Annotated in this window: 57 protein-coding genes and 3 pseudogenes (1 of these 60 running past the window's edge); 45 read left to right on the top strand and 15 right to left on the bottom strand. The window is 29.8% G+C overall.

Features of this window, described 5'->3' with window-relative positions:
• Positions 1–190, top strand: partial view of a primosomal protein N' gene (locus AJ889_RS03070; protein ID WP_074484734.1) — the final stretch only. 1,664 nt of this gene lie to the left of the window's left edge; 190 of the gene's 1,854 nt are visible here — the last part of the coding sequence; its start codon lies beyond the left edge, outside the window; it ends in the stop codon at positions 188–190.
• A 9-nt stretch (positions 191–199) separates the two neighbouring features.
• Here AJ889_RS03070 and AJ889_RS03065 read toward each other — a convergent pair.
• Positions 200–1,595, bottom strand: a pseudogene (locus tag AJ889_RS03065) (DUF2972 domain-containing protein).
• A gap of 145 nt (positions 1,596–1,740) precedes the next feature.
• On the opposite strand from AJ889_RS03065, the gene ispG reads away from it, so the two are divergent.
• A complete protein-coding gene (gene ispG / locus AJ889_RS03060) occupies positions 1,741–2,814 on the top strand; it encodes a flavodoxin-dependent (E)-4-hydroxy-3-methylbut-2-enyl-diphosphate synthase (protein ID WP_002854766.1) in 1,074 nt (357 codons plus the stop codon).
• Positions 2,815–2,843: 29 nt separating this feature from the next.
• Here the strand turns inward: ispG and flgH are convergent, their stop codons facing one another.
• Complete coding sequence (gene flgH / locus AJ889_RS03055; RefSeq protein WP_002864738.1) at positions 2,844–3,542, bottom strand: flagellar basal body L-ring protein FlgH; 699 nt, start codon at positions 3,540–3,542, stop codon at positions 2,844–2,846.
• 89 nt (positions 3,543–3,631) lie between these two features.
• Here flgH and pta point away from each other — a divergent pair, with 89 nt between their 5' ends.
• Both pta and AJ889_RS03045 read left to right on the top strand, forming a co-directional pair.
• Complete coding sequence (gene pta / locus AJ889_RS03050; protein WP_010790824.1) at positions 3,632–5,137, top strand: phosphate acetyltransferase; 1,506 nt, start codon at positions 3,632–3,634, stop codon at positions 5,135–5,137.
• Positions 5,138–5,150: 13 nt separating this feature from the next.
• Positions 5,151–6,347 carry an acetate kinase gene (locus AJ889_RS03045; RefSeq protein ID WP_002886335.1) on the top strand — a complete coding sequence of 399 codons (1,197 nt, stop codon included), beginning with the start codon at positions 5,151–5,153 and terminating at the stop codon, positions 6,345–6,347.
• A 20-nt stretch (positions 6,348–6,367) separates the two neighbouring features.
• Here AJ889_RS03045 and AJ889_RS03040 read toward each other — a convergent pair whose 3' ends face one another.
• Positions 6,368–10,120 carry an Eco57I restriction-modification methylase domain-containing protein gene (locus AJ889_RS03040; protein WP_032584669.1) on the bottom strand — a complete coding sequence of 1,251 codons (3,753 nt, stop codon included), beginning with the start codon at positions 10,118–10,120 and terminating at the stop codon, positions 6,368–6,370.
• Positions 10,121–10,269: 149 nt separating this feature from the next.
• Between AJ889_RS03040 and AJ889_RS03035 the strand changes: the two genes are divergently transcribed.
• On the top strand, positions 10,270–10,761 hold the full coding sequence (locus tag AJ889_RS03035) for a hypothetical protein (RefSeq protein ID WP_002852223.1): 492 nt from the start codon (positions 10,270–10,272) through the stop codon (positions 10,759–10,761).
• On the opposite strand, the gene AJ889_RS03030 is transcribed toward AJ889_RS03035, so the two are convergent.
• Positions 10,749–11,687: a hypothetical protein gene (locus AJ889_RS03030; RefSeq protein WP_002876114.1), complete on the bottom strand. Its 939-nt coding sequence runs from the start codon at positions 11,685–11,687 to the stop codon at positions 10,749–10,751. The genes AJ889_RS03035 and AJ889_RS03030 overlap by 13 nt on opposite strands.
• Complete coding sequence (rsmH, locus tag AJ889_RS03025; protein ID WP_002859605.1) at positions 11,687–12,625, bottom strand: 16S rRNA (cytosine(1402)-N(4))-methyltransferase RsmH; 939 nt, start codon at positions 12,623–12,625, stop codon at positions 11,687–11,689. The genes AJ889_RS03030 and rsmH overlap by 1 nt, the downstream gene beginning before the upstream one ends.
• A gap of 158 nt (positions 12,626–12,783) precedes the next feature.
• Between rsmH and AJ889_RS03020 the strand changes: the two genes are divergently transcribed.
• The 5 genes from AJ889_RS03020 to flgG all read left to right on the top strand — a co-directional run bounded on the left by AJ889_RS03020 (position 12,784) and on the right by flgG (position 18,576).
• Positions 12,784–14,274 (top strand): peptidylprolyl isomerase, encoded by a 1,491-nt coding sequence (locus tag AJ889_RS03020; protein WP_002935115.1) that lies wholly within the window; start codon positions 12,784–12,786, stop codon positions 14,272–14,274.
• Positions 14,271–15,659, top strand: coding sequence for a cell division protein FtsA (ftsA, locus tag AJ889_RS03015; protein ID WP_074484732.1), 1,389 nt, complete (start codon positions 14,271–14,273; stop codon positions 15,657–15,659). Before AJ889_RS03020 ends, ftsA begins: the two co-directional genes overlap by 4 nt.
• Before the next feature lie 15 nt (positions 15,660–15,674).
• On the top strand, positions 15,675–16,787 hold the full coding sequence (gene ftsZ / locus AJ889_RS03010; RefSeq protein ID WP_002852071.1) for a cell division protein FtsZ: 1,113 nt from the start codon (positions 15,675–15,677) through the stop codon (positions 16,785–16,787).
• Between the two features lie 155 nt (positions 16,788–16,942).
• Positions 16,943–17,755, top strand: a complete 813-nt coding sequence (locus AJ889_RS03005; protein WP_002869823.1) for a flagellar hook-basal body protein — start codon at positions 16,943–16,945, stop codon at positions 17,753–17,755.
• Positions 17,756–17,784: 29 nt separating this feature from the next.
• Positions 17,785–18,576, top strand: a complete 792-nt coding sequence (gene flgG, locus AJ889_RS03000; protein WP_002935116.1) for a flagellar basal-body rod protein FlgG — start codon at positions 17,785–17,787, stop codon at positions 18,574–18,576.
• Between the two features lie 66 nt (positions 18,577–18,642).
• Here the strand turns inward: flgG and glnA are convergent, their stop codons facing one another.
• A complete protein-coding gene (gene glnA, locus AJ889_RS02995; RefSeq protein ID WP_002869825.1) occupies positions 18,643–20,073 on the bottom strand; it encodes a type I glutamate--ammonia ligase in 1,431 nt (476 codons plus the stop codon).
• Positions 20,074–20,275: 202 nt separating this feature from the next.
• Between glnA and AJ889_RS02990 the strand changes: the two genes are divergently transcribed.
• From AJ889_RS02990 to AJ889_RS02905, 18 genes are all read left to right on the top strand, one after another.
• Complete coding sequence (locus tag AJ889_RS02990) at positions 20,276–20,971, top strand: hypothetical protein (protein WP_002859609.1); 696 nt, start codon at positions 20,276–20,278, stop codon at positions 20,969–20,971.
• Positions 20,968–22,221 carry a peptidase U32 family protein gene (locus tag AJ889_RS02985; protein WP_002934682.1) on the top strand — a complete coding sequence of 418 codons (1,254 nt, stop codon included), beginning with the start codon at positions 20,968–20,970 and terminating at the stop codon, positions 22,219–22,221. Before AJ889_RS02990 ends, AJ889_RS02985 begins: the two co-directional genes overlap by 4 nt.
• On the top strand, positions 22,222–22,716 hold the full coding sequence (gene purE, locus AJ889_RS02980; protein ID WP_002860021.1) for a 5-(carboxyamino)imidazole ribonucleotide mutase: 495 nt from the start codon (positions 22,222–22,224) through the stop codon (positions 22,714–22,716).
• Between the two features lie 9 nt (positions 22,717–22,725).
• On the top strand, positions 22,726–23,262 hold the full coding sequence (locus AJ889_RS02975) for a DUF3972 domain-containing protein (RefSeq protein WP_002852251.1): 537 nt from the start codon (positions 22,726–22,728) through the stop codon (positions 23,260–23,262).
• A gap of 11 nt (positions 23,263–23,273) precedes the next feature.
• The gene (glyQ, locus tag AJ889_RS02970; RefSeq protein ID WP_002860023.1) at positions 23,274–24,137 is read left to right on the top strand and encodes a glycine--tRNA ligase subunit alpha; all 864 of its coding nucleotides are present in this window, start codon (positions 23,274–23,276) and stop codon (positions 24,135–24,137) included.
• Complete coding sequence (locus tag AJ889_RS02965; protein WP_032584667.1) at positions 24,124–24,849, top strand: Nif3-like dinuclear metal center hexameric protein; 726 nt, start codon at positions 24,124–24,126, stop codon at positions 24,847–24,849. The genes glyQ and AJ889_RS02965 overlap by 14 nt, the downstream gene beginning before the upstream one ends.
• Before the next feature lie 9 nt (positions 24,850–24,858).
• The gene (locus AJ889_RS02960) at positions 24,859–25,575 is read left to right on the top strand and encodes a zinc ribbon domain-containing protein (RefSeq protein WP_002860025.1); all 717 of its coding nucleotides are present in this window, start codon (positions 24,859–24,861) and stop codon (positions 25,573–25,575) included.
• Positions 25,572–26,729, top strand: a complete 1,158-nt coding sequence (gene waaA / locus AJ889_RS02955; protein WP_002876292.1) for a lipid IV(A) 3-deoxy-D-manno-octulosonic acid transferase — start codon at positions 25,572–25,574, stop codon at positions 26,727–26,729. Before AJ889_RS02960 ends, waaA begins: the two co-directional genes overlap by 4 nt.
• Complete coding sequence (locus AJ889_RS02950; RefSeq protein WP_002876293.1) at positions 26,710–27,462, top strand: RluA family pseudouridine synthase; 753 nt, start codon at positions 26,710–26,712, stop codon at positions 27,460–27,462. The genes waaA and AJ889_RS02950 overlap by 20 nt, the downstream gene beginning before the upstream one ends.
• A 67-nt stretch (positions 27,463–27,529) precedes the next feature.
• Entirely contained in the window at positions 27,530–28,867 is a 1,338-nt protein-coding gene (gene ffh, locus AJ889_RS02945; protein ID WP_032584666.1) for a signal recognition particle protein, read from the top strand.
• A gap of 64 nt (positions 28,868–28,931) precedes the next feature.
• Entirely contained in the window at positions 28,932–29,159 is a 228-nt protein-coding gene (gene rpsP, locus AJ889_RS02940; protein WP_002852274.1) for a 30S ribosomal protein S16, read from the top strand.
• Positions 29,160–29,161: 2 nt separating this feature from the next.
• On the top strand, positions 29,162–29,404 hold the full coding sequence (locus AJ889_RS02935) for a KH domain-containing protein (protein ID WP_002852144.1): 243 nt from the start codon (positions 29,162–29,164) through the stop codon (positions 29,402–29,404).
• The gene (gene rimM / locus AJ889_RS02930) at positions 29,397–29,936 is read left to right on the top strand and encodes a ribosome maturation factor RimM (protein WP_002852323.1); all 540 of its coding nucleotides are present in this window, start codon (positions 29,397–29,399) and stop codon (positions 29,934–29,936) included. Before AJ889_RS02935 ends, rimM begins: the two co-directional genes overlap by 8 nt.
• Entirely contained in the window at positions 29,933–30,637 is a 705-nt protein-coding gene (trmD, locus tag AJ889_RS02925) for a tRNA (guanosine(37)-N1)-methyltransferase TrmD (RefSeq protein ID WP_002885710.1), read from the top strand. Before rimM ends, trmD begins: the two co-directional genes overlap by 4 nt.
• A 10-nt stretch (positions 30,638–30,647) precedes the next feature.
• Positions 30,648–31,004 (top strand): 50S ribosomal protein L19, encoded by a 357-nt coding sequence (gene rplS, locus AJ889_RS02920; protein ID WP_032584665.1) that lies wholly within the window; start codon positions 30,648–30,650, stop codon positions 31,002–31,004.
• Between the two features lie 133 nt (positions 31,005–31,137).
• Positions 31,138–31,551 (top strand): hydroxyisourate hydrolase, encoded by a 414-nt coding sequence (gene uraH, locus AJ889_RS02915; RefSeq protein WP_002852246.1) that lies wholly within the window; start codon positions 31,138–31,140, stop codon positions 31,549–31,551.
• A gap of 23 nt (positions 31,552–31,574) precedes the next feature.
• The gene (locus AJ889_RS02910; protein ID WP_032584663.1) at positions 31,575–32,915 is read left to right on the top strand and encodes a class II 3-deoxy-7-phosphoheptulonate synthase; all 1,341 of its coding nucleotides are present in this window, start codon (positions 31,575–31,577) and stop codon (positions 32,913–32,915) included.
• Positions 32,912–33,241 carry an ArsC/Spx/MgsR family protein gene (locus AJ889_RS02905; protein ID WP_002859623.1) on the top strand — a complete coding sequence of 110 codons (330 nt, stop codon included), beginning with the start codon at positions 32,912–32,914 and terminating at the stop codon, positions 33,239–33,241. Before AJ889_RS02910 ends, AJ889_RS02905 begins: the two co-directional genes overlap by 4 nt.
• A 12-nt stretch (positions 33,242–33,253) precedes the next feature.
• Here the strand turns inward: AJ889_RS02905 and AJ889_RS09150 are convergent, their stop codons facing one another.
• The gene (locus AJ889_RS09150) at positions 33,254–33,496 is read right to left on the bottom strand and encodes a SelT/SelW/SelH family (seleno)protein (RefSeq protein ID WP_257225505.1); all 243 of its coding nucleotides are present in this window, start codon (positions 33,494–33,496) and stop codon (positions 33,254–33,256) included.
• Between the two features lie 192 nt (positions 33,497–33,688).
• On the opposite strand from AJ889_RS09150, the gene dnaE reads away from it, so the two are divergent.
• Positions 33,689–37,291: a DNA polymerase III subunit alpha gene (gene dnaE / locus AJ889_RS02900; protein ID WP_032584661.1), complete on the top strand. Its 3,603-nt coding sequence runs from the start codon at positions 33,689–33,691 to the stop codon at positions 37,289–37,291.
• A gap of 11 nt (positions 37,292–37,302) precedes the next feature.
• Here dnaE and AJ889_RS02895 read toward each other — a convergent pair whose 3' ends face one another.
• The 5 genes from AJ889_RS02895 to AJ889_RS02875 are packed head-to-tail and all read right to left on the bottom strand — an operon-like array spanning position 37,303 to position 41,240.
• Positions 37,303–37,935 (bottom strand): YggS family pyridoxal phosphate-dependent enzyme, encoded by a 633-nt coding sequence (locus AJ889_RS02895; RefSeq protein WP_002852054.1) that lies wholly within the window; start codon positions 37,933–37,935, stop codon positions 37,303–37,305.
• Positions 37,936–37,969: 34 nt separating this feature from the next.
• Positions 37,970–38,719, bottom strand: coding sequence for a flagellin C (gene flaC / locus AJ889_RS02890; protein WP_002852202.1), 750 nt, complete (start codon positions 38,717–38,719; stop codon positions 37,970–37,972).
• A gap of 38 nt (positions 38,720–38,757) precedes the next feature.
• Complete coding sequence (locus AJ889_RS02885; protein WP_002852276.1) at positions 38,758–39,228, bottom strand: DUF4149 domain-containing protein; 471 nt, start codon at positions 39,226–39,228, stop codon at positions 38,758–38,760.
• A 12-nt stretch (positions 39,229–39,240) separates the two neighbouring features.
• The gene (locus AJ889_RS02880) at positions 39,241–40,056 is read right to left on the bottom strand and encodes a HemK/PrmC family methyltransferase (protein WP_002852083.1); all 816 of its coding nucleotides are present in this window, start codon (positions 40,054–40,056) and stop codon (positions 39,241–39,243) included.
• A complete protein-coding gene (locus AJ889_RS02875; RefSeq protein ID WP_032584659.1) occupies positions 40,053–41,240 on the bottom strand; it encodes a M48 family metallopeptidase in 1,188 nt (395 codons plus the stop codon). Before AJ889_RS02875 ends, AJ889_RS02880 begins: the two co-directional genes overlap by 4 nt.
• A 128-nt stretch (positions 41,241–41,368) precedes the next feature.
• Between AJ889_RS02875 and AJ889_RS02870 the strand changes: the two genes are divergently transcribed.
• On the top strand, positions 41,369–41,554 hold the full coding sequence (locus tag AJ889_RS02870; protein WP_002867843.1) for a hypothetical protein: 186 nt from the start codon (positions 41,369–41,371) through the stop codon (positions 41,552–41,554).
• Here AJ889_RS02870 and mog read toward each other — a convergent pair.
• The gene (mog, locus tag AJ889_RS02865; RefSeq protein ID WP_002867842.1) at positions 41,551–42,087 is read right to left on the bottom strand and encodes a molybdopterin adenylyltransferase; all 537 of its coding nucleotides are present in this window, start codon (positions 42,085–42,087) and stop codon (positions 41,551–41,553) included. The two genes, AJ889_RS02870 and mog, sit on opposite strands and share 4 nt — an antisense overlap.
• Before the next feature lie 20 nt (positions 42,088–42,107).
• Positions 42,108–43,091 carry a magnesium/cobalt transporter CorA gene (gene corA / locus AJ889_RS02860; protein ID WP_002854937.1) on the bottom strand — a complete coding sequence of 328 codons (984 nt, stop codon included), beginning with the start codon at positions 43,089–43,091 and terminating at the stop codon, positions 42,108–42,110.
• A 116-nt stretch (positions 43,092–43,207) separates the two neighbouring features.
• Here corA and AJ889_RS02855 point away from each other — a divergent pair, with 116 nt between their 5' ends.
• Genes AJ889_RS02855 through AJ889_RS02825 form a run of 7 tightly spaced genes read left to right on the top strand, consistent with a single transcriptional unit; the run spans position 43,208 to position 49,640 of the window.
• Positions 43,208–44,254, top strand: a complete 1,047-nt coding sequence (locus tag AJ889_RS02855) for an ABC transporter substrate-binding protein (protein WP_002776559.1) — start codon at positions 43,208–43,210, stop codon at positions 44,252–44,254.
• A gap of 10 nt (positions 44,255–44,264) precedes the next feature.
• On the top strand, positions 44,265–45,590 hold the full coding sequence (locus AJ889_RS02850) for an esterase-like activity of phytase family protein (RefSeq protein WP_070293246.1): 1,326 nt from the start codon (positions 44,265–44,267) through the stop codon (positions 45,588–45,590).
• Complete coding sequence (locus AJ889_RS02845) at positions 45,587–46,396, top strand: alkaline phosphatase family protein (protein ID WP_002860040.1); 810 nt, start codon at positions 45,587–45,589, stop codon at positions 46,394–46,396. Before AJ889_RS02850 ends, AJ889_RS02845 begins: the two co-directional genes overlap by 4 nt.
• Positions 46,393–47,232, top strand: coding sequence for an ABC transporter permease subunit (locus AJ889_RS02840; RefSeq protein WP_070293244.1), 840 nt, complete (start codon positions 46,393–46,395; stop codon positions 47,230–47,232). Before AJ889_RS02845 ends, AJ889_RS02840 begins: the two co-directional genes overlap by 4 nt.
• Entirely contained in the window at positions 47,233–48,012 is a 780-nt protein-coding gene (locus tag AJ889_RS02835; protein ID WP_002867838.1) for an ABC transporter permease, read from the top strand.
• Between the two features lie 3 nt (positions 48,013–48,015).
• On the top strand, positions 48,016–49,005 hold the full coding sequence (locus tag AJ889_RS02830; protein WP_002776579.1) for an ABC transporter ATP-binding protein: 990 nt from the start codon (positions 48,016–48,018) through the stop codon (positions 49,003–49,005).
• A complete protein-coding gene (locus tag AJ889_RS02825; protein WP_002854882.1) occupies positions 49,002–49,640 on the top strand; it encodes an HAD family phosphatase in 639 nt (212 codons plus the stop codon). The genes AJ889_RS02830 and AJ889_RS02825 overlap by 4 nt, the downstream gene beginning before the upstream one ends.
• A 23-nt stretch (positions 49,641–49,663) precedes the next feature.
• Here the strand turns inward: AJ889_RS02825 and AJ889_RS02820 are convergent, their stop codons facing one another.
• A complete protein-coding gene (locus tag AJ889_RS02820) occupies positions 49,664–50,419 on the bottom strand; it encodes a basic amino acid ABC transporter substrate-binding protein (RefSeq protein WP_002854837.1) in 756 nt (251 codons plus the stop codon).
• Between the two features lie 332 nt (positions 50,420–50,751).
• Here AJ889_RS02820 and AJ889_RS02815 point away from each other — a divergent pair.
• From AJ889_RS02815 to AJ889_RS09565, 8 genes and pseudogenes are all read left to right on the top strand, one after another.
• Positions 50,752–51,450: pseudogene (locus tag AJ889_RS02815) on the top strand (hypothetical protein).
• Positions 51,380–53,300 (top strand): annotated as a pseudogene (locus AJ889_RS02810) (hypothetical protein). Before AJ889_RS02815 ends, AJ889_RS02810 begins: the two co-directional pseudogenes overlap by 71 nt.
• A gap of 21 nt (positions 53,301–53,321) precedes the next feature.
• Positions 53,322–54,755 (top strand): filamentous hemagglutinin N-terminal domain-containing protein, encoded by a 1,434-nt coding sequence (locus AJ889_RS02805; protein WP_168377382.1) that lies wholly within the window; start codon positions 53,322–53,324, stop codon positions 54,753–54,755.
• Between the two features lie 155 nt (positions 54,756–54,910).
• Positions 54,911–55,939, top strand: coding sequence for a hypothetical protein (locus AJ889_RS02785; protein WP_032584798.1), 1,029 nt, complete (start codon positions 54,911–54,913; stop codon positions 55,937–55,939).
• Positions 55,940–55,948: 9 nt separating this feature from the next.
• Positions 55,949–56,449: a POTRA domain-containing protein gene (locus tag AJ889_RS09580; RefSeq protein ID WP_074484731.1), complete on the top strand. Its 501-nt coding sequence runs from the start codon at positions 55,949–55,951 to the stop codon at positions 56,447–56,449.
• Positions 56,421–56,663, top strand: coding sequence for a hypothetical protein (locus AJ889_RS09575; RefSeq protein WP_021358035.1), 243 nt, complete (start codon positions 56,421–56,423; stop codon positions 56,661–56,663). The genes AJ889_RS09580 and AJ889_RS09575 overlap by 29 nt, the downstream gene beginning before the upstream one ends.
• A gap of 251 nt (positions 56,664–56,914) precedes the next feature.
• Positions 56,915–57,232: a hypothetical protein gene (locus AJ889_RS09570; protein ID WP_050552359.1), complete on the top strand. Its 318-nt coding sequence runs from the start codon at positions 56,915–56,917 to the stop codon at positions 57,230–57,232.
• Positions 57,233–57,385: 153 nt separating this feature from the next.
• A complete protein-coding gene (locus AJ889_RS09565) occupies positions 57,386–57,640 on the top strand; it encodes a hypothetical protein (RefSeq protein WP_002867991.1) in 255 nt (84 codons plus the stop codon).
• The last annotated feature ends 31 nt before the right edge of the window (positions 57,641–57,671 follow it).

Genomic DNA, 57,671 nt, shown 5'->3' with positions numbered 1-57,671 from the left:
TCAATTTAGAAATATCAAACAGGTAGAATTGGTAGGCTATGGAATTTGTGGAGTTGAAATGCTGTATGGAAAATATCGTTTTTATTTGTTGCTTAGAAGTGAAAATCATAAAGCTTTAGTGGCAATTGAAAATTATATTTTGCAATTTAAAAATGCAAGTGCGGATATTGATCCTATTGATTTTGTGTAAGTGATATGATTATTTATCTTTGTATATTTTTTCAAATTCTTTATAATATTTCCAAGAATCAATAATATGAGGATGTGTTTGTTTTAAATGATTTAGTTCATTTTCAAAAATATTAAAAAAAGTGTAAATAAGTGATTTATTTTTTATAAAATAATCTATTACATCTTTTTCTTTCATCATTTTTGATTCTGTTTCATCTATGGTTATTTTAATTTGATATAAAAAATCATACAAATAATGTTTAATTGTTGAAAATAAAAGATTGTTTTGTTCTAATTGCTTAAAATCATTTTTATCAATATATACACCCATATCATTACATAGGTCGTTTTTTATAATTTCTTGTATTATGTCTATTTTTTCATGATTGATATGTTTTCTGTCTAAAATTATGGGAATGCTAGAAGTTCTATCAATATTGAAATTTTTATTATTTTTAGGAGTATTAAGATAAAAGGTGTTATTAATATCTTTAGAATTTGCATAAAGTGTAATAGGAAAAAGATAGCGAATATAACCTCTAAATTCTTTAATTTTAAATAAATCTAATTTATCTTTATGGGGGGGGGGTAAAATTAAAATTTATAGCAAGTAAATTCATGGTATCGAAGGCCTTTGATTGGCGGATTTCTTCCATATCAAGATAGTATACATTGTCTTTGTTAAAATATTTTAATAAATAAGAGATGATAAAAACTCCTTGTTGTAGTTCATTTATATCGATTTTAATTTTATGATTTTGATGAGTAAGATAGTTGATGTAATAACGCCAATCATAAGTTAGATTAAATTCAGGGGGATAGTTTCTTAAAACTTTACTCCAATCTCTTCCCCAGCTATGCTTTAAAAGTCCTATTGGATCTCGAACTCCGCAAATAATCTTAGAATTAAAATCTAATAAAGATAGATATTTATCAAAATAAGGTAGATTAATTTCTGATATATTAATAGCATATTGAGCAATTGTATTATCATTTAGACACATGTAATTAATACAATATCTCTCTTTGCTATCAGGTGGTAAAACCCAGGAGGCAAAACAAGTTACATCGCAACATTGATTAAGGTATCTTAAAAATGCTGCTGCTCCAACGCCATGTGGAGAAATATAGATAAATTTATAGTGTTTAGGTAGGGGTAAATTTAAATCCCAAGCTAATTCTGCGCAATGTCGACTAGAATCTATTTCTATAAAATTAGGATTGATTAAAGGTGGATAAGGATGTTTTGTTGATAAATATCTATCCCTAAATTCGTTAGAATTGAGCCAAGTGCAAATTGTTTCAATATTTTTCAAAACAAAGGTAAAAAATTTTTCATTATTCGAATTTTTTAAAGCTTGTAAAAGAATTTGAGCTAGGGTTGGAGTTAGGTTATTTTTTATATAGAGTAAAAGATTTTGCATATAACCTCTTTTAATTGTATTTAATTTATATATAATTCATAAATATTTAAATGTCATGAAATTTAAATATATTATCAAAAATAAACTTTAATTAAAGCAATAAAAAGTTAAAATTTGATATTAAAATTTTTCAAAGAGTGAAGTTATGGAGTATAAAAGATTTAAAACCAGACAAATCAAAGTAGGAAATGTTTTAATAGGCGGTGATGCACCCATTTCAGTTCAATCTATGCTTTTTACTAAAACAAGAGATATAGAAGGTTCTTTAGAACAAATCAATCGTCTTTATTTTGCAGGAGCAAACATAGTGCGTTTGGCGTGCTTGGATATGGCTGATGCAAGGGCTTTAAAAGAGATTAAAGCTAAAAGTCCTCTACCTTTAATCGTAGATATTCATTTTAATCATAATTTGGCTGTATATTGTGCTGAATTTATCGATGGCGTGCGTATAAATCCTGGCAATATAGGCTCTAAAGAAAATATTAAAGAAGTGGTAAAAGCATGTAAAGAACGGGGTATCCCTATACGCATCGGTGTAAATCACGGCTCCATAGAAAAACAATTTAGTGATAAATTTGGTTATGGTGTCGATGCCATGCTAGAAAGTGCGATGTATAATATCAAGCTTTTAGAGGATTTAGACTTTTTTGATATTAAAATTTCCATGAAGACTTCAGATGCTCAAAAAACTATAGAAGCTTATGAGAGATTAAGACCGCTTTGTGATTATCCTTTTCACTTAGGGGTAACTGAAGCAGGAACTAAATTTCATAGCACTGTAAAAAGTTCTATAGCTTTAGGAAATTTACTTCTTAAAGGTATAGGCGATACTATGCGTGTTTCTATGACGGGTGAGCTTGAAGAAGAAATTCGTGTAGCGAGAGCAATTTTGCAAGATAGCGGAGTACAAAAAAGCGGAGTAAATATTATTTCATGTCCAACTTGCGGTAGGATTCAAAGTGATTTGTTAAGTGCGATTAAAATCGTAGAGGAAAAAACCAAGCATATAAAAGAACCTTTAAACATCAGTGTCATGGGTTGTGTGGTAAATGCTTTAGGTGAAGCTAAGGGCGCTGATGTGGCTATAGCCTTTGGGAAAAATCAAGGACTTGTCATAAGACATGGTGAAGTTGTAGCTAAATTAAAAGAAAGTGAACTTGTAGATAGATTTTTAGCTGAAGTTGAAGATGAGGTTAAAAGTAGGGCTGTAAAAGAATAAAAGCCTAAAAGCAAGGTTTAACCTTGCTTTTAGAATGGCCATATCGCTTCTATAACTTTACTACCCCAAGGTTTTCTTGTGCTTCTATCCACTTCTCCTTCTGTTTTATATAGAATTTTAGCATCTGCTATATATTTACTATCTATAGTATTGTCTTGACCGATGTCATAAGGACGAATAACACCGCTTAATTGTATGATTTGCTTCTCCCCGTTGATTAAAAGCTCTCTTGAACCTTCGATAAAATAATTACCATTTGATAAAATTTTAATTACACGCGTTGAAATTGTAGTATTGAAACTTTCATTTCTGCTTTGTGAGCCTGTTCCTGTGTAGTTGTTTGAACTATTGGTTTGAAAGCCTATATTAGAATAAGCATTGACTTTATTAAGAGCATTAGCTACCACTCCTGAACTTCCTGTTAAAGCACCTCCGCCTAAATTTGAGGTATTAGTTCTACTTGTTGCTTTATTAGCTTGTGTGCTTTGAGTGGTGCTTTCTTGTATAACAACTGTAACTAAATCATTTACATTCATAGCTTTTTTATCTGAAAATAAAGGATTATCCCCTTTGCCAAAAAGCGATCCTGGTGCACTTTCTACATTATTACTTTGTTTTGGTGCAAGTTCTTCTACATAAGCAGGTGGTTTCATTGAAATTTGCGGATCAACCGTTGCAGAACAACCAAAAAATGCAAACGGTAACACATAAAATAAAACTTTTTTCATTTTCGTCCTTTAAAATATGAATTTTTATTTTTCTTTGTTAAAATTAGAAAAAGCAAAGAGTGTTCCACATTTATAAATTCAAGGAGAAAATGATGGCAAATCTTTATTTGATGAGATCTAGAAGTGATGAGTTAAATACTATTATTAGTACAAATTTGCTTAAAAATTATAGCAAAATTTACAAAAATATCGCAATTTATTGCCCTGTAATATACATACATCGCGTCCCTGTTTTGCAAGGTTGGTTGGAAGAATTTAATATCAATCAAACTGTAAAAAGCGCTTATGGTTTTACCTTTAGAGAGGCAATGGAGGAATTTAGCAAAGATCCTCATAATTTTTTTAATGTTATTTTAGAAGAATACGAAGAGTTAAAACGCAAATACGATTTTGTGCTTGTAAATAGCTTTTGCGAATTTGGAATACTTGATGGATTTGATCTTAGTATAAAATTGGCTAAAAATCTTAATACCCCTATCGCTGCTATTATTAACGATGAAGATAAACTTATAGCTCAAAAATATTTCGATCATGCCCTAGATGGTCGTAATTATGTTTTGATTAATGAAAAATTTAATTTTGAAGAAGTGCAAAAGCTTAAAGAGTATGATTTTATAACTCCGCATCGTTTTAAATATGAATTGATTAAACAAAGCGTAAAAAATAAAAAAACTGTTGTTTTGCCAGAAAGTAATGATGAGAGAATTTTAAAAGCTGCTGAAATTTTATTAAAAAGTAAAGTTGTTGATCTTATTTTATTAGGTGATGAGGAAAAAATCAAACAAGATGCCGCTAGATTAAGTCTTGATTTAAGTACTATACAAATTATGAATCCACTTAATTCAGAATATAATCAAGAATTTACTTCTATTCTTTATGAAGCAAGAAAATCTAAAGGCATGAGTTTAGAAGAGGCTAAGATGCTAGTTCAGGATAAAACTTATTTTGGAACTTTGCTTATACATACTGGAAAAGCTGATGCTATGGTTAGTGGAGCATCAACTACTACAGCTGAAACGATTCGCCCAGCATTACAGCTTATTAAAACCAAAGAAGGTATTAGTTCCGTTTCAGGAATTTTCTTTATGGGGCTTGAAGATCAAGTTTTAGCTTTTGCTGATTGTGCTGTAAATCCAAGTCCAACTGCCGAACAGCTTGCAACTAGTGCTTATGTAAGTGCTATGACTGCTAAATCTTTTGGACTTGAACCAAGAATAGCTTTGCTTTCTTATTCTAGTGGTGATAGCGGTAAAGGAGAAAGCGTAGATCTTGTAAAAGAAGCATTAAAGATTGCTAAAGAAAAATATCCTGAGTTGAATATAGATGGTCCTATGCAGTTTGACTGCGCTTATGATCCAAAAACTGCAGCAAAGAAAATGCCAAATTCTAAGATAGCAGGTCATGCAAATGTGTATATTTTTCCTGATCTTAACGCAGCAAATATTTGTTACAAAGCAGTTCAAAGAACTGCTAATGCTTTAGCAATCGGTCCTATTTTGCAAGGTCTTAAAAAACCTGTTAATGATTTAAGTCGTGGATGTTTGGTAGATGATATTGTAGATACCGTAATTTTAAGTGCAATACAAGCTCAATAGAAAGGAATGATAAATGAAAATTTTAGTTTTAAATTCAGGTTCTTCATCGATTAAATTTAAATTTTTTGATAATAAAGTCGTTAAAGCGAGTGGCTTAGTAGAGAAAATTGGAGAGCAAAATTCAAAGGTTGTATTAAAAAATACTTTAAATAATGAAAGTTTTGAAAGAGAATTAACAATAAATAATCACGAAGAAGGCCTTAGTATAGTTAATGAGCTTTTTAAAGAATCAGGAATTTTAGCAGATTTAAATGCGCTTGATGGCTGCGGTCATCGTATAGTTCATGGGGGAAGAAATTTAAGCGAGCATTGTTTAGTGGATGATTATGTTCTTAAAGAGATAGATAGGGTTAGTATTTTTGCTCCTTTGCATAATCCTGCGCATTTAGCAGGTATAAAAACAATGATCAAAGCTGCACCTAGTGTTGCTAATGCAGCTATTTTTGATACAGCTTTTCATCGCACTATACCTGATTTTGCTTATATGTATGCTTTGCCTTATGATTTTTATGATAAGCATAATATTAGAAGATATGGTTTTCATGGGACTTCTCATGCTTATGTTAGTTCTAGAGCGGCAAAATTTCTTCAAAAAGATCAAAATGAATTAAATGTCATCTCTGCTCATCTTGGAAATGGTGCAAGTGTATGTGCTATAGAAAAAGGTAAGAGTATGGATACTTCTATGGGCTTTACTCCGCTTGAAGGACTTATTATGGGAACGCGTTGTGGAGATATAGATCCTGCTATTTTACCTTTTATTAGTCATCTTAAGGGTTTAACTATAGAAGAAATAGATACTCTAATGAATAAAAAAAGCGGAGTATATGGAATTTGTGGTTATAATGATTTTAGAGATATAGAAAGAGAGATAGAACAAGGTAATGATAAAGCACGCTTGGCTCTTGATATGTTTTGTTATCGTCTTGTAAAATACATAGGAGCTTATTTCGCTATATTACCAAAAACCGATGCTATTATTTTTACTGGTGGTATAGGAGAAAATGATAGTTTGGTTCGACAAAAAGTATGCGAGAGATTAGCTCGTCTTGGTATCGAGTTAGATTTTGAACTTAACAAACAAAGGATTTCAGGCGAAAGAATGATAAATCATGTAAATTCTAAAGTTAAAGTGCTTGTTATTCCTACAGATGAAGAATTAGAAATCGCTAGAATCACAGAAGAACTTATTGGTAAAATTAAATTTTAAAAACTATATAAATCTTTCATTTATATAGTTTTTATCAAGGTTATATATTCACTTTGCTTTTCGTTTAAAACCTTAAAAGTGCTTATCATGTAAGAAAATTCATCATCACTTAAACCATAAAGTTCTTTAACCAATAAATCATTTTTTGCTCTTAAGATATCATAAGCTTTTTTAGTTTTTGGAATTTCTTCATTTTTTATACTAAATTCTTGTTTTAGCTCATCAAAATGACGATTTTGATCATTGTAAAGCTGTAAAAGCAAAGCATTTTTAGCGAGGGTTTTATAAATTTCATTGTTTTGAATTTCTTCATCACTTGGTTGAGGCAGGGGAATTCTTTCTAAATAAGATTTGCTTACATTGATTTGTACCATATTTCTTATGATAAAATCAACCACTAAAGAATTAAACAAAGCTAAAACAAATAAAATCTTTTCATAAGGCACTATATCCATGCAAATTTCATCATCTTTTACAATATATTGTTTTGGTGCATTTGCAAACATACTATGTCCAAAACCACAATTTTTTGGCAATAAAGAAGCTATCAAAGTTCTTTCGTTAGTGTCACTTGCAACAGCTCTATATCCAAGTCTAAAAAATTCTCTATCGTATTTTATCAATTTAGGATTTAATTCTTTCCCAGTAGCTTTTTTAGCTCTATAAAGTTCTTTACTTTTTAAACGCTCATCAAATTTAGCCTTTTCTAAAAAATAAGTAGCTTGGCTAAAATTTGCATTAAATTGATATATCATTTTACCTTCATATAAGGGTAAAAGTCCTTCCCTAAACTCTTCTATAAACAAATCTTTATCGTTTGTCATATGAAGTTCATTTACAAAATCTATATAATCAAAAGACAAGTTTTGAAAAGCATTGTAGCATTTTCTTAGAATTTTTAAAGCCTGCTTGTCTTTTAACTCCATTAAAGCTAGGTGAGTTGGGCTTAGCTTTTTGATATCTTTTAAACTTAGAGTTAAAATTTCATCTTTGTTTTTTAATGAGTTCATATCTGTTTTATAAAACATCGTTTTGATTTTGTGAGTGTGATTTGCTTGTGTATTTTTTATAAGCATAAGAGCAAATTTATACCTTGAATCCACATCAGCAAATATAGCTTGTCTATTTTCAAAACTATAAAAATATTCTAAAGTTTTATTTTCTAAAATTTCTTTTCTTAAAGTTAAGCTTCCATCTTCAAACATCAAAGCACTAGGAAGTACATAAGCTAAATTTCCATCTTGTTTTAAAAGAGAAAGATTTTTTTCTACAAAAAGACGAAATAAATTTCCATCTCCACTGCCTTTGTTTAAAGGATAAACTTTTTTATAATACTCGCTTAAATTATTTATATATGCTTTTTGTTTTTCATAATTTTGCTTTATATAATCTTTCGCTAGCAAATTGTCTTGAATTTCTTTTTTCTTGCTAGCGATTAAGCTTCTATAATCGCTTTTATATTGCGGAAAGAAATCACTATCACTAAATTTAGTTTTATCCCAAGGTGGATTACCTATGATGATATCAAAGCCTTTAAAGACTTGATTTTCTGTGATTTCAGGAAATTCTAACTCATAGTTAAAGAAATTAAATTCTTTTTGATATTTGCTAATGATAGCTTTTGCTTGTTCATTTTGGCTTAAATTTTGTATATCATCTTGACTTAGGGCTTTTAGAATTTGTAATTCTTCTTTGTTAGCAAAATGAAGTGAGTTGATATAGTCTAGATATAAATTTAACTTATCAAGTTTTGGTGTGATTTCATTTTGATAGATTTGTTTAGATTGTTTGATTTGTTCTTCGTTGGTATCTTGTAGATTATCAAGCTTTTCAAATACTTCTTGTAAAATTTCAAATTCTTGAGTAATGGAATTTGTGAAAATATTTTCTTTATTTTGCTTTATTAAATTTTCAAAATCAATTATACTTGAGCCTACCAAAGCATTGCCGCATTTTATGTGATGTTCTATAAAAGAAAGTGGGGTTCCAAAGATAAAACTATCTATCCAAAGGCTAAGTTTAGTAAGCTCTATGCTAAAAGGGTTTAAATCCACCCCATAAATAATGCGTTTTAGTAAAAGTCGTTTTAAAACATCACTTTCATCTAACTCATAATCTTGCACAAAATCTTTTATATAGTTTAAAATATTTTCTTTTTCTTCTTCATAAAGTTCTTTTAAATTTGTAAAATGATCAAAATCTGATAAAACAATGTGTGTAATAGCATTTAAAATTCCAACTAAAAAATGCCCGCTACCGCAAGCATTGTCTAGTATTTTAAATTTCAAAATGTTTTCATTGTTTAGTTTGTCTTTTAAAGCACTTTGGATTAAAAAATTAGCTATGGATTGAGGTGTATAAAAGCTTGCTGTTGATTTTCTTGAATTACTAGAATTTTTAAGATAAATTTGTCCTTTTTTGTAAAAGGTGTATTTTTCTACTTTTTTTGATTTTTCTAAAATTTTAAAATCATAATTATCAAAATAACATTCTATTTCTTTTGATTTTTCTTTATAGCTTACATAGTAAATATCTTCATTTGCTATTTCAAAAAAATAAGAAAGCAAGCCTTCATAAATCGTGCCTAAATGTTCTACACTTAAAGTTTTGTAATCTCTTTTAAAGCTTAGATTTTTATCTTTAAAATTTAATAATTGGTTTAAAATGAATTTTAAATCTTTATCATTAAAGATTTTTGGCGTGCTTAAAAGAGCGGTTTTGCTCTCATCAAACAAACCGCCATTAAAAACAGGCATGTCAAAATTGCCTTTGCCTTTGTTGTAAATGTTGAAAATATTTTCAAGTTCTCCAAAGCCACCACTTGAGCTTTCATCTTCTTGTAAATTTTCAAGTAAGGTTCTAAGACTGATTTTACTTTTAAAATACTTATGTTTTTCTAGTATAATTTCAAATTTATCTTCAAAATAAGCAATAAATAAAAGCCTAAAGATAAAATATAAAGAATTTTCATAGATTAGTTTTAAATCCGCCTTTGTTTTATTGTAAATTCTAGAGCCTATGAATTCAAATAAAGATTCATTTCCATTGGTTCCGTAAATGATAGATTTTAAATCATCTTCTATTTTGATTTTTGAAAGTTTATTGTTTTGTAGAGTTATTTCTAAATGATCTTCTTTTTCTGTGAAATTAAAAGCGCTAAATACACTATAAAAATACGCAAAAGCTTCAATATTTTGATCTTCAATGATTTTTTCTAGATTGATTTCGTAAAAAACTTTGTTTGAATTCAGTATAGAATTATCATAAAAACGCCAAAATCTACCATTGGTTAAAAAACCATAATTTTTCTTAAGATTGCCTAGATATCTTAGAATTTGAAAGTGAGGGTTGTCTTTTACTTTTTTATTGTCTATTTCTATATTATAAGCTTTTGACTCTAAAATGATTGTGAAATCATTGCTTGATTTTTTTGTTTCTTTGTCTAAATTTTCGTATTTTGATTTTAATTTGTCATTGCTAAAAAGTAGAAAATCAGGTTTTTCCAATTTTCCTTGTATGATTTTTTCATCTTGTCTTACAAAGCACCACCCTAAAATTTCTAATACTTTTGATATAAATTCATCTTCAAATTGATGTTCGTTTTGTTTTATAAATTTATTTTTGTCGTAAATTTTTGTAATTTTAGTTAAAATATCTCTAAAGGCTTTTTGATTTGCGTTGAAATTATAAATCTTAGGAAAGTCAATTTCTAAAGAATAGCTTGTAAAAAGATTATTGTTGAGGTATTTTTTAAGTTCTTGATAGTAATTCATGGCTTTCTTTCTAAAGTATTTTTAAAAATTTGACATTTTAAATTATATCTAAAAAACTTTAAAGACTTGTGCTTATTTATGAAAATGATTTTTTAGTTGGAATTAATTTTCTTTGGATAAAATTTTAATTAAAAAATAAAGCGTGGATTATGAAAAAATTTAAAGAATTTAGCCTTCGTTTTTTATTTAAAGTATCAGAGCAACCTGTTCTTATAAGAGATTTATTAGAGGCAAATGCACTTTTTAACGATGGAATGCTTGTAGATCCTTCTAAGCTAAATTTTAATTTCAAAATTCTAAATTCTTATATTTATTTTGGTGTTTTTTGCGCTGTGATTTTATTGCCATTGCTTTTGATTACTCATTATTTTTTAACAAAGCTTGACTTTCATATAAGCATAGTGAGCGCTGTTATGGTTACTGCTTGTGTATTTATAGGATATGATATTTTTAAAGTTTATACTCGCAAAATAATCTCAAAAAAAATAATACAAAAAGCCTGGGCTTTACACTTTCCTTATTTTGCTTATGAAAAGTACTCTACAATGGCGGGTGAATTTTATAAAGAAGCTTTAAAAGAAGAAATTCCAAAAGCAAATTTAGAGCAGTATGTTTTAGATAAGATTATTCATTCTAAATAATCTAAAATTTGATTTTGGAATCGCATATTTTCAAGTCTTCTTTTTAAGTCTTTATTTTCCTCGTTTAAAACACTTTCTTCTGTTCTTAATGTAGCAATCTCTCTACTAAGATAATAAATTTGATTTCTAATATAAATTTGTGGGGCAAATAAAAATAATGCAAAACTAACAAGTAAAGCTGCAAAAAGAAGATGATTGAAGTTTAGGTTTCTATCTTCTTTGGTAGCATTAGAGAAGCCTTCTAGTAAAATATTTTTTGCCTTTTGAGCATCTTCATCATTTTGTTGTTTTTCTTGAGCTTGATTAGATGGTTTTGGAAGTTCTTGTTTATTTTCTTGTGGTGTTATTTTTTTTTGTAAATTTTCTAAACTTTTCTTGATATTAGGTTGATTTTTAACATCTAGTTTTTTTTCTATAATTAGAGGTTTTTGTATTTTAGTTTCTGTTTTTTGAATTTTTTCTATAGAATTTGTAAGTTCCTTTTTTTCTTGTTTTGTTTGAGTGGTAGCTTGATTGCTTTTTGTTTGAATTTGTGCTTTGGTTTGGATATTTTTTATTTCGTTTGCTTTTTTTCTGCTAAATAAAAAATTTTTTTTAGTTTTTTTATTTTCTTCTTTTCTTCTTTCTTTCATTTTGGAAAAAATTTTTTTAGCAAGAGATTGCTTTTCTTCTAATTTAACATTGATTAGATCTTCTTTTAAATATATATTTGATTTTTTAGTATGTTTTGACTCATACTCTTCATCGAGTTCTTCTAAGAATTTATTAGGAGTCTTTTTTTTAAAACGACGTCTTAAAATATCATCGCTAGAAATTTCATCTCTTAAATCATCATCAAGCGGTTTGCCTTGATTTATGGCGCGAGAAAATTTCAGCATTTTTTGGCGTATGTTTTGGCGTTCTTTTATAAAATCATCTTCTAGCATTATTTATTGTCCAAATTATTAAAATAAAAAGCCCGCATTTTAGCACAACTAGAGCGAGAATTTTTTAAAAGTTCTTCCTTGCTCGCACTTATAGCTTTTTTAGTTATTATTTGTCCTAGGCTATGGTTATTTCCACATTCGCAACGCATTATTTTTTCATTACAAATGCAGTTTTTTGACCATTTTTTGAAAAATTGTTTTACTATTCTATCTTCTAAAGAATGAAAGCTAATGATAGCTAAAATGCAATTTTTTGGTTTTAAATTTTCTAAATGTTCAAGAAAATCTTTAAGCACTTTAAGTTCTTGATTTACTTCTATTCTAATGGCTTGAAATGCTAAAGTAGCTTTGGAAATTTTTCTATGATTTTGTTTACCTTTTCCTATGATTTGATAAAGCTCTTTGGCACTTTTGATTGGATTTTTACTTCTTTCTAGGCAAATTTTTTCAGCAATAAAATGTGCATCATGTAATTCTCCATAATCTTTAAAAATGGAAGTTAATTGCTCTTTTGTATAAGTATTAATAATCTCATAAGCCGATATTTTGGAGTTTTGATTCATTCTCATATCCAAAAAGTCAGAATTTACACTAAAACCTCTTTCGTTATTATCAAGCTGAAATGAAGAAACTCCAATGTCTGCTAAAATACCTCTTAATTCTTCTTTATGTGAAATTTTTTCTAAAACTTCACTAAAATTACTTTGCATAAAAGTTATCCTATTGCGAAAATCTTTAAGGCGTTTTTTAGAAAATTCTAAAGCTTGTTGATCTTGATCACAAGCAATGAATTTAAGATCAGGATGATTTTTAAGCAAAGCTTCACTATGTCCGCCAAATCCTAAAGTGCAGTCTAAAAAATAACCTGTTTTAAGATTTTTAAAAATCTCTTGAACTTCATTAAGCAAAACTGGGATATGAGGAATTTCCAAAATCAATCCTAATAAATTTTTATAAACTATAATTATAACTAAATTTCATTGTAAAAATCATAAAATTTAAAGAACAAATATTTTTTGGTAAAAATTTTATAATTAAACTCCACTTAAACACTTCTACGATACAATATCTAGTTTAAATTTAATCAAGGAATGATATGCTTACTTGGATGCAACATCACAAAAAATATCTTGTTGTTACTATATGGGTTAGTACTATAGCTTTTGTTGGCGCTGGCTTTTTAGGTTGGGGTGCTTATGATTTTAATCTCAATAGAAGTTCGAGTGTTGCAACTGTAGGAAATGAAAAGATAGGTTTTAGTGAATTTGATACTAGATATAGACAAATTTTAAGTTATTATAATCAAATTAGCAATGGTGCTTTAACTCCAGAAAATGCTGAGCAACTAGGCATTAAAAATATAGCTTTAAGCTCTCTTGTTGAAGATAAGCTTTTGTTAAATTTTGCCAAAGATTTGGGTATTGGCGCAAACGAGAATGAAATTTTACAAAAACTTGCAAATACTAGAGAATTTCAAGATCCTACAGGAGATTTTAACAAAACAATTTATTATGAACTTTTAAATGCCAATAATTTAACTCCAAAAGATTACGAAACACAACTTGCAAATGAAGTAATTACCGATAAACTTAATCAAATTTTTAATATTCCTAGCAAAGATGAGGAATTAAAAATGTTAGCTTCTAGTTATTTTATGCAAGATGCTTTAAGTATTGCAAAAATTGATTATGACAAAAAAAATATTAAGATTAACGAAGAGGATTTAAAAAAGCTTTGGAATGAACATAAAGAAGATTATAAAACTAAAAAAATATATGAAATTTCAACTTATTTTTTGCCAGTTAGCAATGAGAAAATTGACGACAAAGAATTAGAAAAATTTTATAATCAAGATGAAAATAAACTAAAATATAAAGATTTTGCAGGTAAAGTGATGGATTTTCAGTCTGCTAAAAATGAAATTGCTAAAGATTACGCCTTAATGCAACTAAAGAATGCGGCTAATGCTAAATTTTTAGATTTAAAAAATGGGAAAGATAATTTTCAAAAAGATCAAAATATTAGTGAATCTGATGTTTATTATCCAATTGATCTTTTGAATAAAGCTAAAAATGGAGATGTTTTACGACCAGCACCTTATAATAACGGATATATCATAGTGAAACTAAATAAAGTAGATCCTATAAGAAATAAAACTTTTGAAGAAGCTAGAGAAGAAGTTTTACCTATGTATTTAAGCGAACAAGCTGGAAAAAATTTAGAAGAAAAAGCTAAAAATAGTTTGGTAAATTTTAAAGGCGATGATATAGGCTTTGTAAGTCGAGATAGTTCTCGCGAGAGTGTAAAGCTTAGTGATAAGATATTAAATGATTCTGAATTTGCTTATTTTTTAATGAATGTATTTAATACTGATCAAAATAGTTCTTATGTGATCATTAATGACAGTAAAGCAATATTATATAAAATAAATAAACAAAAATTAGATATGAACTCCGATAAATTTGAACAATACAAAACTATGCTTGAGCAAAATTTGCAAAATTTAAAAGCAAATGAGCTTAAGCAAGAACTTGTTGATGAACTTAAAAAGATATATCCGATAAAAATTTATTATAAAGGGAATTGATTTTGAATATATTAGGAATTGACTTAGGCTCAACCCAGACTTGTGCCATTATTGCTCAAAAAGATGAAGATGGATTAAAAATTATTGGTTTTTCCAAGTCGAAAACCAACGGGGTTAAAAAAGGTGCCATTACCAATATAGAGCTTGCTTCTAAATCTATTGAAGAAGCTGTTAGAAGTGCTGAGATGATGAGTGGAGTTCATTATGATAAGGTTGTGGTGTCTATATCAGGTGCTTATACTAAAAGCGTTGATAGCATAGGTGTTGTTAATATTCCAAATCATGAAATAGGCATTAAAGAAATTCATCGTGCTGTAAGTACAGCTAAGCATACTGCCAATCTACCAAGTGGTTATGAAATTATCCATGTTTTGCCTTATAATTTTAAGGTTAATGATCTTGAACATGTTGATGATCCTTTGGGAATGAGTGGCAATCGTTTGGAAGTTTCAACCCATATAGTGATTTCACAAGAATCTCATATTAAAAATCTTAAGAAAGCAGTTGAATTAGCTGATTTAAGAGTGGATAATATAGTTCTTTCAGGATATGCTTCAGCTATAGCTTGTTTAGATGATAGTGAAAAGGAATTAGGTGCTGTTTTGATTGATATGGGTGGAGCGATTTGTGATATGGTTGTTCATACTGGAAATTCAATTAGATATAATGACTGTTTGCAAATTGGCTCGATTAATATTACCCAAGATTTATCAATGGCATTGCATACACCTTTAAAAGAAGCAGAAAAAATCAAGCTTAATTATGCAGCTCTTTCGCAACAGCCTAATACCCTTATACAAATTCCTTCAATGGGTGATGAAAGAAAGGTTAATGAAGTTTCTTTGGATATTATTTCAAACGTAATTTATGCAAGAGCAGAAGAAACTTTGATGATTTTGGCAAAAATCTTAAGTGATAATCGTTATGCCAATGCTATAGGCGGTGGAGTTGTTTTAACAGGTGGAATGACTAAGTTAGCAGGTATTGATGAGCTAGCTCCTGCAACATTTGATAATCGCTCAGTTAGACTAGCTACTGCAAGAAAAGATTTGATTACTGGTTTTAGTGAAATTTTTAATGATCCTGAAAATACTTGTGCTATAGGACTTTGTTTATATGGAGCGGGGTATTTTACGCCTTATGAACTTGATTCTAATGAAAAATTAAGATATAAAGGGGAAATTGAAAATTTTAATCGTCAAATTAAACAAGATATTGTTTTGCAAAAAGATGCAGAAAGTGAAATAAAATTTGATTTTTTTGATGAAAATTTGCAAGAAAATGATACAATTGCAATACAAGAACAATTAGATTTTAAAGAGCCAAAAGAAAAAAAACCTAGCGTTTTTTCAAATATCTGGCATAAAATTATGAATCAATTTTAACAAGGAGAAATTTTTATGAGTGAATTTTTAGTAGAAGAAATGCAACATAATAAAGGTGCAAAAATTAAGGTTATAGGCTGCGGTGGCGGTGGCGGTAATATGATCAACCATATGGTTAAAATGGGATTAAATGATCTTGATTTAATTGCAGCAAATACTGATGCACAAGCTATTTCAATTTCATTAGCAAAAACTAAAATTCAACTTGGCGAGAAAAAAACTAAAGGTTTAGGCGCTGGTATGCTTCCTGAAGTAGGTGCAGAAAGTGCTAGAGAAAGTTTTGAAGAAATAAAAGCAAGTCTTAGTCAAAGTGATATTGTATTTATTGCTTCAGGTTTTGGTGGAGGTACTGGAACGGGTGCCACTCCAGTTATTGCACAAGCAGCTAAAGAGATTGGAGCTTTAACTGTTTCTGTTGTAACTATGCCTTTTGCATTCGAAGGAAAACAAAGAAAAAAACTTGCTGAAAGCGGTCTCCTTGAGCTTAAAAAAGAAAGTGATTCTATTCTTGTAATTCAAAATGAAAAATTATTGAGCATTATTGATAAAAAAGCAGGCATTAAAGATGCTTTTAGATTGGTTGATGATATTTTAGCTCGTGCTGTAAAAGGTATGGTGTCTATCTTGCTTGATAATGGAGATATTAATGTTGACTTTGCGGATGTAAGAACCATCATGAGTCATCGCGGACTCGCGCTTATGGGTGTTGGTAGTGCTAGTGGTGAAAATGCTATAGAAGAGGCTCTTTCAAACGCTATAGAATCTCCTTTGCTTGATGGAATGGATATTAAAGGTGCTAAGGGAGTTATTTTGCATTTTAAAACAAGTTCTAATTGCTCTTTGTTTGAAATTTCGGCAGCAGCAAATAGTATACAAGAAATTGTTGATGAAAATGCTAAGATTATTTTTGGTTCTACCACAGATGATAGCATGGAAGATAGAGTTGAAGTAACTATTATTGCGACAGGGTTTGAAGATAAAGATACAGTAGCTAAAAAATCTACCGAAGAAGCTCAAGCTTCTAAGAAAAATCCTTATTTAAGTCTTAAAAAGGTAAGCGGTGGTTACGATGAAGAGATAATGGCGCAAATTGAAACACCAACTTTCTTGCGTCGTCAAATGGATTAAAATTGATTTTTAAAGCAAGATTGGGTCAAATCTTGCTTTTTATAGTTTAAAATTCTCTCCTAATAATCTTTCAAATATTTATTTTTCTTTGTTTTTAAAAGTTGGAACACTCTTTGCTTTTATAGCTATAAAATCTTAATTTTATAGGTGAAAATATGCAAAATGGATATTATCAAGCAACTGGCGGAATGGTAACTCAGTTTAATAAACTTGATGTGATTACTAATAATCTTGCCAATATTAATACAAGTGGATACAAAAGAGATGATGTGGTTATTGCAGATTTTAAAAGGATTTTTAAAGAAACTCAGGATGAGTTGCCTATAGAAAATCACACAAGAGATGCATCTCGTTTTGTAAATACTACAATAGATGGAATCCCACAAGTTTCTCAAGAATATACGGATTTTAGCCTAGGTTCTTTAAAGGCCACAAACAATCCTTTGGATTTGGCAATGACTAGAGAAGATGCTTTTTATTTGGTTCAAACCAAAGATGGAGAAGTAAGATTAGCCAAAGATGGAAATTTTCAACTTGATGATGAGGGTTATTTGGTAAATAAGCAAGGATACAAGGTATTAAGTAGTGATTATTTTAATAATCCTCAGAATGCTGGCATACGCATTCCTAATGGTGCTGTTCAAATTAGCGTTGATAAAAACGGAAGCATTGAAGTTGATGGAGCTCAAAATGCAAGATTATTTGTAGCACAAGTAGATGATATAAGAGCTTTGCAAAAAGATGGGGATAATGTCTATAAAATAGATGATCTAACCCGTATTAGAGATTTGAAAAACTCCAATGCTATTCGCCAAGGTTTTTCTCAGGGATCAAATGTTAATCCAGTTACTGAAATGGTAGGACTGATTGAAGCAAACAGAATGGTAGAAATGTATCAAAAAGTTATGACAGCTCATATGGATGACTTAAATCAAGAAGCTATCAATAAGCTTGCAGCTGTTAAATAATTTAAAATAAAATAAAAAAAGGATTAAAAATGATGAGATCACTTCATACTGCTGCTACGGGAATGGTAGCGCAGCAAACACAAATTGATGTTACTTCAAATAACATCGCCAATGTTAATACAGCAGGTTTTAAGAAAAGTCGCGCAGAATTTGCTGATCTTATGTATCAAGTTATGAAGTATGCAGGAACTTCAACTTCAGCTACTACTCTTTCTCCTTCGGGTATAGAAGTGGGTGTGGGTGTGCGTCCAACAGCGGTAACTAAAGTTTTTACTGAAGGAAATTTAAAATCAACAAGTACTGATGGTCTTGATATGGCTATTGCAGGTAATGGGTTTTTTCAAATACAACTTCCTGATGGCACTATAGGATATACTAGAAATGGGCAATTTACAAAAGATAATGAAGGTAATATTGTAAATTCAGATGGTTATAGACTTTTACCTGAAATGACAATACCTGAAGGCGCAACAGCAATTAATGTTGCTACAGATGGAACCGTTTCTGTAATGCTACCAGGGGAGCAACAAGAAACTCAAATTGGCCAAGTGGAGCTAGTTCGGTTTATAAATCCAGCGGGTCTTCATTCTATGGGTGATAATCTTTATCTTGAAACAGGAGCAAGTGGTGCACCTGTTGCGGGTATAGCAGGACAAGATGGGCTTGGAACAATAAGACATGGATTTATAGAACTTAGTAATGTTCAGCTTGTTGAAGAAATGACAGATCTTATCACAGGACAAAGAGCTTATGAAGCGGGTTCTAAGGCCATTACAACAAGTGATGATATGCTAGGAATTGTAAATCAGCTTAAGCGATAGTTGATATAAAATAAATAATTTTTAATTCTTTTTTGTTTAATGGCGTGTTAAACGCCATTAAATTTTTTAGCAAGAGTAGCAAGTTTTAAATTCATAAGCAGTTGGACGAGCTTCTACTGGCCAAACTTGTGTTTCAAATTTTAAATGCTGATAGTCATCGATAAAAATATCGCTCATTACAGGTTTTAAATAAGAATTATGTCGGATTAAAGCTTCCAAACTTCCTCTTAGAGTATGTGGTAATTGCTCTATCCCTTTTTCACGTATTTCATCCAAAGTAAGATCAAATAAATTTTCATCCATAGGACCCACAGGAATGGTTTTATTTTTGATTCCATCAAGACCTGCCATTAAAAGACTAACAAAAGCTAAATAAGGATTAGCAGTGCTATCAGGGAAGCGAATTTCTATACGAGCTGAATTTTTACCTATGCCATAAGGAACGCGACAACTTGCTGATCTGTTTTGACAAGAATAAGTTAAAATACAAGGAGCTTCAAAGCCAGGAACTATTCTTTTGTAAGAGTTGGAACTTGGATTTGTAAAAGCTGCAACACTTCTAGCATTTTTTAAAATTCCACCTATATAATTTATAGCAGTTTGACTAAGTCCACTGTATCCATCTTTATCGTAAAATAAATTTCCTCCATCTTTCCATAAGCTCATATGAACATGCATACCATTGCCATTATCTCCGTATAAAGGTTTTGGCATAAAAGTGGCAGTTTTGCCATTTAAATGAGCTACCATTTTTACAACATATTTATAAATTTGAACATTGTCAGCTGCTTCTACAAGCGTGCCAAAATTTACTCCTATTTCAGCTTGTCCTTGTGCAACTTCATGATGATGAACAAAAGTTTTAAGACCTACTTTTTCAAGGGTTTGAACCATTTCAGAACGAATATCTACTAAAGAATCAATTGGCTGAACTGGAAAATATCCACCTTTGTTTCTTGGCCTGTGTCCAGTATTGTAGCTATCGGTAAATTCTCTATCATCATTCCACTCTCCTTCTTCGGTATCAACTTCATACTTAGAACAATGAGTAGTATCAACTATTTTTACACTATCAAAAACAAAGAATTCATTTTCTGGTCCAAAGTAAGCAGTATCAGCTATGCCACTATTTTTAAGGTGTTCCATTGCTTTTTTTGCTATGCTTCTTGGACATTTTTCATACATTTGTCCTTTGTAAATATCATACACATCACAAAATACTATGATAGTAGGATCAGCCGTAAAAGGATCTAAAAAAGCACTTTGAGCATCAGGTTTTAAAATCATATCTGATTTTTCTATAGGTTGCCATCCATGAATTGAGCTTCCATCAAATGGAATGCCAGTTTGAAATGTTTCTTCATTGATTGCATGAAGATTATAGGTAATATGATGCCAAGTTCCTATCATATCTGTAAAACGAAAATCAACAAAAAGCACTTCATTTTGTTTGCAAAATTTGAAAAAATCATCTATATTATTAACAAATTTTCCCATATTTTTACTCCTTTATGTAATTAAATTTATAAAATTATATCATAAAATTTTTAATTAAGATTTAATTAATATATTTTTTTTAATAAATTTAAAAATTTAATTTAAAAAGATTAAAAAATAAAAATTTATATTTTTGTTTTAGATAAAATTGATTATAATTTTGAGCAATTATTGAAAATCTAGATTTAAAAAAGGGAAAAAAATGACTCAAGAAGAGCTTGATGCTTTGATGAATGGTGATGTTGATCTTGATTCAGAGACAGAAGCAGAGGTAAAAACCGAAGAATCGAATACCGAAGAAGATGCTTTGATGTTAGAAGATGTCAAAATAGCTGATTACAAACCTAATCCTAGCGTGGTATGGCCACCACCCCCACCAAATCAGGAGCATAAGGTTGTACATCAGTTAGATGATGTTACAAAAGATAGCGAGCTTAAAGCAACGGAAATGATGGATAAGCTTGAAAGTATTAATAATTTTTTTGCGGATTCTGAAAGTTTACTCAAAGAGATAAATAAAGCAATAGAAAAAAATATTGATATTTTTTCTAAACTTAGTGAAAAATTTCCTAATGTGGAAAGTTTCAGTGAAGCTTTAGAATTAAACAATCAAGCTAAAAAAAGTTCTAAGGAGATTGTCGGAAATCTTCAAAGCGGACAAGATGAAGTGATGATGGCAATGGATGCAATGCAGTATCAAGATATACATCGTCAAAAAATCGAACGTGTTATTAATGTAATGCGTGCTTTAAGCCGTTATATGAGTTCCTTATTTGAAGGTAAAATTGATGATAAAAAACGTGTAAGTTCTGCAGTGCATATTGAAGGTGATGGTACTGCTGATGTTGTAAGTAATGATGATATAGAAGCTTTAATTGCAAGTTTAGGGCAAAAATGATCATTCCTGAAATAGTAGCTCCTGCAGGAAATTTCACAAAATTAAAAATTGCTTTAGCTTATGGCGCAGATGCGGTTTATGCGGGTGTGAATAATTTTTCTTTAAGATCACGCACTGCAAGAGAATTTAATTATGAAAGTTTTGAAGAAGCTATCAAATATACTCATGAGCGTGGTAAGAAAATTTATGTTACTTTAAATGGTTTTCATTTGAGTTCTCAAATTGAAGGTTTAAAAAGACATATTTTAAAATTGCGTGAGATGAAACCTGATGCTTTTATTGTAGCTTCTGTTGGAGCTATGCGTCTTGTTAAAGAACTTGCACCTGAAATTTCTTTACATGTTTCTACTCAGGCAAATATTTTAAATTATTTAGATGCTCAAGTTTATAAGGATATGGGTGCTAAAAGGGTTGTAATTGCCAGAGAATTAGGGCTTAAAGACGCTAAAGCTTTAAAGGAAAATTGCGATATTGAACTTGAAGCTTTTGTGCATGGTTCGATGTGTTTTGCTTATTCTGGGCGTTGTTTAATAAGCTCTGTGCAAAGTGGAAGAATGAGCAATCGTGGATCTTGTGCAAATGATTGTAGATTTAATTATGAGCTTTATGCTAAAAATCCAGAAAATGGCACTTTATTTCGTTTAGAAGAAGATGAAAATGGTACTCATATTTTTAATTCTAAAGATTTAAATCTTTGTTCTTATATAGAAAAAATCATGCAAGAAAATTGTATCAGTGCTTTTAAAATAGAAGGGCGTACTAAAAGCGAATATTATGTTGCGCTTACAACAAGGACTTATAAAATGGCCATACAAGATGCTTTAGAGGGTAAATTTGAGTCAAGTAAGTATGAAAAAGAGATTGCTACACTTAAAAATCGTGGTTTTACAGATGGCTATCTTGTTTCGCGTCCTTTAGAAAAAACCGACACACAAAATCATAATACAAGCATAGAAGAAGGTTCTCATCAAGTGCATGCTATAAGCGAAGATGGAAGATTTTTTAAATGTAAAGGGAAAATCGTTTTAAACACGCCTTATGAAATTTTAACCCCTTTAGGCGATGTGATTCAAACTTGCAATAATGAACTAGGTAAAATTTATCAAAAAGAGGGTAAATATTTTATAGAGTTTAAAAAACTTATTGCTAAAAACAATAAAGAATTTAGCGAAATTCATAGCGGTAATGAACATGAAATCCAATTACCAAATAAAATCAGTGCATTAAGTTTTTTAAGAAAGGAAATATAGATGAATTTTGTTTCTATTTTAATGGGAAGCAAGAGTGATTATGAGACTATGAAAGAGGCTGCTAAAACTTTAGAAAGTTTTGGTGTAAAGTATGAACTTATCATCTCATCAGCTCATCGTAGTCCAAAAAGAACAAAAGAGTATATTGCAAATGCTGAAGAAAAAGGTGTGAAGGTTTTTATAGCAGCAGCTGGAATGGCAGCGCATTTAGCTGGAGCTGTTGCAGCTTATACAACAAAACCTGTTTTAGGAGTGCCTATGCCAGGAAGTAATCTTGCAAGTATGGATTCTTTGTTTTCTACGGTGCAAATGCCTAGTGGAATTCCTGTAGGAACTTTAGCTATTGGTAAGGCTGGAGCAATCAATGCTGCTTATTTGGCTATGCAAATTTTAGCTATTTATGATGTTGATTTAGCACAAAAGCTTAAAGAAGATCGTCTTGAAAAAGAAAAAAAACTTGTATCTGATTCAAAAGAAGTAGAAGTTTTATTATAAGGGATAAAAATGCAAACCTATCTTGAACTTGAAGAATTTTGTAAACTTGTGCATTTAAATGAAGATGTGGTTAAGGGTATGATGGCCAATGGGGCTTTAAATTTTAAAGAAGAAGAGGGTAAAATTTACATCGAAGCTCATCAAGGTACTTTTAGTGTAGTGCCTAGTTCTGCAAAATCTCAAACTGCAATGGTAAATTCAATGACTTTAGCAGGAGAAAGTTTTGTTGAAAAAACAATAGGAACTATTTTAAATTTACATGAAAAAGTTTTAGATGCTAAAGATGAAACACTTGAAGCATTAAAAAATGAAAATAAATTTTTAAAAGATGCCCTTTATTCTATGCAAGAGCTTTATGATGAAGATAGAAAAACTATAGAAACCTTAAACAATGAGTTAAAACATGCGCGTGAAGAGATAGAATTTCTCAAGCGTAAATATAAATTAATGTGGAGTAAAACTGCAGAAATTTTTGGAGCTAAGACAGAGCCTGATTTGGAAATGAATAAAAATTTAGAAAAACCTATTGAAAATATGGAACAATAAAGAGAGATACAATGACTTTTTCACAAATGATACTTAATTTACAAAATTATTGGCAAGAGCAAGGCTGTGCGATTATGCAACCTTATGATATGCCAGCAGGTGCAGGAACCTTTCATCCAGCAACTTTTTTAAGAAGTTTAGGAAAAAAACCTTGGGCAGCTGCTTATGTGGCTCCAAGTAGAAGGCCTACTGATGGACGTTATGGTGAAAATCCTAATCGCTTAGGTGCTTATTATCAATTTCAAGTTTTGATTAAACCTAGTCCTGATAATATCCAAGAATTATATCTTAAAAGTCTTGAAAATTTGGGTTTTGATTTAAAAAGTCATGATATTCGTTTTGTTGAAGATAATTGGGAGAGTCCAAGTTTGGGTGCTTGGGGTTTAGGCTGGGAAGTATGGCTTGATGGTATGGAAGTTACTCAATTTACTTATTTTCAGCAAGTTGGCGGTATAGCAGTAGATTTAGTAAGTGTTGAAATTACCTATGGTCTTGAAAGAATAGCCATGTATCTTCAAAATGTTGATAATGTTTATGATATAGTTTGGAGTGAATTTAATGGAGAAAAAATTAAATACGCAGATGTGCATAAGCAAAGTGAATATGAATTTAGTAAATACAATTTTGAAGTAAGTGATGTTAAAATCTTAAATGAGCAGTTTGAAAATTCTTACAAAGAATGTAAAAATATTTTAGAACAAGGACTAGCTTTACCTGCTTATGATTATTGTATGCTTGCTGCACATACTTTTAATCTTTTAGATGCAAGAGGAGCAATTTCTGTAGCACAAAGACAAGATTATATGTTAAAAATTCGTGAACTTTCAAAAAATTGTGCTGAAATTTATAAGAAAAATTTAAATGAAGCTGAGTGAAATTTATAATTTTTTAGATCAATTAAGTCCCTTTGATATCCAAGAATCATGGGATAATAGTGGAATTTTGCTTGGAGATAGGGATAGTGAAATTTCAATTGTTTATTTAAGCTTAGATATTGATGAAAATATCATTAAAGAAGCGAGTGAAAATTCTTTAATTATCACACACCATCCTTTGATATTTAAAGGTTTAAAAGATTTATATGACAAGACTTATCCTAGGGCTTTTATCAAAGAAATGATTTATAAAAATATTTCTTTAATCAGTATGCATACAAATTACGATTTAAGTCATTTAAATACTTATTTTACGGAAGAAATTTTAGGTTTTAAAATTTCTTTTAAAGATGAATTTTTAATTTATGTGGAAAATTCTATGTCTTTTGAAGCTTTGTGTGACTGGGTGAAAAAAAAGTTAAATTTGCAAATTTTACGTGTAAGTGATTGTGGCAAAAAAGACATTAAGCGCATTGCTATATGTACTGGAAGTGGCGGGGATTTAATTTCTAAAGTAGATGCGGATTGTTTTTTAAGTGGAGATTTTAAATATCATCAAGCTTTAGAGGCGCTTAGTAATCAAATCAGTCTTATTGATTTGGGTCATTTTGAAAGTGAGAGATATTTTTCTCAATGTTTAGCAAAAGACTTGAAAAATTTGCCGCTACAAGTTATAATAACAGTTTCAAAAAATCCATTTCAATATTTTTAAGGAAAATAAATGAATAAATATCTCGAACAATTAGTGCTTTTATCAAAAATAGATCAAGAAATTGATAGTTATGAACCAAAAATAGACAGTATTAATAAGACTTTAAAAGATGCTGAGTTAAAAATAGAAAAAATCAACGCAGATTTAGAAAAAATCGATGAAGAAATCAAAGATATAGAAAATCAAAAAATACAAAATAATGCTCATATTTCCGAGTTTTCAGCAAAAATTAAAGATCTTTCTAAAAAAAGTGGTGCGGTAAAAACAGAAAAAGAAGCTAATGCTTTAAAAATTGAAGAAGATATTGCAAAAGAACAATTAGACGCTGCAAATGATGAGATTGTAAGACTAGATAAAATTTTGGAGAATAAAGAAACTTATAAAAAAGAACTTGAAGAAGAAAAAATCAAACAAGAGCAAAATATTAACGAGATTAGAGTAAGCATTAAATCTGAAATGGAAGTTCTTGAAAAAGATAGAATGAGTGTTTATGATAAAAAAACTAAACTTGTGAGTGAGATGAATCAAAAAGTTTTAAGTTTTTATGAGAAAATTCGCAAATGGGCGAAGAATACTGCTGTAGTTCCTGTTAAAAAACAAGCATGCTATGGATGTTTTATGAAAATTTACGATAAGACTTATCTGTCCGTTGTAAAAGGTGAAGAGATTGTAACTTGCCCTCATTGCGGAAGAATTCTTTATAAAGAGCAAGAAGAACAAAATTGATCTTTTTTTATTATTTTTTAACTTGGACGGCATTTTTATTTTGTGCCGTCTTTATTCTTTTGCTTTCTTTTTTAAAATCCAAATACAAAATTAGTTTAAAATCTCGATTTTTTCTTTATAAAAATTTACATCAAGAAAAAGCTGATGTACATTTTCATGCTTGTTCTTACGGGGAGGTAAGAAGTATTAAAGCTTTGGTTTTGAAATTTGATTCAAGAATAACTACTATTACTCAAACAGGTTTTGAATGTGCAAAAGAATTTTGTAAAAAGGTAAATTATCTTGCTTTTGAAAATTTTTTGCCTTTTTGGTTTAATCCTTGTAAGGTTTTGGTAATTTTTGAAGCAGAATATTGGCTTATGCTTGTTTTTATGGCACGTATTTATAAGGCTAAGATTATTTTGCTTAATGCGAGAATATCTGATAAATCTTATCATTCTTATCAAAGATTTTCTTTTTTTTATAAAAAAATTTTTTCTTATATTGATGAAGTTTTTGCTCAAAGTGAATTAGATAAAGTAAGACTTGAAAGTTTGGGAGCTAAAAATGTTAAAATTTTTAAAAATATTAAGGCAAATTTAGAAATTAAAAATAATAAAATTTATACCAAACCTAAGGAAAAACTTATCATTTTTGCCAGTACTCATAAGGATGAAGAAGAGCTTTTGCTTGATCATTTTAAACTAGAAGAAAATGAAAAACTCATTATCGCCCCACGACACCCTGAACGTTTTAAAGAAGTTGAAAATTTGCTTTTAAACAAAGGTTTAGAATTTGAAAAATTTAGTTCTTTAAAAGATGAAAATAAGAAATTTTCTAAAAAAATTTTGCTTTTAGATGCTTTAGGGGAGCTTGTAAATTTTTATGCAATTTCTGATGTTGTTGTGCTTGGAGGTTCTTTCATAGAAGGCATAGGAGGACATAATCCTATAGAAGCGGCATATTTTAACAATGTATTAATCAGTGGGAAATTTATTCACAATCAAAAGGTTTTGTTTGAAGAAGTGGAAAATGTATATTTTTGTGAAAAATTAAAAGATTTAAATGATAAAATTCATTATTTAAATTTAAAAGCTAAAATTTCCAAAAAAGAAAATTTAGATCTTATCATACAAACTATACAAAAGGGAATTGATGCAAGAAAAAGCTTATAAACTCTTAGCTTTGCAAGAAAAAATTTCAAATCGTGAAGCTAAAGATTTGATTGATAAGGGTTGTGTTTTTTCACATGGAAAAAAAGTTGTGGTTGCTAGAGCTTTGATGAGCGATAAGGCAAGATTTAATGTGATAAAAGCTAAAAATCCTCAAATTATTTTTGAAGATGATAAGATTATTGCTATTAATAAACCTTATGCTTATGTGAGTGAAGATTTAGAGAAAAAATTTAATGCCAAGCTTTTAAATCGTTTAGACAAAGAAACAAGTGGTGTGATTTTGCTTTGTAAAGATGAAGATTTTAGAAAGCTTTGTATAGAAGAATTTAAAAAACACAGGGTTTATAAAAGTTATATTGCGGTTTTAGATGGGGTTTTGGCTGAAGAGGTTGAAGTGAATGAACCTATTTTTACTATAAAAGTAAAAGGTGGGGCATTAAGTAAAGTTTCAAAAGATGGTTTAAGTGCCTTAAGTATCATTACTCCTATCATGATGCAGTCAAAAAAAACCTTAGCAAAAATAGTCATTCAAACAGGTAGAACTCATCAAATCAGAGTGCATGCTAAATTTATAAAACATGGCGTTGTAGGTGATGAAAAATATGCTAAAATTTCAAGCGATAGAATGTATTTACATAGTTATGAAATTAAAATTTTTGATTATTATTTTAAGGCTGAGCTAGATAATAGTTTTGCAAAAGTTGGCTTTGAGATAAAAAATTTAGATTTTTAAAGCCATTTAAGAAAAAATTTTGTATAATGCAAGGTTTAATTTAAAAATTTTATAGAAAGGTGATAAAGTGTTTGAGTTAGTCAGCGAATCTTTTAAATCAGCGATTAATAAATTACGTTTTGTTGATGATGAAAAAGCACTTAAGAACGCTTTAGAAACCTTAAAAAAAGCTCTTTTAAAAGCAGATGTTCATCATAAGATAACTAAAGAGCTTTTGACTTTAATAGAAGAAGATGTAAAACAAAATGGCATAGGTCAAAAACAATTTTTAAATGCCATTAAAATAAATTTAGAAAATATTTTAAGTGTCAATGGTAAGAATCAAGGTTTTGTTTTTACTTCTAAACCCCCAACAGTAGTTCTAATGGCAGGTTTGCAAGGAGGCGGTAAGACTACAAGCACTATCAAACTCGCAAATTATTTAAAATTACGCAATAAAAAAGTTTTAGTTGCAGCTTGTGATTTGCAGCGTTTAGCAGCAGTGGAGCAACTAAGACAACTTTGTGAAGCTAACGAAATTGAACTTTTCTTCATAGAAAATGAAAAAGATCCTATTAGGGTTGCTAAAGAGGCTTTAAAAAAGGCTGAAAGTTCTATGGTGGATGTTTTGCTTGTGGATACTGCTGGACGTTTGGCTATAGATGAAGCTTTGATGGATGAGTTAAGAGCAGTTAAGGATGTCTTAAATCCTGATGAGATTTTTTATGTTGCTGATGCAATGAGTGGTCAAGATGGGGTTAAGACCGCTGCTAGTTTTAATGAAGTTTTAGGTATCAGTGGGGTAATTTTATCAAAATTTGATGCAGATACTAAAGGTGGAGTAGCCTTAGGTATAGCAAAACAAATCGGTATTCCTTTAAGATTTATTGGTGTGGGTGAAAAAGTAGCAGATTTAGAAGTTTTTATACCAGATCGTATAGTAAGTCGTATTATGGGTGAGGGTGATTTGGCAACTTTAGCTGAAAAAACTGCTGCGATTATTGATGAAAAAGAGGCTAAAAAACTCAATCAAAAAATTAAAAAAGGTGAATTTAATTTTAATGATTTTCTTAATCAAATGGAAAGTATTAAAAAATTAGGAAGTATGAAGTCTTTAATCGGTATGATACCAGGACTTAGCGGAATGGCAAATGTGGTAAAAGATATAGATTTGGATAATTCTAAAGAAATCATACGCATTAAAGCAATGATTTCTTCAATGACTCCAAAAGAAAGAGAAAATCCTGATTTATTAAATAATGCTAGAAAGCGTCGTATAGCAGAGGGAGCAGGTCTTTCTCAGGTAGAAGTCAATCGTTTTTTAAAACAATTTAGCAATGCAGCAAAACTTGCAAAAAGATTTTCAGGTAAAAAAGGAATGGAAAGTTTAACACAGATGATGAGTCAAGCTAGAAGGCAATTTTAAATTTTATTTATAAATACTTTTTATAGTATCTATAAATAAAATTTTTAATTTTTAAGGAGTATAAATGACAGTTATTAGACTTACAAGAATGGGTAGAACCAAAAGACCATTTTATCGTATTGTAGTTACAGACAGTAGAAAACGTCGTGATGGTGGTTGGATAGAAAGTATTGGGTATTATAATCCTATGGTAGAACCTGAGGTAATTAAAGTTGATGCAGAGCGTTTAGCTTATTGGAAAAGTGTTGGTGCAAAACTTAGCGATAAAGTTGCTTCTATCACTAGCAAATAATCATGGTAGAGAATTTTCTTAGAGAATACGCAAAATTAATTGCAGATTATCCTGAACAGATTGATACTCAAAAAATTGAATTAAGTGAAAATTTTTTTGAGATTGTTCTTTTTGCACATAAGGTTGATACAGGTAAGCTTATAGGTAAAAATGGAAAAATGATCAATGCTATAAAAACCGTAATCTCTGCTTATAAGAGCAAGGATGCAAGTTCTTATAGAGTAACGGTAAAAGCACTTGAGTGAAAAAGATTTTGTTCAAGTTGCAAAACTTGGTAAAACTGTGGGTCTTAAGGGTTATGTAAAATTGCATAACCTGAGCGACTTTTCTTCTCAATTTAAAAAAGATGCTACTTTTTTTATAAAAAACACCAAAGAAATGTTAAAGATTAAGCATTATAATGCAAACAATTCTACTGTTTTATTTGAAAATTATGAAGATATAGAAAAGGCCAAAGAATTAACTAATCTTATTCTTTTTCAGAGTATCGAGAAAAGCAGACAAACTTGTAAATTAAAAAAAGATGAGTTTTTTTATTTTGATATTTTAGAGTGTGAAGTTTTTGAAGAAGATAAAAGATTAGGTAAAGTGGTTGATATCTTGGAAACTGGAGCTTCTTATTTATTTGAAATTCAAAGTGATGAAAAATGGGTTGAAAAAAAATATCCTAAAATATTTTTTATTCCATATTTAGATAAATTTGTTAAAAATATAGATATAGAAAAACGACAGATTTTTTGCACGCAAGATGCTTTTTTAATTTTAGAAAATTCATGAAATTTAGCTTCGTTTCTTTGTTCCCTAATCTTATGGAATTTTACTTTCAAGATTCTATACTTGCAAGAGCAAAAGAAAAAAAACTTTTCAAACTTAATTTTTATAATCCAAGAGATTTTTCTAAAAATTCCTATCATAAAGTCGATGATTATAAAATAGGTGGTGGAGCTGGACTTTTGATGCAAGCTGAACCTATGTATGAGGTGCTAAGAAGTATTCAAGAAAAAAAAGAAAATCCCTATTTTATTTTTTTAAATCCAAGTGGTAAAACCTTTAATCAAAAAGACGCCAAACGCTTAAGTAAAAAAGAACATATAGTTTTTGTATGTGGGCGCTATGAAGGTATAGATGAAAGAGTGCTTGAAATTTTTGCGAATGAAATTTTTAGTATAGGGGATTTTATTTTAACAGGAGGAGAATTACCTGCGCTTGTAATGTGTGATGCGATTTTAAGAAATGTTAATGGGGTTTTAGGAAATATGGAAAGTTTGAAAGAAGAAAGCTTTGAAAATAATTTACTCGAAGCGCCTGCTTTTTCAAAACCTTTTATTTTTGAGAAAAAAAATAAAAAATTTTATACTCCTTCAGAGTTTTTAAAGGGTAATCACGCTAGAATTGCAAGTTTAAAAACTACTTTGGCGTCTTGCAAAACGAAATTTTTTCGTCCAGATTTATTTTTAGAGCATGAACGCAAAAAATAAGGGATTTTTTATGAAAAATAAATATATAGAACAATTTGAAGCAAAACAAATTGAAGGTAAAAATGTTCCAGATTTTCGTGCTGGTGATACTTTAAAGCTTGCAATTCGCATTAAAGAAGGGGATAAAACAAGAATCCAAAATTTTGAGGGTATTTGTATTACTAGAAGAGGTAATGGCGTAAGTGAAACTTTTATCGTGCGTAAAATTGGCGCTAATAATGTTGGCGTTGAGAGAATTTTCCCTATTTATAGTGAAAGTTTAGAAAGTATTACTGTTTTGCGTCGTGGTCGTGTACGCCGTGCAAGATTATTCTACTTAAGAGATAGACGTGGTAAAGCAGCGCGTATTAAAGAGCTTAAAAAATAATTTATAATTATTTTCTATTATAAGTTTAACAATTAAATAATTATAATTAATTTATAATTATTATTTATTTGATTTTAATTATTAATAATACTCTTGTATAATATTTCTTGTAAATATTATACAAGGAGAGAAAATGTTTTCTATTAAAAAAACTTTATTAATACTAGCAAGCGTGCCAATGTTTTTGAGTGCTACTGAATATCAATTAAGTACTCATGTCTTGGATATTACTTCTGGACAACCTGCTCCTAAAGTAAAAGTTGAGCTTTATAAGTTGGAAGCAAATCAACAGTGGAAAAAAGTAAGTGAAGAATTTACCGAAGAAAATGGTAGAATAGGAGATTTATTACCATATGAAAAAGCTGAAAATAGGGCTTTTGGAATTTATAAGCTTAAATTTTTTACAAAAGACTATTACACATCACACAAAATAAATACTTTTTATCCTTTTGTAGAGGTAAGTTTTGAGCTTTCTAAAGATCAGAAACATTATCATGTTCCAATAACCCTTTCTCCTTTTGGTTATTCAACTTATAGAGGAAGCTGATAAATAAAACGAAAGAAAAAACCATGTGGGCTAAGAATTCTTGGAAAAACTATCCTATAAAACAGCAACCTATCTATCCAGATCAAGAGGAAATGAATAGAGTTTTAGCAAGACTTGAGAAACTTCCTCCTTTGGTTTTTGCTGGAGAAGTGAGAAATCTTCAAAAGTCTTTAGCAAGAGTTTGTAAAAAAGAAGCTTTTTTACTTCAAGGTGGAGATTGCGCTGAAAGTTTTGAAAATTTTGGCGCTGTAAATATCCGTGATATGTTTAAAATTTTACTTCAAATGGCTATAGTACTTACATTTGCTGGTGGATGTCCTGTTATAAAAATTGGTCGTATTGCAGGGCAGTTTGCCAAGCCAAGAAGTAGTGATTTTGAAGAGTTAGATGGTATAAGTCTTCCTAGTTATCGTGGTGATATTATTAATGGTTTTGAATTTAGTGAACAAGCACGCATTCCTGATCCACATAGAATGCTTGAAGCTTATTATCAAAGCGCAACAACGCTAAATTTGTTGCGTGGATTTGCTAAGGGTGGTTTAGCAGATTTACATGAAGTACATCGTTGGAATTTGGGCTTTTTAAAAAAGAGTGAACTCCATAAGCAATATACTGATATCAGTGAAAAAATTTCACAAGCTTTAGCTTTTATGGAAGCTTGTGGAATTAATACAAGTAATACTCCAAGTCTAAGAGAAGTTAATGTTTATACTTCACATGAAGCTTTACTTTTGCCTTATGAAGAAGCTTTAACTAGAGTGGATAGTTTAAGTGGAGAAATTTACGATTGTTCAGCTCACATGCTTTGGATAGGTGAAAGAACAAGGGCGCTTGATGAAGCTCATGTGCATTTTTTAAGTGGAGTAAAAAATCCTTTAGGGGTTAAAATAGGACCTAGTGCAAGTGCTGATGATATCATAGCTTTAGCAAATGTCTTAAATCCAAATAATGAAGAAGGAAGATTAAATATTATTATCCGCATGGGTGCAGATAAAATTATCAATAATTTGCCAAAAATTTTCTCTAAACTTAAAAGTGAAGGTTTAAATTTAGTATATAGCATAGATCCTATGCATGGAAATACGGTAAAAGCAGGCAATTTTAAAACACGTGAGTTTGATAAAATTATGCAAGAAGTGAGATCTTTTTTTGAGATTGCAATAAGCGAAGGGGTTTATCCAGGTGGAGTGCATCTTGAAATGACTGGGAAAGATGTAACAGAATGCACAGGTGGTGCAAGCAATGTTACTGCTCAAAGCTTGGAAGATCGTTATGAGACTCAATGCGATCCAAGACTTAATGCGGATCAAGCATTGGAACTTGCTTTTTTAATCGCAGATTTGGTAAAAAAGGCTAGAAAATGAAATTTTATGGTATTAAAAATTGCAATTCTGTAAAGAAAGCTATAGATGCTTTAACACAAAAAGGTATTGTGTTTGATTTTATGGATATTAAAAAGATTAATCAAGATATTTTATACACATGGTTAAAACAAAAATCTTTTGAAGAACTTATCAATACTGCTGGATTAACTTCTAAAAAACTTGGCTTAAACAAAGAAAAAGTTAAAAATTTAAATGAAAAAGAACTTGAAAAAATTGTATTAGAAAATCCAAGTTGTATTAAGCGTCCTATTATCGAGTATGAGCAAAACATATATATTGGTAAGGAATATGAGAAAATGTTATGATAGAGTGTTTGATTACACTCTATTTTTTATTAATTGATTAATTTCATTTTGATATGGAAATCTTTCACTTTCGCAATTAATAAGTTGTGTTTTAGAGAAGATAACTTTTCCGTCTACTTCAACGATAAAATCACCTCTGCCGCCAATTTCAAATTCTACTTCAACATCTTTGAAATCGCTTTGTAGTTCTTCTGCAATCCTTGCAGCTTGTGGGCGATAATTTCAAAGATTGCAATAAGCAATTTTTACTTTCATCATTTCATCCTTTGAAAAGTTCTTTTTATTAAGATTAAAATCTTAGACTTTATTATAGTTTATTTTGGCTGAATTTTTGCCTTTTTGTCAAATTTAAGTTGAAATTTAGGGCTAATTTCTTTCAAATTCAGCGAGAAAAATTTATAATTTTTATCAAAATTAAAATAAGCCTTAAAAAATTAAAGGAAGAAAATGAGTCAATTTACACACTTGCATTTACATACAGAATATTCTTTGCTTGATGGAGCAAATAAACTTAAAGAATTAGCTTTGACTTTAAAAGAGCAGGGTGCTACAAGTGTTGCTATGACAGATCATGGAAATATGTTTGGGGCAATTGATTTTTATCAAACAATGAAAGCACAAGGTTTAAAACCTATCATTGGTATGGAAGCGTATTTACATAATCATGATGAATTAGATGATAAAAGTTCTCGTCAGCGTTTTCACCTTTGTTTGTATGCAAAAAATGAGATCGGATATCAAAATTTAATGTATTTAAGTTCTCAAAGTTATATTAAAGGTTTGTATTATTATCCGCGTATCAATAAAAAGCTTTTGGAAGATTATAGCGAAGGTCTTATTTGCTCTTCTGCTTGCTTGCAAGGTGAAGTAAATTGGCACTTAAATACTTATAGTGAAAGAAATGTGCGTTTTGGTGCAAAAGGCTATGAAGCAGCAAAAGAAGCGGCGTTATGGTATAAAAAAGTTTTTAAAGATGATTTTTATTTTGAAATCATGCGTCATGGTATAGGCGATCAAAGAATGATAGATGATGATATTATCAGACTTTCTAAAGAATTAAATATAAAAATCATTGCTACAAATGATACGCATTATACTTTTAAAGAAAGAGCGGCTGCCCATGAGGTTTTTATGTGTATAGCCATGGGAAAAAAACTTAACGATCCTGATAGAATGCGTCATAGTGTGCATGAATTTTATGTTAAAAGTCCTGAGCAGATGAGTGAGCTTTTTGCAGATATTCCAGAAGCTATAGAAAATACACAAGAAATCGCACAAAAATGTAATTTAGAGCTTAATCTTGGCAATCCCACTCCACCGAATTTTAAATTTACAAGAGAATATGCTAAAGATCATAATATTATCTTACCTGAAGAAACAAAAGAATTTAGCTTTGATAATGATGACATGGTTTTTGAAGAACTTTGTAAAAAAGGACTTGAAGAGAGATTAAAATTTATCGATGAAAGTAAGCATGAAGAATACAAACAAAGACTTGAAGTAGAAATTAACATCATTAAAAATATGAAATTTTCAGGTTATATGCTTATTGTTCATGATTTTATTAAAGTGGCTAAGGATAAAGGTATTCCAGTAGGCCCTGGAAGAGGATCAGCTGCAGGAAGTTTGGTTTCTTATTGTTTAAGGATTACGGATTTAGATCCTATTCCTTATAGTCTACTTTTTGAGCGTTTTTTAAATCCTGAGCGTGTGAGCATGCCTGATATTGATGTGGATTTTTGTCAAGACAGACGTGCTGAAGTGATTGATTATGTGATTGATAAATATGGAGCGGATAAGGTTGCACAGGTGATTACCTTTGGTAAACTTTTGGCTAAAGGGGTGATTCGTGATGTGGCTAGAGTTTGTGATATGAGTATTCAAGATGCTGATGAACTTGCTAAACTTGTGCCTGAAGAGCTTAAAATCACTCTTGATGCTGCTTATGAAAAAGAACCTAAAATCAAAGAATTTATCGATCATCATCCTAAAGGTCTTGAAGTTTGGGAGTATGCAAGAGCTTTGGAAGGATTAAATCGCAATGCTGGTATGCACGCAGCGGGTGTTGTAATTTCTAATGAAAGTTTATGGAAGAAAACTCCGCTTTTTAGACAAAGTAAAAATGATGAAAGACATTTGGTAACGCAGTATTCTAAAGATCATTTAGAAGATGTGGATTTGATAAAATTTGACTTTTTAGGTCTTAAAACCTTAACAGTAATCAATAATGCGATCAAGCTTATTAAAAAGCGTTACAATAAAGACATTATTTGGGAAACTATAGATGTAAATGATAGCAAAGTTTATAAAACCATACAAAGTGGAAATACTTTGGGAATTTTTCAAATCGAATCAGGCGGTATGCAAAGCTTAAATGCACGCTTAAAACCAGAGCGTTTTGAAGATATCATTGCGGTTCTTGCGCTTTATCGTCCAGGCCCTATGGAATCAGGAATGCTTGATGATTTTATCGACAGAAAGCATGGTTTAAAAAGTATAGAATATCCTTTTGACAGTTTAGAAAAGGTTTTAGAGCCTACTTATGGGGTTATTGTTTATCAAGAACAGGTTATGCAAATTGTTCAAATTATAGGTGGCTTTTCTTTAGGAGGTGCTGATGTAGTGCGTCGTGCTATGGGTAAAAAAGATCCTGAGAAGATGAAAAAGCTTAAAACTGATTTTGCAGATGGAGCAGAAAAACAAGGATATGATAGAGCAAAAGCTGAGGATTTATGGGAGCTTATCGTAAAATTTGCAGGATATGGTTTTAATAAATCTCACTCTGCGGCTTATGCATTGATTACTTTTCAAACAGCTTATTTAAAAACTTATTATCCTAGTGAATTTATGGCAGCGCTTTTAACAAGCGAAGAAAACAATGTGGATAAAATTGCTGTTTATATTGATGAGATGAAAAAAATGAATATTAAACTTTTACCTCCATCGATTAACAAAGCGATCCGTGAATTTAGTGCTTTAGAGCAAGATGGCAAGGATGCTATTATATACGGACTTGGGGCTATAAAAAGTGTGGGTATTCCTGCAGTTGAAAATTTACTTGAAGCAAGACAAGATGGAGAATTTAAGGATATTAATGATTTCTTAGGTAAGATAGATCCCACCAAAATAAACCGTAGAACATTAGAAAGTCTTATTAAGGCAGGGGCTTTTGATGAGTTTGGTTTTACTAGAAAAGCTTTGTTTGATAATATGGAAAATCTTAGCGAAGCATCGCGTAAAATGGCTGAAGTAAGAAAAAATGCTGCAAGTTCTCTTTTTGGTGAAGAGGAATTAACTTCAGGTGTTCAAGTAAATTTTACTCCCAAAAATGAAGAATTTGAAGTGATGGAAAAATTAGGATATGAAAAAGAAATTTTAGGAATTTATGTTTCAGGCCATCCTTTAGATCGATTTTATGAACAAATTAATGCCATAGATTATGTTAAAAGTTTAGATTTTGAAAGTTTAAAAAACAATGGAGAAATTTTAAGTATAGGTAAAATTGAAGATTTCAAATCCATGATGAGTAAAAATAATAAGCGTTATGGTAGAATTGAAATTTTGGATTATTATTCTTCGTTTGATGCTACTGTATTTGAAAGCAATGTAGAAGAAATAGAAAACATCATCAAAGATGAAAATTTAAAAAATAATGCCTATGGTTTTGTATTGGGATTTAAAGCTGAAGGAGGGGAGAAGCCTAGCTTTTTTTTAAAAGCAATTAAAGATTTGCAAAGTCTTGAAGATGGCGAGATTAAAGCTATAAAAAAATTTGGAGCAAAAAAAGATTTTAAAAATAAAGAAGAAAATCATTTTACCGCAGAACCTAAGGAATTTGAAAAAAATATCATAGAGCTAGATTTGACAAGATTGAATAGAGAATTAATCTATGAAATTCATGAAATTGCTAGAAATGCACATAATCCTAATGAAAAAAATAATAAAAAACTTGTTTTAAAAGTTATTAGTGCGGGATCTTGCTTGCTTTATCATACAGATTTTATTATCTCTGATAGTATAGTAGAGGAAATTTCTAATAAATATGCTTAAGTAAGATTGTTTTACTTAAGATTTTTAAATAAAATGCTTCCGAGTCTTACCAAGTTGGATCCGCATTTTATAGCAATTTCAAAATCATTACTCATCCCCATAGAGCAAATCTTAGCCCCATGTTTTTGAAGAATTTCATAAATTTTAAATGTAGTTTCAAAGCTTTTTATAATATTTTCTTTATCTTGGCTGTGTGATCCTATGCTCATTACGCCACAAAGATTTAAATTAGAGCATTCTTCTTGTATTTGTAAATATTCTTCTACGGCTTGATTTGGATCTAGACCGCTTTTGCTATTTTCATTTGCACTATTGATTTCTAATAAAGTATTTAATTTATAATCAAGTCTTTTGTCCATAGCTTTAGCTATTTTAATACCATTGCAAGAGTGCCATAATATAGGTTTTTGTTTGATTAAGAGATTGATTTTGTTGCTTTGTAGCGTTCCTATAAAATGCCACTTTATGTCTAGTTTTTTTTCATCAAGATTTTCTTTTTTTTGTGCTAGAGCTTGGACTTGATTTTCTCCAAATTCTACTATACCTTGATCAAAAAGCTTTTCAATTATACTTGCATCGACATACTTGCTTGCGGCTACAAGACGAACGTTTTTGGTTTTTTCTAAAATTTGCTCTAAAGTCATTTTGATAAAAAATAAGCCCTATTTAGGGCTTATTTTATTGTAATAAATTAGCAATTTTGCTTTGAAGCTGCATGTTGGATTGCGCAGCAATAAAAGCAGCAGCATTTTCTTTTAGATAATTGGCATTAAAATCATTGACATTTTTTGCCATGTCATTATTTAGTAAATTATTTTCAGCTGCTTTTGAGTTGATGCTATTTTGAACACTTGCATTAATATTTGATGTGATGGCATTGATACCTGAGCCTATTTCACTTCTTAAACTTCCAAGTTGATCCATAAAATTTGTAATACTATCTTGATTATCTATGCTTAATCCATCTGTTGCTAATGGATTTAAATTTGTAGTTTCAGTTCCGCTACCTACTACAAAATTCATAGTTTGAAAGACATTTTTTCCATTATAAGTTGCATTATTAAAAGAATCATTGATGGATTCTTGTATGCGTGTTGCTTCTGTTCTTAGCATTCCTTTTTGAGAATCATTAAGTGCAGCATTGTTCATTTTTACTGAAAGTTCATTAAGTCTATCTGCGCTTTGAGAGATATTGGTAAGGCTAGCATCTGCAATTTGTAAAACCCCTATAGCATCATAAGCATTTGCGACACCTTGATCTATAGTGCTTGATTGAGATCTTAAAGAATCAGCAATAGCTAAATTAGCACTATCAACTCCACTTATTGCGCGAACAGCTGCAATATTTTCTAAAGCTTTATCGCTAGCTTTTTGTGCATTATTTAAATAATAATTTTGTTGCATTATAGTTGCATCAGAGATCATCATGGCCTACTCCTTCTCTTTTGGATTTATTTAATATTTTATCATTTTTTTGCTATTTTAAAGCTTAAGAAATATAAAAAAACTTGCATTATCAAGATGATTTTAATCACCACTTCACTTGCATTATGGATGCTGATAAATTCTTGAGTTTTTGTAGTGTTTTCGCCTAAGTTTTGGAGTTCAATTATGGTATTAGTAAAATAAAAAACAAATATTAAGCTTAAAATCAAAATAAGCAAACTCAGCATAAATTTTGAAAATTTTATTTGAAATTTCATTTCATCTTTTATAAGAGAATAAATTTCATATAAAAAATTAACCACTGAAACAAAAATCAGCAAATATCCCATCTTAATAAAAATTTGCGTCATCATTAAGCCACTTTGAAAATGGCTCAACACTCCTTCTCCTATAAGATTTTGAGGAAAAAAAATTGTTGGTGCAACAACTATTCCTAGTATGAGTTCAACCCCTATGATGGAGGCAAGTAAAAATAAATTAACAGCTTTCAAGAGTTTCTCCTTTTATTTTTTATCATAACGCATATTCGTAAATTTAGCTATAAAAGCACGATTATAACCTTGTTCATCTTTGAAAAAATCAACAATGAAATTATTTTGATATAAAATTTTTTCCAAAATTTCTTTTTGATCATAGCCAAATTCGCAAGCTAAAAATTTAACTTTTTTATCAAGGGAAAAATGTATGATTTCTTCTAGAATTTCATATCCTTTTTCTCCGCCAAATAAAGCCTCTTTGGGTTCTTTTTGCACCCAAATATCTATAGGATATGAATTTTTAATATAGGGTGGATTTGAAAAAATAAAATCATAATTTTCTTTAATTTGCTTAAAATTACAAAGTTTAAAGTCAATCAAGTGATCGACTTTGTGTAATTTGGCATTCTCTAAAGCTAATTCTAAGGCTTTGGGATTGATATCACAGGCTGTGATTTTTAACCCAAGTTCTTTGGCTAAAACAATGCTTAAAATTCCGCTTCCAAATCCTATTTCTAAAATCCCATTAAAAGTATTTTTTTTGCATAAATTTAAAATTTGAAAAAGTAAAATTTCACTATCGTAGCGAGGGATTAGAATACCTTTTTTTATCTTAAATTCTAAGCCCCAAAAATCTACTTTTTCAAATATATATTCAAAAGGTTCTCCAGATTTAAAACGCTTTATAAGCTCAAAATAAGGTTCATGATCTATTTGTATATCTTGGTTTAAAAATAACCAAGCTTTATCTTTTTTTAGATATTCACAGAGTATAAATACTGCTTCATTTTCATAACCTTTTAAGCTAGATTTAGCTTCCATAAGAGCATTTTTTATAGTCAAGAAAGAGCCTTGATTCTATCACTAATACTTGGATGACTGAGATAAAAAAATGCATATATTTTACTTGTTTTGATAAAAGCTTTATTTTCTCTTGCTAGAGCTATCAATGCATTTTTCATATCTTCTTTGCTTGTAACTTTAGCTCCGTGTTGATCAGCTGCAAATTCATTTTTTCTACTTAAGGCGTTAAGTATAGGAGAGATTAAAAAGCTAAAAATATTTGCCAAGATAAATAAAAGAGCAAACACGCCACCATTTACTCCTTCTAGATGACTTTCTAAGTAAACAAATTCAGGTAAATTTGCAAAAACAAAAAAAAGTAAAAACATAGTTATAACGCCGTTAAATAAAGCTTTGATAATATCCTTATGAACAAAATGTCCAAGCTCATGTCCTAAAACAGCTAAAAGTTCTCTTTCGTTTAAGGCTTTTAATAATGTATCAAAAAGCACCACTCTTTTGCTTTTAAAAAGTCCACCAAAATAAGCATTTAAACGCTTATCTCTTTTGCTTGCATCAATAACATAAACCCCATTTGCACTAAACCCACATTGTTTCATCAAAGAGCTGATTTTTTTCAGCAAATTTTCATCGTCTAGTTTTTTCATTTTATTAAAAATAGGTGCTATTAAGGTAGGGTAGATGAGATTTATAATCACTATAATACAAAAGGCAAAAATAAAGGCCGCAATCCACCAAAAAGTTCCAAAAAAATCATAGCAAAAAAGCAAAGCATAAAGGATTAAAAATCCAAATATTAAAGTTAAAATAAGACTTTTCATAGTATCTTTGATAAAAAGTTTTACAGTCATATTTGAAAAACCATGGGCTTTATCTTTGATAAAACTTTCATAAATACTTAAAGGTAGATTTAAAATACTTGTGATTATTAAAAAAGATAATAAAAATAAAGTATTTTCAAAACGAGTGTTGCTTGAGATAAGCAATTCTTTAAGATATAAAAATCCAAAACCTATCCATGCAATATTGATGATTAAATTATAAAAATTGGAAAATAGTTTAAATTTTTCATTTTCGATGGCAATATCTGCTGCATTTTGATAGTCTTTTTCGCTTAAAATTTGAGCTTGTTTGTCTTTTTCTCTTTCTAAGAAACGAATTTGAGCATAGGAAATCCAAGATAAAAGTGCTGTGTAAAGACATAAAATTGCAATTAAAGTCATTATTTTTCCTTGATTGGTTTTTTGCGAATTCTAGCTTAAAATAATGAAATAAAGTTAATAGTTTAAAATCTAAAATAATATTCTTTTCAACTAAGTTGGTGTATATTTATAAAAAAAAGGATTAAAGAATGTTTTTTAAGAAAAAGATTTCACAAAAGCAAAAAGAAAAGCCTAAAATTCCAATCAATGATGTGATTTTAGATGACAGGCTTTGTAAGTTTAAAAATAAAGTACAAAAGATAAGTAAAGATGAGGCTTCAGCAAGTCTGCTTGCTAGACAATTAAGCAGGCTTGTTAAAGCTAATAAATTTTAACATTTTTTCTTAGGGCGAAAAACCTTAATAACTTCATCATTTGCTTCTATATAAGCGCCTTCTATCAAATCGATACAGTAAGGTATAGCCGGAAAAACAGGCTCTAGGCATTCTTTTATAGCCTTAGGATTTCCTGGTAAATTAATGATAAAAGATTTATTGCGAATTCCTGCACTCTGTCTTGAAAGTATAGCTGTTGGGACATATTTTAAACTTTCTAAGCGCATAAGTTCTCCAAAACCTGGCATCATTTTATCACACACGGCTTCCGTGGCTTCTGGGGTTACATCACGAAGTGCTGGACCTGTCCCTCCGCTTGTAACAATCAAATCACATTTTTTTTCATCTGCTAGATAAAGTAATTTTTTAATGATCAAATCATAATCATCAGGGATTAATTCTTTATGATAAATAATATCATTTTTTATATATGAATTTAACACTCTTTCAATTTCAGTAGTAGCTTTATCTTCATATATACCACTACTTGCTCTATCGCTTAGGGTCAAAATTCCTATGTTTATTGTATCCATTGTTTCTCCTTAATAAATTTTTATAACCATCCTTTTTTCTTGAAAACAACCAAAGGTAAAATGATAGAAACTACCATCACGCCAAGCACTATGGGATAAGCATAGTGAAGTTCAAGTTCGGGCATGAATTTAAAATTCATACCATAAACAGTTCCTATTAAAGTAGGTGGCATCATGGCAACAGTTGCAACGGTAAAAATTTTAATGATTTTGTTTTGTTCTATGTTGATTTGGCTGGCTAAAATGGTTTGGATATTATCTAAGATATTAAGTTGCGAAACACTAAATTCAACCAAAGAATTTAAGTCTTTTAAAACTATAGTGAGATTTTGTTTTATATCTTTATCGATTTTATCGCTTTTTAGCAAAGAAGTCATAGCACGACGCTTATCAAATAAAGAATCTCTTACGCGCATATTAAGCTCTTGCAAACTTGAAATATCCTTTAGCATTTCATCATAACTATATTCATCTTTTTTTTCTAAAACACTTGTTCTTAAGCGTCTTGCTTCTTTATCTATCCATTCTAGTAAATCCGCATCTTTTTCAACGCGTACTTCAAACATTTTATCAATAATATCAAAACCATCTTCAAAATTCTTCGGACTAGCTAAAATCCTTGCTTGAATTTCTTCAAAAGTGCTAAATTCGTTATATCTTATAGTAAATAAGATATTTTTAGCGGTAGCAAAAGTAACAATTTCTGTGCGAAGCTTGATTAAATTCCTATCCTCTTCATCACTTTTAAGATCTCTTACTAAAAAATGAGCATTGATGGTTATTGTCGCATTATCTTCCCAATATTTTGCGCTAAGCTCTATTTCTTCCCTTTCTTCTTTTGTAGGAAACTCAAGATTAAATTCACTTGATATAAAAGCAATTTCTGCTGCACTTGGATGAAGTAAATCAATCCATAAAATATTTTGCGGTAGTTCTTGACTATCGAGATTAAAATTGATTCTTTGAACTAAAGCATTTTGAGTTTTGATATAAATATAAAGCATGATCGCTCCTTGTTTATGACTTTAAAATTATAACCTTGTTTGCTTAAAAATTAACTTGTTTCTAAAATGTTTCTAAAACTCATTAAATTTCCAAAATATTTTTTGAAAGGAAAAAAATGAGTAAGAAATTTTTCTTAAGTTTAGGTCTTGTTGCTTTATTGTTTTCAAATTCACAAGCTATTGATGAGAATTTGATTAAAGCTGCGCAAGCAGAAGGTAGGGTAAATTCTTTAGCTATGCCTGATACTTGGGCAAATTGGAAGGATACTTGGGCAGATCTTAAAAATCTTTATGGCATAGAACATAGCGATACAGATATGAGTTCAGCTCAAGAAATTGCTAAATTTAAAGCCGAAAAGAAAAATGCAAGCGGTGATATAGGGGATGTAGGGGCTTCTTTTGGAGAGATAGCGGTTAAACAAGGAGTAGCTCAGCCTTTTAAGACAAGTTACTGGGATCAAATTCCAACTTGGGCTAAAGATAAAGATGGAAATTGGCTTTTAGCTTATACAGGAACCATAGCTTTTATAGTCAATAAAGATGTAGTAAAAGATATACCTAAAACTTGGCAAGATTTGCTTAAGGGAAATTATAAAATTACCGTAGGTGATGTAAGTGTAGCGGCTCAAGCTGTGAGTGCAGTTTTAGCAGCTAATTATGCCTTAGGTGGGGATGAAAAAGATTTAAGTCCTGCTTTAGCTTTTTTTAATACTTTAGCCAAACAAGGAAGACTTGTAAATAATGATGTAAGTATAGCCAATCTTGAAAAAGGTGAAGTTGAAGTGGGTTTAGTTTGGGATTTTAATGGTTTAGGCTATAGAGATAAAGTGGGCAAAGATCGTTATGAAGTTTTAATCCCTGCTGATGGTAGTGTTATTTCGGGTTATACAACTATTATCAATAAATACGCAAAACATCCAAATGCGGCTAAATTAGCCCGTGAGTTTATACTTTCTGATAAAGGACAAATCAATCTAGCAAAAGGTTATGCAAGGCCAATAAGAATTGATCATATTACCTTGCCAGATGATATAAAAGCTAAACTTTTACCAAGTGAGCAATACAAAAATGCAAGAGCAATCAAAGATCAAAAAGCTTGGGAAAAAAGCGCTAAAGAATTGCCACAACTTTGGCAAGAAAAAGTTATAGTGGATATGAAATAAAGGAGATTGGATGAAAAAGGTTATTTTAACAAGTGCTATGCTTTGCAGTGTTTTATTTGGAGTTCAAGAGTATGAGGCCAATTTAGCAGGGCATATTATCATAGATTCTAAAAGTACAGCAAAACCTCCTAAGGATGCTCCTGATTTTTTTAAAACTTATGGGAAATTTGCAAATATCACTAGAGAAGAAAAAATTGGAACTTTTAAATCTAAGGGAAACAGGGAGACAGATTTTTATTTACCTTTTAAAAATCAACCTATACAAGGACATAGTGGGATAAAATATATTCCAAAAAAAGATGTTTTTTGGGTGATTAGTGATAATGGCTTGGGTAAAAAGTATAATTCTTATGATGCTATGCTTTATGCTCACGAGTTTAAAATTGATTTTAAAAACTCAAAATACGAACTTTTAAAAACAGTTTTTTTTAAAGATAGTGATAAAAAATACCCCTATCCTATAACCACCGAAATAACCAAAGAAAGGTATTTAAGTGGGGCTGATTTTGATACTGAGAGTATACAGGTTATCAATGATGAATTTTATATAGGTGATGAATTTGGTCCTTATTTGTTTCATTTTGATAAGAATGGGAATTTAAAAGAAGTTTTTGATGTGTATGTGGAGGGTAAAAAACTTATTTCTCCTGATAATCCAAGTTTAAAATTTAGCGATAAGCCTGATGGAGAAAATGAGAAATTTAATATCAAGCGTTCTAAAGGTTTTGAAGCTATGGCAAGCTCTAAAGATGGTTCTAAACTTTATTTGCTTTTAGAAGGAAGCATTTATAATAACAACGCTTATGAGAATGAAAAAGGTAAAGAATATCTAAGAATCATAGAATTTGATGTAAAAAATAAAAAATTCACCGGAAAAACTTATAAATATTTCTTAGAAGATAAAAGCCATTCCATAGGTGATTTTAATATGATAGATGATAAATACGGCATCATCATAGAAAGAGATCAAAAAGAAGGCATTAAAGATAAGGCTTGCAAAGAAGGTGAAGATACTAAGCATTGTTTTAATAATGTAGCTCAATTTAAAAGAATTTATAAGGTTAAATTAGATGATAAAACCCATGAAGCTCAAAAAATTTCTTATATAGATCTTTTAAATATTAAGGATAGAAATAAAATTTCTAAAAAGCCTTTGGTAAATGATAAATTTGTTTTTCCTTTTGAAACCATAGAAGGTGTGGATATAGTAGATGACTCTCATATAGTCGTAGAAAATGACAATAACTTTCCTTATTCTTCAAGTAGAGAACCTAATAAGACTGATGATAATGAGTTTATTTTACTTGAAGTAAAAGATTTTTTAAAGAGTAAATGATGTCCAAAGTTATTTTAGTTGTGCTTGATGGCTTAAATTGTAAAAGCACTAGTATAAATATGGGATATTTAAATGCACTTTGCAAAGAGAATTTAGGCAAATTTTATTCTTTAGAATGCGAACTTCCTAGTATGTCTCGTCCTTTATACGAGTGCTTATTAACAGGCGTAAAGCCTGTTTTAAGTGGGATAATTAATAATAAATTGAGTTTTTCAAAACAAATAAGCATTTTTGACCTTTGCAAAGAACAAGGCTTAAAAGCTGGAGGCGCAGCTTATCATTGGGTTTTTGAGCTTTATAATAAAAAAGAATTTATTCCTTCTTTACATCGCCATATAGAAGATGAAAATTTAACTTTACCTTATGGACATTTTTATTATGAAGATGATTATTTAGATTCTCATTTATTTGCAGATGGAGAGCATTTAAGAAACAAATATAATCTAGATTTTACTCTTATACACTCTATGAATATAGATGATGCAGGACATAAATTTGGCTCACACTCTATCGAGTATGCTAATAAAACCAAAAAAGTTGATAATTTGATTTCTGAGTATTTGCCTACTTGGTTAGAACAAGGTATTAATGTAATCATCACAAGCGATCATGGTATGACAGAGGGTAAAAGTCATGGAGGCTTAAGCGAAGATGAAATTTTAGTGCCTTTTTTCACTTTTGGTAGTGCTTTTTCGTATGAAAATGCCAAGATAAAACAGGATGAAATTTGTGGCAGTGTCTGTGAAATTTTAGGACTTAAACACGATAAGAGATATAATGATGAAATTTTAAAGGCCAAAAAATGAAAGAAAAATTTCTAGCCTTTTTAAGTATTTTACCTTTTTTTATAGTTTTTACTTTTTTTATGATAGCACCTTTGATTTGGATTGTTTTTAATGCTTTTTATGTAGAAGAGGATGAAATTTATTCTTTAGCCAATTTTATACATATTTTTGAGTCCAAATTCTATCTACAAAGCATTATAAATTCTTTACAAATCAGTTTTATTTCTAGTATTTTTGGACTTTTAATAGGGCTTTTGGCGAGCTATTCTTTATTTATTTTAGCTCCATCAAAAATATGTAAATTTCTTTTTTCTTTAAATACTATGATAAGTAATTTTTCAGGAGTTCCTTTAGCTTTTGCTTTCATTATAGTTCTTGGAAGCAATGGTGTAGTTAATGTGTTTTTGAAGAATTTAGGTATAGAGCCTTTTGTTAGTGTTTATGCTAATTTTGGGGTAAATATTGTTTATGTGTATTTTCAAATTCCTTTGGCGATCTTGCTTTTGCTTCCAGCTTTTAAAAGTTTTGAAAATTCACATTTAAATGCTTGTAAAATGTTAGGTGGAGGCAATTTTTTATATTGGTTAAAAATAGCTTTGCCTTTGCTCGCTCCTGCTTTGTTTGGTGTTTTTGTGATTTTATTTGCCAATGCTTTTGGAGCTTATGCGACTATTTATGCTTTAAGTTCGGGAAATTTTAATGTCGCTCCTGTAAGAATCGCTGCTTTAATCGCAGGCGATATCAATCTTGATCCTTATATGGCTAGTGCTTTAAGTATCATTATAACTATTATCATGCTTGTCGTTACCTTTATAGCCAATTTCCTTTCTAAAAAATATAATTTTAAGGTGCTTTAAATGAATGAAAATTTGAGTTTAAAAGCTAAAATTTATCATTATGCAGTTTTGTTTTTGGTTTTTTTGTTTTTAGCTTTGCCTTTAATGGCTACTTTTTTATATTCTATTTCCACTTCTTGGGGTGTAAGTGTTTTGCCTGATGATCTTACGCTTAAATGGTATCAAGAACTTTTTCATGACGAAAGATTTTTACTTGCTCTTTGGCATTCTTTGCTTGTTTGTGTGGGCAGTATTTTACTTTCTGTGATTCTTGTTTTTCCTTTGGTTTTTGTGCTAAATTATTATTTTTTAAAATTAAAAGCCTTTGTAAATATACTTATTATCATGCCTTTTGCTGTACCTCCTATAGTTAGCTGTGTGGGGCTTTTGCAACTTTGTGCTGACAATATAGGAGGCACAGCTTGGATACTCATTTTTACTTATTTTACTATAGCTTTGCCTTTTATATATAGGGCTTTAGATAATGCTATGTCTAATGTCAATTTAAATGAACTCATCGCATCTAATGCTATGCTTGGAGGTTCTTTAATGGGAGCGATTTTTAAGCTTGTCTTGCCTAATTTAAGAAATGGAATTTTGGTGGCAGTTTTTTTAAGTTTTTCTTTTTTAATAGGCGAATTTTTATACGCAAATATTCTTGTAGGAAGTGCTTATGAGACTTTGCAAGTTTATCTTTATAATATCAAAAATCAAAGTGGGCATTATTCTAGTGCTTTGGTAATAGTTTATTTTGTGTTAATTTTTATAACAACTTTTATAGCTAGTTTGATTAAGGAGTAAAAAATGGCTTATTTAAAGATTAAAAATTTTAAAAAAGCTTATGGGGATAAAATTATTTTTGAAGATATTAATTTTAGTGCTAAAAAGGGTGAGTTTATAACCCTTTTGGGCCCAAGTGGCTGTGGAAAATCCACTCTTTTAAGGTGTATAGCAGGGCTTAGCCAAATTAATGGAGGAAAAATTTCTTTAAATGATAAAGATCTTACTAAATTAAGTCCTCAAAAAAGAAATATAGGTATGGTTTTTCAAAATTACGCTCTTTTTCCAAATCTTAATGTTTTTGAAAATGTAGCTTTTGGTTTAAAGATCAAAAAAATGGATAAAAAGGACATAGAAAAAAGAGTGAAAAAAATGTTAAAACTCGTCGAGCTTGAAGAATACGCTAAAACTTATCCACATAAGCTTTCAGGCGGACAAATGCAAAGAGTGGCTTTAGCAAGATCTTTGGTGACTAAACCTGATTTACTTTTGCTTGATGAGCCTTTATCGGCACTTGATGCTAAAATTCGTAAGCATTTAAGGGTGCAAATTAAAGAAATTCAAAAAGAACTTGAACTCACCACTATTTTTGTAACGCACGATCAAGAAGAAGCTTTAGAGTTATCCGATAGGATTATTTTAATGAATGAGGGTAAAATCATACAAAATTCCAACGCAAACAATCTTTATCTTTTGCCAGAATCTCATTTTGTGGCTAGCTTTATAGGAAATTACAATATTTTAAGCCCTAAAGAGCTTGATAGCTTGGGTTTAAAACACGATTTTAAAAAAGATATAGCCTTGCGTCCTGAAACCATAGAAATTTCTAACGAAGGCTTAGAGGCTAAGATCAAAGAAAAATCATTACTAGGCAATATCATACGCTATAGGGTTAGAGTGCAAGAAATTGAATTTAAGGTAGATACTTTAAATTTTAGCACTCATAGTACTTATGAAGCAGGTGATAAAATCGCTTTAAAATTCAATCTTTCTTTAGCAAAAGAGTTAAAATGAAGCTTGTTTTATTTGATTTAGATGATACTTTAATACAAGGCGATAGTGCTAAACTTTGGCTTAAATTTTGTGTTGAAAAAGGTTTTTTACCTCAAGAATATTTAGAAAAAATCGTTTTTTATCAAAAACAATATCAAGAAAAAAAGCTTGATATGGATGAATTTATGACTTTTTTTCTTCAAAGTGTTAAGGGTAAAAATGAAGATAGAATTTCATCTTTAGTAGATGAATTTATAAAAATTTATATAAAACCTTATGAAAAAGCTAAAGAACTTATAATCAAATATCAAGATCAAAGGTGTATTATAATTTCAGCTACGGCTGAATTTTTAGTTAGAAAAATCGCCTCTTTTTTGGGAGTGAGAGAAAGCATAGCCATAAAATGCGAGCGTGTGGGCGATAAATTTAGTGGAAAAGCTTACGGGGTTTATAGCTTTAAAGAAGGTAAGGTTTTAAGACTTAAAGAGTATTTGGGTAAAGATTATGAAAAATGGATGAAAGATTCTTATTTTTTTAGTGATTCTATCAATGATTTACCTTTACTAGAGTCTGTTAGCAAAGCCTTTGTATGTAATGGTGATGAAAAAATTTTAAAAATTGCAAAAGAGAGAAAATATGAAATTTTAACTTTTTAAGCTATAAGCGTGAAAATTCACGCTTATTCTAATTCATATTTTTTAATTAAAGTATCATAAAATCCATCAGTTTTTGCTTCATCTATGCCTTTGTTAAATATTTCAATAATATCTTTTTGTTTATTTTTATCAAAAGCAAAACTAAAGCCTTCTCCTCCATCTGTTTCTTGGTAGAAACTTACCAATTCTGGATTTTCAGCTAAAAAACCTTTAGCAGTATCTTGATCAGCTACAATAGCATCGATTTTGTTGTTTTTTAGTGCTAAAACAGCTATGTTTAAATCTTTATTGCTTTGTACTTGTGCATTTTTGATAGCTTTTGCAGTATTTTCTTGTAAAGTTCCTAGTTGAACTCCTATTTTTTTACCTTCTAAATCATTCTTTGTTTGAAGAGAGTCGTTGTTTTTTAGCTTAAGATAAAGATTTTTACTCATATAGTAAGGTTTCGTAAAATCAACACTTTGTCTTCTTTCATCAGTTGCGCTCATAGCTGAGGCAATCATATCGATTTTGCCAGCTTTTAAAGCAGGAATCAATCCATCGAAATTGGTTTCAACCCAAACAATTTTAATACCATTTTTTTTGGCAATCTCTTCAACCAAATCGGTATCAAAACCTGTAAGTTTTGAGTTTTCTTTATAATTAAAAGGTTTATAATTTGGAGCAGTTCCAACTTTTAATTCTACACTTGCATTTGATTCTTTATTTTTAGAATCACTACAAGCACCTAAAAATAAACCAACTAAAGCAACTAGAGCAATGCTTAATATTTTTTTCATTTTTTTCCTTTGATATAAAATGTTTTAAAATTATACTTATTTTAAATTTATATTTAATTAAGTCTGGATCAATTTTTAGAAAAGTTGTATTAATGTTGTGCTTTTAGATAATATTTAAATAATTATAAAAGTATTTTTTTAATATTTGAAATAAAATTTTATTCAATAATATATTAATATAAAATTTGTTAAATTTTCATTAAATTTAAATATTGAAAAATAAAATATTAAATTAATATTTTATTTTATAATCAACTCAAGACATACGGGATAGTGTTGTAAATAATCAATTTGTGATAAATCAAAAGGATTTTATTTGAATGAGAAATGAGATGAAAAAATATTTTAAAATTTTTACAAATAAGACAAATGCAAAATTTGACTTGGGCGTTTGTAGTGTGGTTTTATCTTCTTCGGTTTGTTTTGCGGCGGTTCAGGCTACAAGTAATTTTTATATTTCTGAACATTCTTTTAAGGATAATCAAGTTTATGATCCTCAAGCAGAAATTTTTAAAAAATTAATGGAAAAAATTTCTATGCTTCTAAGTCAAACCTATATCAAATTTAACTATGATTTATAATAACCCTAAATCTGGAAATAAAAATTTATCCAAGCTTGAAATTTTAACTCCGGATACTTTAAAAGAAGAGATCACAACAGCTTTTAGCACTTTAGAAACCGTATTTTCAGATACTCAAGCTGTTCCTAGTTATTTTATGCCTTTTATTGTAACAGCTTATGCTCAAAATACAAATGCAACAAATAATAAACTTATATTATAAAATGGAGAATTGTCTTCTGTGTATTTTTGCAAACCAAGCATAGGGGATTGTGGAGTACCTAATAATTCTCAAAAAGGCGATCGTTTTAAGTATTTAATTACTGCGGCGTTTACTGACAGGCGGGGGGGGGGAAATTTAACAATCAAACCATTTTAAAAGAAAACTCCTATATTAATAATGGGTGTAGAAAATATCTACACCTTGCCCTTAAATGGAGCTCCTTATATTTCAGGATCTGTAGCTTTTGATGGTGAAGCTAAAGACAATAAATTAATCTTAGAGTCAAATACAAAAATTGACCTTCATAATTCCCAGTATTTTTCAGATGAAGAAGGTAAGGATATTTATGATGAAAGAATTACTCGTTTAATGGGAGCTTTTGGCATAAATTCTAATTTACAAAACAATAAAGTTCTTATCGATTCAGCCAATATCGTCCTTCATGGGCCAGATGGTGAGTATACAGCTCGTTCGACCTTTGAAATTTTAGGTACTTTAGCTGATGTAAATAATCTTAAAAAATACAATGTAAGTAAAAATTCCGTAATAATTAAAAATTTAAATTTAGATTTAATGGTAAATTCGCAAAATAAAATAACTTTTTATGATGCTGTTTTATTTGGAGAAATTTATGGCGGAAGAACATTACAGGGTAATGCAGAGAAAAATTCTATAGAAGTTTATCATTTTAACTCATTAGATCATCTTGATAAAAACATTAAAACACATGCATCGTTAAACCTCTATGGTGTGTATTCTAATGATGGTGAAGCTAATGGAAATAAAATTGTATTTCGCCTTAAAAAACCTTTAAAAATCAGTGATAATTTTTATGGAAAAAATTATCACAATCTTTACGGAGGTTTTGCTACGGAGGGTGCGAATTTTAATGTTATTGATATACAAAATGATTTAACCTATGAAAAAGTTCCACAAAATTATTCTGATAAATTTACCGTATATGTGGCAAGAACTTTAAGTGGAAAAGCAAATAATAACACCTTAAGTATAAAAGATTCTGTTATTTCATTGCCTTTATATGCTTTTATTACAAGTGAAATTACGCTAGATGGTATAGACTATATCGCTGATGAATCAAACAATAATGAAGTAAATTTTGAAAATATTAAATCATCTAAAAATTTAAGTTTGATGATCAATGCTAAAAATGTTTCAAATAATAAAATAAATTATAATCTCATTCAGAGTCTAATCGAAGCGAGTTCTTTAGGAAAGGGTTTAAAAATTATTTTAAAAGCAGCTCAAAATGCAAATAACAACCTTATAAAGCTTAAAGATTGTTCTTCTGGAAAGTTCGTGCATCATAAAAGCAGATAAAGAAAGTGCTTTTAATAAAATCATCATCAACAACACAGTTTTTAGTACTGCCTCAGATAAAAGACAAGGTTATGCGGAGTTGATAGCTGGAGTGTCTGCAAATTCTCATGATAATATCATGGAGCTTGTTAATTTAAATATAGATGAGTATAAAAATCAAGATGCTATATTTTTAGCTCTATCTGGAACTTCGGATATTTCAAATTTTAAATCTTATAACAATACTTTATATTTAGGTGGAGAGTTAAATTTCTTTAAAGATGTAAATATCGATTTGCTTTCTGGTTCTGTTTTTCATGAAGTAAATAAAAAAGGCAAAATAATCACTCAAATTCTACCGCATCAAGAAGATTTTTCTAAAAATAATCGTTTGATTATAGATACTCAAGATGTCAAATCAGAAGTGGTAAATAACTTTGAAAATTTTACTTTTATTTTATCAAATAAAATAAAAAATCCTATCTTGACTATAGAAAAACTTATAAATCTTCCTTCAAATGGAAGTATGGAAATTCTTACTAAAAATAAACCAACAAAAGGAAAATATATTCTCATACAAAGTGATGTTGGAATTTATGATGGTGACAATAGATTGTTAAATCAACAAGAATTAGAAAATTTGTTAGAAAAAATGAAAAATAATAAAAATAAATTTAATTACAACAAGATAGAAAAGTTGGCTAAAAGTACATTGAAAAATGTAAATTTTAGCTTTGAAGTTTCAGATGATGCAAAAATAATTTATATCAACATACTTTAAAGGAGAGTAACATGAAAAAAGATGAGTAAACATATAGTTTTATCATTTGCGGTGAGTTCTTTGCTCTTTTCTCAAGCTTATGCTTTGCCACAAGGAGGTAAATTCACTCATGGTACAAGTGGGACTATCCATACCTCTGGCAATACTGTAACGATTACAGGAAAAGGACAAAATCATGTTATCCAATGGGGTGGCGGTTTTAATATAGGACAAAATGAAAGTGTAAATTTTAACGGCAAAAATCAAAACTACCTAAACATTGCTTATCAAAAAGATGCTTCTAAGATAGACGGAGCTTTAAATAGAGGGAATAACAATATCTTTTTAGTTAATCCTATGGGAGTTTTGATTGGCAAAACAGGAACTATTACTGCGGGAAAATTTGTAGCTAGCACAACAGCTTTAAGCGATGATAATGTCAAAACTTTTTTAGAGAAAGGAGCTAGTTTCTCTCCGGCATTTGATGTAAGCAAACAAGGAAATATTATAAATCTTGGAAAGATCAATGCAGATAATATTGTTTTAATAGGAAATAAGGTTGAAATCAATAAAGGAAAAATTACTTTGGATGTATTAAAACTTGAAGGTAATAAAGTTTATGTTGATGCTGGAGTGGTAAAAGATACAAAAAATATCGTAGCCAAAGCAGAGCAAGAAGTTATCATTCAACAAAGCATAACAAGTTTTGAAGAAAATGGAGCTTTATTGGGTAATTCTAGTAGTAAATTTAGTTTTGATGATAGTAGTAAAGTTAAAAACTGGACTAAATATGGAAGTATTGCGGATGCAACAGAATGGAATAAATTTGCTGATTTTTGGAATGTAAATAAAGAAAAATTTAGAACAGCTTTTGATCATTTTCGTTTGATTGATGATATTGATTTTAGTGGCGTGAAAACATACATAGTAGGTGATAATACAAGCAATGCTTTTGCTAAATCTTTCGATGGTTCTGGTTATGCTTTAAAAAATGTTAATATTAATTCATCAAATCAATATGTGGGAATTTTTGGAGTTGTTCAAAATAGCTATATAAGAAACCTTAATATTCAAGGATTGAAAATTGCTTCAACTGGTTATGATGCTTATGTTGGAGGTATAGTAGGGCAAAATATTGCAAACAGTTATACGGGTTTTGAAAATGTGACTGTTAATGATCTCGTTATTAATACAGCTGTAAATACTAAAGTTGGCGGAATAATAGGCTGGGGAAATGGTAGTGGAGGGAATAACACTATCAATTTTACAAATGTTGCTATTAATAATATAAGTATAGTAGCAAAAGAAGGTTCTTATGTGGGTGGCATAGGCAGACAAATTGATGGTGGTAATTTTAATAATGTTGTGGTTAATGACATAGAAAAACTTATAACTTCTGGGAATGATAGTAAAACAGGAGGATTTACTGGAAAAGTTGGAAATTTAAAGATTAATAATGCTTACTTATTTTTATAAAAATGGAGCAATTTTGAGCGCTGGAAACTATAAAACACAAGCTGGAAAAGTTATTGGTGATCCTGGATTAGTGTAAATAATAATTTTAGTAATATTTATGTTTATCATAATTTAGAAAATGGTTACATTGATGAAGGACAGAATTTTTTAAGTCTGTGCAATATAATAATGAAGTAACAGAAAAAAAAGATTTTGATAGTGCTGTAAGAAAGAAATTTAACGATATAAAATATCTTGATAATAATTCTTATGCTTTTGCTGATTCTTTTACCAAGGTAACAGATGCTGTGAAATTATCCAAAGACGACTTTGATCCAAAATTACTTCAAAGAATTTTAGATGATTTGATGAATGGAAAATACACTTATGATTTTGATACCAAAACTTGGACTTACACAGATAGTAAGGGTGTGGTAGGAAAAGATGAGGCTAGTGAAATCACTCAAAGTTTAAATTTCTTAAATGCGTTTAAAGATACGGGAGTAGAACAAGAATTTTTAAAGTTATGGCAAGGTTCGCAAGAACAAAATTATAAAAATTATACCAATCTTTATGAAAAATGGACGCAAAAGAAAACTGCTATGGATAAAATCAAAACCGGCGAAGGTTATTTCGCTAGTTTTAAAGAAGAATTACAAAAATACCAAGAAGCCTTAGCTCAACTTGACAAAGAAAATAAAAACTATGAAAAAATCAAAGAATCAGGCTTAGTTAGCGATGAAACATTAAGGGCTATATATGAAAAACTTTTAGAACAAAAAGAAGCTCTTGAAAAGCAGTTTGCGGATCTTAGTGGAAATGAAGGATTTCGCTATAAGCTTGAAAATGAAATTCTAAATTCTCAAGGTTTTTCTATAGAAGGTAAAGATGTAGATGGTAAAGTATACACTGGAAATTTTAATTTTAAAGGAAAATTAGCCTCATTGCCAGAAAAACCAAATATATCTATCTATGAGCCAGATAAACAAGGGGGTGAAGATCCAGACAAACCTTCTGTATTGCCGCCTGAAATTCCTGAAAAGGTTGTAGAAGCTCCTATAAAAATTCAAACCGAAGTAGACGCAAAAAAAGAAGAAGATGATGATCAAGTGGAAATAGGAGAAGCAGATGCTAGAAGTAGTGGTTTGCGTTGTATTGTAAGTGATAATTTTAAGACAATGAATATTTGTGTAAATGCAAAATAGGAAATAAAAATGAGAAAAATTTTAGTTGTTTTAGTCTTATTGCAAGTATTTTCACATGCTGAAGAGCTAAATAATAATAAAATAAGAGAGCTTATAGAAAGCTCTCCTGAAGCAAATGAACCACAAAATAAAAATTTAAAAAATACATTAAAAAATCAAAAAAGCCCTGTAAATTTTAAAGAGCAAAATACTACAAATATTACAAATTCACAAACTGATCAAAATGAAGCTAAGGTTTTTGTAAGAGAGTATGTTTTGCATATCGATAATAAAGATTTGACATTTAAAAAATTAAGAATTAGCGAAAAAGAAATTCAAGATGCAATAGCTGAATATCGCAACCAAGAGTTAAGCTTGCAAAATTTAAAAGATATAACAAACATTATAGTTTATTATTGTCAATTAAGTAGCCATCCTTCGGCAACTGCTTATATACCACCGCAAGATTTAAGTTCTAACAAAGTGCAAATTAACATAGTTTTTGGAACTTTTAGGAAAAGCAATTATTAAAAACAACTCAGGTGTCAGAGATTATGCTTTAGAGAGTAAATTGAACAAAAATCTTAAAGGGAAAGTTATCACAACTAAAAATGTGGAAAATGAAATTTATAAAATCAATGAAATATACGGAATCCAAACCAATGCTAATTTACAATCAGGTGATGGTTGTGGAGAAAGCGATGTTATTATAGAAGTAAACAAAGGTGAGATAGTGCAACTTTAACTTTATATTCTAACAACTATGGGGCTAAAGAAACAGGTCGTTTTAGAGCAGGAATGAGTCAAAGTTTAAACAATATAGCAAGATAGGGGGATAACTTAAATTTTTATCTTCAAGATAGTGATGAAAATCAAACAGATTATGGGATTAATTATAGTACTTTTATAGGGAATTTAAAAATTACTCCATTTGCAACTCAAGGACATTATGTTCCTGGCAGAATTTATAGAAATCTTAGTTTTTATAGGGACTCTATGAATGTTGGAGTAAATTTTTCTTATCCTGTGTTTTTATATACTGAGTATTCTTTATATCTTGTTTCGGGTTTTACTCATAAAAAGATTAAAGATTATTATCTTGATGGTTTAGTAAGCAATGAAAAAGCGAGAAATAGTGTAAATTTGGGCATAGAAAGAACTTATAGAGGTTTGGAGAATAATGTCCTAAGTTATACTTTAAATTTTATATATGGTAATGTTGAAAATGATGGTGATTTTTCTGGATTTAATGAAGTAAATTTAGGAAATTTTGGAAAAATGAATTTAAATTTAAGCAACAAATATCAATTCTAAGAACGCTTAACTCACATTTTTCAACTTAATTATCAAAAAGTTATCAGCGATGCTGTTTTAGATAGTAGTGAATCCGTATCTTTAGGTAGACCTTGTGGTGTATGTGTTTGTTTAGAAGGTGAGGGAAGTGCGGATAATGTTGTTTCTGGCGCCTTGGGAATAAGATTTCAAACACCTTTAGAAGGGCTTTACTCGACTCCTTTTTATGATATAGGGTATTCTTGGTATGAAAATAAAGAATATCAAAGTGAAAATCATTATCTTATGGATGCAATGGGTATACAAATACTCTATACAAGAAGTGCTAATTTTTATGTAAAAATGGATGCTGCAAGAGCTGTTCATCGGTTTAAACACGATGGAGAACATCGAGCAAGAGTTTATGCAAGCCTAGAAAAATACTTTTAACTTTGGGGTGATTGGAAAAATCCCCCCCCCC

Origin of the sequence: Campylobacter sp. BCW_6468 (assembly GCF_001762865.1) — a bacterium.
GTDB lineage: Bacteria > Campylobacterota > Campylobacteria > Campylobacterales > Campylobacteraceae > Campylobacter_D > Campylobacter_D jejuni.
This window is presented reverse-complemented; position numbering and strand designations above follow the sequence as displayed.

Excerpts from the sequence above, each read along its gene's own strand:
- ispG (WP_002854766.1), top strand. The coding sequence starts at position 1,741 with ATGGAGTATAAAAGATTTAAAACCAGACAAATCAAAGTAGGAAATGTT.
- flgH (WP_002864738.1), bottom strand. The coding sequence starts at position 3,542 with ATGAAAAAAGTTTTATTTTATGTGTTACCGTTTGCATTTTTTGGTTGT.
- pta (WP_010790824.1), top strand. The coding sequence starts at position 3,632 with ATGATGGCAAATCTTTATTTGATGAGATCTAGAAGTGATGAGTTAAAT.
- AJ889_RS03045 (WP_002886335.1), top strand. The coding sequence starts at position 5,151 with ATGAAAATTTTAGTTTTAAATTCAGGTTCTTCATCGATTAAATTTAAA.
- AJ889_RS03040 (WP_032584669.1), bottom strand. The coding sequence starts at position 10,120 with ATGAATTACTATCAAGAACTTAAAAAATACCTCAACAATAATCTTTTT.
- AJ889_RS03035 (WP_002852223.1), top strand. The coding sequence starts at position 10,270 with ATGAAAAAATTTAAAGAATTTAGCCTTCGTTTTTTATTTAAAGTATCA.
- AJ889_RS03030 (WP_002876114.1), bottom strand. The coding sequence starts at position 11,687 with ATGCTAGAAGATGATTTTATAAAAGAACGCCAAAACATACGCCAAAAA.
- AJ889_RS03020 (WP_002935115.1), top strand. The coding sequence starts at position 12,784 with ATGCTTACTTGGATGCAACATCACAAAAAATATCTTGTTGTTACTATA.
- ftsZ (WP_002852071.1), top strand. The coding sequence starts at position 15,675 with ATGAGTGAATTTTTAGTAGAAGAAATGCAACATAATAAAGGTGCAAAA.
- AJ889_RS03005 (WP_002869823.1), top strand. The coding sequence starts at position 16,943 with ATGCAAAATGGATATTATCAAGCAACTGGCGGAATGGTAACTCAGTTT.
- flgG (WP_002935116.1), top strand. The coding sequence starts at position 17,785 with ATGATGAGATCACTTCATACTGCTGCTACGGGAATGGTAGCGCAGCAA.
- glnA (WP_002869825.1), bottom strand. The coding sequence starts at position 20,073 with ATGGGAAAATTTGTTAATAATATAGATGATTTTTTCAAATTTTGCAAA.
- AJ889_RS02990 (WP_002859609.1), top strand. The coding sequence starts at position 20,276 with ATGACTCAAGAAGAGCTTGATGCTTTGATGAATGGTGATGTTGATCTT.
- AJ889_RS02985 (WP_002934682.1), top strand. The coding sequence starts at position 20,968 with ATGATCATTCCTGAAATAGTAGCTCCTGCAGGAAATTTCACAAAATTA.
- purE (WP_002860021.1), top strand. The coding sequence starts at position 22,222 with ATGAATTTTGTTTCTATTTTAATGGGAAGCAAGAGTGATTATGAGACT.
- AJ889_RS02975 (WP_002852251.1), top strand. The coding sequence starts at position 22,726 with ATGCAAACCTATCTTGAACTTGAAGAATTTTGTAAACTTGTGCATTTA.
- glyQ (WP_002860023.1), top strand. The coding sequence starts at position 23,274 with ATGACTTTTTCACAAATGATACTTAATTTACAAAATTATTGGCAAGAG.
- AJ889_RS02965 (WP_032584667.1), top strand. The coding sequence starts at position 24,124 with ATGAAGCTGAGTGAAATTTATAATTTTTTAGATCAATTAAGTCCCTTT.
- AJ889_RS02960 (WP_002860025.1), top strand. The coding sequence starts at position 24,859 with ATGAATAAATATCTCGAACAATTAGTGCTTTTATCAAAAATAGATCAA.
- AJ889_RS02950 (WP_002876293.1), top strand. The coding sequence starts at position 26,710 with ATGCAAGAAAAAGCTTATAAACTCTTAGCTTTGCAAGAAAAAATTTCA.
- rpsP (WP_002852274.1), top strand. The coding sequence starts at position 28,932 with ATGACAGTTATTAGACTTACAAGAATGGGTAGAACCAAAAGACCATTT.
- AJ889_RS02935 (WP_002852144.1), top strand. The coding sequence starts at position 29,162 with ATGGTAGAGAATTTTCTTAGAGAATACGCAAAATTAATTGCAGATTAT.
- trmD (WP_002885710.1), top strand. The coding sequence starts at position 29,933 with ATGAAATTTAGCTTCGTTTCTTTGTTCCCTAATCTTATGGAATTTTAC.
- rplS (WP_032584665.1), top strand. The coding sequence starts at position 30,648 with ATGAAAAATAAATATATAGAACAATTTGAAGCAAAACAAATTGAAGGT.
- uraH (WP_002852246.1), top strand. The coding sequence starts at position 31,138 with ATGTTTTCTATTAAAAAAACTTTATTAATACTAGCAAGCGTGCCAATG.
- AJ889_RS02910 (WP_032584663.1), top strand. The coding sequence starts at position 31,575 with ATGTGGGCTAAGAATTCTTGGAAAAACTATCCTATAAAACAGCAACCT.
- AJ889_RS02905 (WP_002859623.1), top strand. The coding sequence starts at position 32,912 with ATGAAATTTTATGGTATTAAAAATTGCAATTCTGTAAAGAAAGCTATA.
- dnaE (WP_032584661.1), top strand. The coding sequence starts at position 33,689 with ATGAGTCAATTTACACACTTGCATTTACATACAGAATATTCTTTGCTT.
- AJ889_RS02895 (WP_002852054.1), bottom strand. The coding sequence starts at position 37,935 with ATGACTTTAGAGCAAATTTTAGAAAAAACCAAAAACGTTCGTCTTGTA.
- flaC (WP_002852202.1), bottom strand. The coding sequence starts at position 38,719 with ATGATGATCTCTGATGCAACTATAATGCAACAAAATTATTATTTAAAT.
- AJ889_RS02875 (WP_032584659.1), bottom strand. The coding sequence starts at position 41,240 with ATGACTTTAATTGCAATTTTATGTCTTTACACAGCACTTTTATCTTGG.
- AJ889_RS02870 (WP_002867843.1), top strand. The coding sequence starts at position 41,369 with ATGTTTTTTAAGAAAAAGATTTCACAAAAGCAAAAAGAAAAGCCTAAA.
- mog (WP_002867842.1), bottom strand. The coding sequence starts at position 42,087 with ATGGATACAATAAACATAGGAATTTTGACCCTAAGCGATAGAGCAAGT.
- corA (WP_002854937.1), bottom strand. The coding sequence starts at position 43,091 with ATGCTTTATATTTATATCAAAACTCAAAATGCTTTAGTTCAAAGAATC.
- AJ889_RS02855 (WP_002776559.1), top strand. The coding sequence starts at position 43,208 with ATGAGTAAGAAATTTTTCTTAAGTTTAGGTCTTGTTGCTTTATTGTTT.
- AJ889_RS02850 (WP_070293246.1), top strand. The coding sequence starts at position 44,265 with ATGAAAAAGGTTATTTTAACAAGTGCTATGCTTTGCAGTGTTTTATTT.
- AJ889_RS02845 (WP_002860040.1), top strand. The coding sequence starts at position 45,587 with ATGATGTCCAAAGTTATTTTAGTTGTGCTTGATGGCTTAAATTGTAAA.
- AJ889_RS02840 (WP_070293244.1), top strand. The coding sequence starts at position 46,393 with ATGAAAGAAAAATTTCTAGCCTTTTTAAGTATTTTACCTTTTTTTATA.
- AJ889_RS02835 (WP_002867838.1), top strand. The coding sequence starts at position 47,233 with ATGAATGAAAATTTGAGTTTAAAAGCTAAAATTTATCATTATGCAGTT.
- AJ889_RS02830 (WP_002776579.1), top strand. The coding sequence starts at position 48,016 with ATGGCTTATTTAAAGATTAAAAATTTTAAAAAAGCTTATGGGGATAAA.
- AJ889_RS02825 (WP_002854882.1), top strand. The coding sequence starts at position 49,002 with ATGAAGCTTGTTTTATTTGATTTAGATGATACTTTAATACAAGGCGAT.
- AJ889_RS02820 (WP_002854837.1), bottom strand. The coding sequence starts at position 50,419 with ATGAAAAAAATATTAAGCATTGCTCTAGTTGCTTTAGTTGGTTTATTT.
- AJ889_RS02805 (WP_168377382.1), top strand. The coding sequence starts at position 53,322 with ATGAGTAAACATATAGTTTTATCATTTGCGGTGAGTTCTTTGCTCTTT.
- AJ889_RS09580 (WP_074484731.1), top strand. The coding sequence starts at position 55,949 with ATGAGAAAAATTTTAGTTGTTTTAGTCTTATTGCAAGTATTTTCACAT.
- AJ889_RS09570 (WP_050552359.1), top strand. The coding sequence starts at position 56,915 with ATGAATGTTGGAGTAAATTTTTCTTATCCTGTGTTTTTATATACTGAG.